The organism is Streptacidiphilus sp. EB129, from assembly GCF_041262645.1.
In the GTDB taxonomy this organism is placed as follows: Bacteria; Actinomycetota; Actinomycetes; order Streptomycetales; family Streptomycetaceae; genus Streptacidiphilus.
This window is the reverse complement of record NZ_JBGCCS010000006.1, coordinates 230,687-288,357: the sequence shown is the minus strand read 5'-3', so window position 1 is coordinate 288,357 and position 57,671 is coordinate 230,687. Positions and strand designations below refer to the sequence as shown.

General features: G+C 71.2%; 39 protein-coding genes (1 of these 39 cut by a window edge). 25 read left to right on the top strand and 14 right to left on the bottom strand.

Annotation, left to right across the window (positions count from 1 at the left end; genetic code table 11):
- Both ABH925_RS10590 and ABH925_RS10585 read left to right on the top strand, forming a co-directional pair.
- Positions 1–16, top strand: the 3' end of a protein-coding gene (locus ABH925_RS10590) for a hypothetical protein (RefSeq protein WP_370147104.1). It extends 698 nt beyond the left edge of the window; 16 of the gene's 714 nt are visible here — the last part of the coding sequence; its start codon lies beyond the left edge, outside the window; its stop codon occupies positions 14–16.
- Between the two features lie 1,566 nt (positions 17–1,582).
- The gene (locus ABH925_RS10585; protein ID WP_370147103.1) at positions 1,583–2,002 is read left to right on the top strand and encodes a CBS domain-containing protein; all 420 of its coding nucleotides are present in this window, start codon (positions 1,583–1,585) and stop codon (positions 2,000–2,002) included.
- Between the two features lie 444 nt (positions 2,003–2,446).
- Here the strand turns inward: ABH925_RS10585 and ABH925_RS10580 are convergent, their stop codons facing one another.
- Entirely contained in the window at positions 2,447–2,599 is a 153-nt protein-coding gene (locus ABH925_RS10580; RefSeq protein WP_370147102.1) for a hypothetical protein, read from the bottom strand.
- Between the two features lie 108 nt (positions 2,600–2,707).
- On the opposite strand from ABH925_RS10580, the gene ABH925_RS10575 reads away from it, so the two are divergent.
- The 3 genes from ABH925_RS10575 to ABH925_RS10565 all read left to right on the top strand — a co-directional run bounded on the left by ABH925_RS10575 (position 2,708) and on the right by ABH925_RS10565 (position 13,120).
- Positions 2,708–3,358: a thiol:disulfide interchange protein DsbA/DsbL gene (locus tag ABH925_RS10575; protein ID WP_370147101.1), complete on the top strand. Its 651-nt coding sequence runs from the start codon at positions 2,708–2,710 to the stop codon at positions 3,356–3,358.
- A gap of 892 nt (positions 3,359–4,250) precedes the next feature.
- Positions 4,251–5,375, top strand: coding sequence for a hypothetical protein (locus ABH925_RS10570; protein WP_370147100.1), 1,125 nt, complete (start codon positions 4,251–4,253; stop codon positions 5,373–5,375).
- A gap of 368 nt (positions 5,376–5,743) precedes the next feature.
- On the top strand, positions 5,744–13,120 hold the full coding sequence (locus ABH925_RS10565) for a LamG-like jellyroll fold domain-containing protein (RefSeq protein ID WP_370147099.1): 7,377 nt from the start codon (positions 5,744–5,746) through the stop codon (positions 13,118–13,120).
- A 331-nt stretch (positions 13,121–13,451) separates the two neighbouring features.
- Here ABH925_RS10565 and ABH925_RS10560 read toward each other — a convergent pair whose 3' ends face one another.
- Genes ABH925_RS10560 through ABH925_RS10545 form a run of 4 tightly spaced genes read right to left on the bottom strand, consistent with a single transcriptional unit; the run spans position 13,452 to position 21,274 of the window.
- Positions 13,452–14,750, bottom strand: a complete 1,299-nt coding sequence (locus tag ABH925_RS10560) for a hypothetical protein (protein WP_370147098.1) — start codon at positions 14,748–14,750, stop codon at positions 13,452–13,454.
- A 10-nt stretch (positions 14,751–14,760) separates the two neighbouring features.
- On the bottom strand, positions 14,761–16,818 hold the full coding sequence (locus ABH925_RS10555) for a TOMM precursor leader peptide-binding protein (RefSeq protein ID WP_370147097.1): 2,058 nt from the start codon (positions 16,816–16,818) through the stop codon (positions 14,761–14,763).
- On the bottom strand, positions 16,815–18,638 hold the full coding sequence (locus ABH925_RS10550) for a hypothetical protein (RefSeq protein ID WP_370147096.1): 1,824 nt from the start codon (positions 18,636–18,638) through the stop codon (positions 16,815–16,817). Before ABH925_RS10550 ends, ABH925_RS10555 begins: the two co-directional genes overlap by 4 nt.
- On the bottom strand, positions 18,635–21,274 hold the full coding sequence (locus ABH925_RS10545) for a lantibiotic dehydratase (protein ID WP_370147095.1): 2,640 nt from the start codon (positions 21,272–21,274) through the stop codon (positions 18,635–18,637). The genes ABH925_RS10550 and ABH925_RS10545 overlap by 4 nt, the downstream gene beginning before the upstream one ends.
- Positions 21,275–21,606: 332 nt before the next feature.
- Between ABH925_RS10545 and ABH925_RS10540 the strand changes: the two genes are divergently transcribed.
- Together ABH925_RS10540 and ABH925_RS10535 are read left to right on the top strand one after the other, a co-directional pair.
- Complete coding sequence (locus tag ABH925_RS10540; RefSeq protein WP_370147093.1) at positions 21,607–21,774, top strand: hypothetical protein; 168 nt, start codon at positions 21,607–21,609, stop codon at positions 21,772–21,774.
- 70 nt (positions 21,775–21,844) lie between these two features.
- Complete coding sequence (locus ABH925_RS10535) at positions 21,845–22,027, top strand: hypothetical protein (protein WP_370147091.1); 183 nt, start codon at positions 21,845–21,847, stop codon at positions 22,025–22,027.
- A gap of 74 nt (positions 22,028–22,101) precedes the next feature.
- Here ABH925_RS10535 and ABH925_RS10530 read toward each other — a convergent pair whose 3' ends face one another.
- Together ABH925_RS10530 and ABH925_RS10525 are read right to left on the bottom strand one after the other, a co-directional pair.
- The gene (locus ABH925_RS10530) at positions 22,102–25,053 is read right to left on the bottom strand and encodes a LuxR C-terminal-related transcriptional regulator (RefSeq protein ID WP_370147089.1); all 2,952 of its coding nucleotides are present in this window, start codon (positions 25,051–25,053) and stop codon (positions 22,102–22,104) included.
- Between the two features lie 59 nt (positions 25,054–25,112).
- Positions 25,113–26,837, bottom strand: coding sequence for a thiopeptide-type bacteriocin biosynthesis protein (locus tag ABH925_RS10525; RefSeq protein ID WP_370147088.1), 1,725 nt, complete (start codon positions 26,835–26,837; stop codon positions 25,113–25,115).
- A gap of 200 nt (positions 26,838–27,037) precedes the next feature.
- On the opposite strand from ABH925_RS10525, the gene ABH925_RS10520 reads away from it, so the two are divergent.
- Positions 27,038–27,895, top strand: coding sequence for a helix-turn-helix domain-containing protein (locus ABH925_RS10520; RefSeq protein WP_370147087.1), 858 nt, complete (start codon positions 27,038–27,040; stop codon positions 27,893–27,895).
- Here ABH925_RS10520 and ABH925_RS10515 read toward each other — a convergent pair.
- The gene (locus ABH925_RS10515) at positions 27,869–29,242 is read right to left on the bottom strand and encodes a M16 family metallopeptidase (RefSeq protein WP_370147085.1); all 1,374 of its coding nucleotides are present in this window, start codon (positions 29,240–29,242) and stop codon (positions 27,869–27,871) included. The two genes, ABH925_RS10520 and ABH925_RS10515, sit on opposite strands and share 27 nt — an antisense overlap.
- Positions 29,239–30,594, bottom strand: a complete 1,356-nt coding sequence (locus ABH925_RS10510; RefSeq protein ID WP_370147084.1) for a M16 family metallopeptidase — start codon at positions 30,592–30,594, stop codon at positions 29,239–29,241. The genes ABH925_RS10515 and ABH925_RS10510 overlap by 4 nt, the downstream gene beginning before the upstream one ends.
- 396 nt (positions 30,595–30,990) lie before the next feature.
- Here ABH925_RS10510 and ABH925_RS10505 point away from each other — a divergent pair, with 396 nt between their 5' ends.
- The 13 genes from ABH925_RS10505 to ABH925_RS10445 all read left to right on the top strand — a co-directional run bounded on the left by ABH925_RS10505 (position 30,991) and on the right by ABH925_RS10445 (position 49,395).
- Entirely contained in the window at positions 30,991–31,179 is a 189-nt protein-coding gene (locus tag ABH925_RS10505; RefSeq protein WP_370147083.1) for a hypothetical protein, read from the top strand.
- Between the two features lie 149 nt (positions 31,180–31,328).
- Entirely contained in the window at positions 31,329–32,414 is a 1,086-nt protein-coding gene (locus ABH925_RS10500; RefSeq protein ID WP_370147082.1) for a hypothetical protein, read from the top strand.
- Positions 32,415–32,463: 49 nt separating this feature from the next.
- Positions 32,464–35,073 (top strand): lantibiotic dehydratase, encoded by a 2,610-nt coding sequence (locus ABH925_RS10495; RefSeq protein ID WP_370147081.1) that lies wholly within the window; start codon positions 32,464–32,466, stop codon positions 35,071–35,073.
- Complete coding sequence (locus ABH925_RS10490) at positions 35,070–36,917, top strand: hypothetical protein (protein ID WP_370147079.1); 1,848 nt, start codon at positions 35,070–35,072, stop codon at positions 36,915–36,917. Before ABH925_RS10495 ends, ABH925_RS10490 begins: the two co-directional genes overlap by 4 nt.
- 131 nt (positions 36,918–37,048) lie before the next feature.
- Complete coding sequence (locus ABH925_RS10485) at positions 37,049–38,977, top strand: TOMM precursor leader peptide-binding protein (RefSeq protein ID WP_370147078.1); 1,929 nt, start codon at positions 37,049–37,051, stop codon at positions 38,975–38,977.
- 64 nt (positions 38,978–39,041) lie between these two features.
- Positions 39,042–40,583 (top strand): hypothetical protein, encoded by a 1,542-nt coding sequence (locus tag ABH925_RS10480; protein ID WP_370147077.1) that lies wholly within the window; start codon positions 39,042–39,044, stop codon positions 40,581–40,583.
- A 73-nt stretch (positions 40,584–40,656) separates the two neighbouring features.
- Positions 40,657–41,619: a thiopeptide-type bacteriocin biosynthesis protein gene (locus ABH925_RS10475; protein WP_370147076.1), complete on the top strand. Its 963-nt coding sequence runs from the start codon at positions 40,657–40,659 to the stop codon at positions 41,617–41,619.
- Between the two features lie 611 nt (positions 41,620–42,230).
- On the top strand, positions 42,231–42,656 hold the full coding sequence (locus ABH925_RS10470) for a hypothetical protein (RefSeq protein ID WP_370147075.1): 426 nt from the start codon (positions 42,231–42,233) through the stop codon (positions 42,654–42,656).
- A gap of 594 nt (positions 42,657–43,250) precedes the next feature.
- Complete coding sequence (locus ABH925_RS10465) at positions 43,251–43,946, top strand: TetR/AcrR family transcriptional regulator (RefSeq protein WP_370147074.1); 696 nt, start codon at positions 43,251–43,253, stop codon at positions 43,944–43,946.
- A 125-nt stretch (positions 43,947–44,071) separates the two neighbouring features.
- The gene (locus tag ABH925_RS10460) at positions 44,072–45,628 is read left to right on the top strand and encodes a flavin monoamine oxidase family protein (protein WP_370147072.1); all 1,557 of its coding nucleotides are present in this window, start codon (positions 44,072–44,074) and stop codon (positions 45,626–45,628) included.
- A 407-nt stretch (positions 45,629–46,035) separates the two neighbouring features.
- Positions 46,036–47,763, top strand: coding sequence for a thiamine pyrophosphate-binding protein (locus ABH925_RS10455; RefSeq protein ID WP_370147070.1), 1,728 nt, complete (start codon positions 46,036–46,038; stop codon positions 47,761–47,763).
- Entirely contained in the window at positions 47,741–48,397 is a 657-nt protein-coding gene (locus ABH925_RS10450; RefSeq protein ID WP_370147068.1) for an SRPBCC family protein, read from the top strand. The genes ABH925_RS10455 and ABH925_RS10450 overlap by 23 nt, the downstream gene beginning before the upstream one ends.
- Complete coding sequence (locus ABH925_RS10445; protein WP_370147067.1) at positions 48,394–49,395, top strand: 3-oxoacyl-ACP synthase III family protein; 1,002 nt, start codon at positions 48,394–48,396, stop codon at positions 49,393–49,395. The genes ABH925_RS10450 and ABH925_RS10445 overlap by 4 nt, the downstream gene beginning before the upstream one ends.
- A 312-nt stretch (positions 49,396–49,707) precedes the next feature.
- On the opposite strand, the gene ABH925_RS10440 is transcribed toward ABH925_RS10445, so the two are convergent.
- The 3 genes from ABH925_RS10440 to ABH925_RS10430 form a co-directional block, all read right to left on the bottom strand.
- The gene (locus ABH925_RS10440; RefSeq protein WP_370147064.1) at positions 49,708–50,190 is read right to left on the bottom strand and encodes a hypothetical protein; all 483 of its coding nucleotides are present in this window, start codon (positions 50,188–50,190) and stop codon (positions 49,708–49,710) included.
- A gap of 691 nt (positions 50,191–50,881) precedes the next feature.
- Positions 50,882–51,847 carry a hypothetical protein gene (locus tag ABH925_RS10435; protein WP_370147063.1) on the bottom strand — a complete coding sequence of 322 codons (966 nt, stop codon included), beginning with the start codon at positions 51,845–51,847 and terminating at the stop codon, positions 50,882–50,884.
- Positions 51,848–52,041: 194 nt separating this feature from the next.
- Positions 52,042–52,938 carry a helix-turn-helix domain-containing protein gene (locus ABH925_RS10430; RefSeq protein ID WP_370147062.1) on the bottom strand — a complete coding sequence of 299 codons (897 nt, stop codon included), beginning with the start codon at positions 52,936–52,938 and terminating at the stop codon, positions 52,042–52,044.
- 10 nt (positions 52,939–52,948) lie between these two features.
- On the opposite strand from ABH925_RS10430, the gene ABH925_RS10425 reads away from it, so the two are divergent.
- Together ABH925_RS10425 and ABH925_RS10420 are read left to right on the top strand one after the other, a co-directional pair.
- Complete coding sequence (locus tag ABH925_RS10425; protein ID WP_370147061.1) at positions 52,949–53,581, top strand: SRPBCC family protein; 633 nt, start codon at positions 52,949–52,951, stop codon at positions 53,579–53,581.
- A 187-nt stretch (positions 53,582–53,768) separates the two neighbouring features.
- Positions 53,769–54,002 carry a hypothetical protein gene (locus ABH925_RS10420; RefSeq protein ID WP_370147059.1) on the top strand — a complete coding sequence of 78 codons (234 nt, stop codon included), beginning with the start codon at positions 53,769–53,771 and terminating at the stop codon, positions 54,000–54,002.
- A 117-nt stretch (positions 54,003–54,119) separates the two neighbouring features.
- Here ABH925_RS10420 and ABH925_RS10415 read toward each other — a convergent pair whose 3' ends face one another.
- Positions 54,120–54,836: a CBS domain-containing protein gene (locus tag ABH925_RS10415; RefSeq protein WP_370147058.1), complete on the bottom strand. Its 717-nt coding sequence runs from the start codon at positions 54,834–54,836 to the stop codon at positions 54,120–54,122.
- A gap of 113 nt (positions 54,837–54,949) precedes the next feature.
- Positions 54,950–55,144, bottom strand: coding sequence for a hypothetical protein (locus ABH925_RS10410; protein ID WP_370147057.1), 195 nt, complete (start codon positions 55,142–55,144; stop codon positions 54,950–54,952).
- 486 nt (positions 55,145–55,630) lie between these two features.
- Between ABH925_RS10410 and ABH925_RS10405 the strand changes: the two genes are divergently transcribed.
- Both ABH925_RS10405 and ABH925_RS10400 read left to right on the top strand, forming a co-directional pair.
- Positions 55,631–56,647, top strand: a complete 1,017-nt coding sequence (locus ABH925_RS10405; RefSeq protein WP_370147055.1) for a nitroreductase family protein — start codon at positions 55,631–55,633, stop codon at positions 56,645–56,647.
- A 99-nt stretch (positions 56,648–56,746) separates the two neighbouring features.
- Positions 56,747–57,631 (top strand): universal stress protein, encoded by an 885-nt coding sequence (locus tag ABH925_RS10400; RefSeq protein ID WP_370147054.1) that lies wholly within the window; start codon positions 56,747–56,749, stop codon positions 57,629–57,631.
- The last annotated feature ends 40 nt before the right edge of the window (positions 57,632–57,671 follow it).

The following is a 57,671-nucleotide window of genomic DNA, read 5'->3' as shown; positions in this document are numbered from 1 at the left end:
CACCCTCAACGCCTGAGCCGTACGGCCGCAGACCAGCACACACCCCTGGCCCGCGGCCGCCCAGGACCGGACTTCAAGCTCCCCAACCCGATGTACTTCCTGCCCTGACCCGGCAGACCCCCCGGCTACCGCGCGGCAGCAGTCTGCCCCGCGGTCGGGTACGCCCGGGCCGCACCGTGCCGCGCCCCTCCCCGGGGCGCGGCACCCGGGACGGCCACCAGACCCCGGCCAGGGCGCCGCGGAGCCCACCGGCGCCTGAGCACAACGGAGCCGACGCATGCTACAAGCGTGGGCGCAACCGGCCGACTCCACGAAGGGCGCGCAGCCCCTCCACACCAGGGCCCTCTCCCGATCCCGGCGCAGTCCCGCGCGGCGACCACGCCCCGGTCCCGGTCGCCGGCCTGCACCTCGACCGCGACAGCAGCCGCATCCTCGGCAACCTTCTGCTCGGATGGCCATGGGTCTTCCAGGACGGTCAACGCGGTGACCCGGAGCACTCGCACTCACGCCTTCGGAGCGGCCCTGCCGTACAAGGCAGCGAGCCACTGGACCCCGTAGTCGAAGGGCACCCATCTGTGCCCAACCACACAGACAACCCCGACGACCGTCGTGCCGGAAAGGACCACATCCGCGCACCCACACGCGTGCCGCCTCCGGCCCAACCATCAGACAGCAGCCACATACAACCCAACACCCATGTCCCACTCCCTGCGACGAACGCCGAACCCTACGCTGCACATGTGGGACATCGAGATACGCCGGTATCACCCCGCCCCCGACCCCGCAGCGGCGACCATGGCATCCCCCCGGATCGCGCCACGATCGCCGCTGCGGGCACCCGCGATCGGCCGCCGCTCGGACCAGGACAACCCTCGCGCTGACATCGACGGCGAAGATCCCTTGCGCCTGAGTGGTGAGAAGGCGTGACCAAGAGCAGTCGGCACGCTGTGGCGCCGAAGCGATGCCGATCGCCCGGGTCGCCTCCGAAGTGGGCTGGAAGTCCGGGGTGCGCGATTCGCCCCCCGGTCCATCTGAGCGAACACCGCGCGGCACGGCTGTTCCACAGGCGACGGGATGGACGATCATCGCCTACCTGACCCGCTATCGGCTCAGCGTCGCCAGGGGTCGAGGTGACGGTGATCGGCGCCAGTTCGGCGGACAGCAGGTCACACAGCGCGACGCCGCCGGCTCGCCCGACGGGCCCGGAGACCACCACAACCTCGGGATCGAGCAGGCAGGTGACGGCCGCGAGCCCGAGCGCGACCTGTGCAGCGAGCTCGTGACGGGACTCGGTCACCGGCGACAGCTCCCCTCGCATCCCGCGCGGCCTGCCCTGTCCGCGAACCGCAGGCCGCCGCACACCTCCAGACTCGCCCTGCGCGCCGACTTCGAGCAACCCGTACCCGGCCCGCGCACGGCTCAGGATGCAGAGGTTCCACGATGGGACAACTCTGGAACCAAGGCGCGTCCACGGAGCCGGCGGACTGCCGGGGCCAGCCCGTAGATCAGCACCGCTCGACGCCAGGCCATGCCAAGCCACACCCCGTAGACCTGGGACCCACACCGATAGGAGGCAGCGGTCATGACCATTGCACGGGACATCATGCACGCCGGAGCGACCTGCGTGCAGGAGAACGAAACGCTGGAAGCGGCCGCGCGGCGGATGCGCGAACTGGATGTCGGAGCCCTGCCGATCTGTGGTGCCGACGACCGGCTCCAAGGGATCATCACCGACCGCGACATCGTGGTGAAGTGCCTCGCCGAAGGCGGGAACCCCACGACCACGACAGCAGGCGAGCTCGCACAGGGCAAGCCGATCACCGTGCACGCCGACGCCGACCAGGCCGAAGTCCTGCAGACCATGGAGGAGCACCGGATCCGACGCCTGCCGGTCATCGAGGCCCACCGACTGGTCGGCATGATCAGCGAGGCCGACATCGCGCGACACCTGAACCAACACGAGCTCGCCGAGTTCGTCGAGGCCATCTGCGCCCCCGCCTGACCATCCGCAGTGAGCGCCGCCAATGGCCTCGCAGAGCATCACCCGGGGCGAGCTGACGCATCTCGGCGTCGAATCCGGCTGGGAGGAACCGGCGGACGCAGCCGATATCCGCGCGGTCGTCGGCACCGGCGCGGAACCCGTCGTCCCCCGCGCCCATCTGATTGGCGGTGAGCCCGCTCCTGGCCGCCTGTACAGGACGAACAAACGGCCAGCGCCACGACGACCAGGGCTGCCAAGAGCAGGACACCCAGCAGAGCCAACGCGTGGCTGCTGCCCCTGCGAGGCTCGGTCTTCATGCCGCCCACCGCCCTTTTCCAGTGTCCATGCACGCCGGACAGACTCGTACCCGACATGGGCCGACCGACCCCGTGGCCTATGACCCCAGGGCAGGCGCAGCTCAGACTGGTGGGAGCGGTGTCACGGTACGCGTGTCCGCTGCGGTGTTCAGGCCATGGCTTCGCGTTCGCCGTCGCCGTCGCCCTCGTCGAGGTGCCGGCGCAGGTCGCCGATGCCCGGTTCGAGTGAGAGCCGGGTGATGAGCCGTTCCAGGGCGTGGGCGGGGTCGCCGAGAAGGCCGCTGACGGTCCTGTGGGACATCCCGTGGTGCGCCGGGCAACGTCATGTCCGACCTCGTACGGGCGAATGCGCCCGCCGCGCCGTCGTGTCAGCGGCACGGCCGGGCCGTCCGTGGTCATCGTTGCCGGTATGACCCCGTTCACGAAGCCACTGGTCCGCGCGATGGCCGCGCTGGCCCTCACCACCACGCTCCTCGGCCTGCAGGCCCCAGCCGGCACCGCGGACGCCCCTCCGATCGCCGGTGTGCAGTACGTCCGGCTCCAGCACCCGGTGCCGGCCTCGCCGCGCGAGGTGACCGAGGTCTTCTGGTACAACTGCTCGCACTCCTACCAGCTCGCGCAGCCGCTGCGCGACTGGGCGGCCCGGCAGAACCCACCGGTGACGATCCGCCACATCCCCGCCGCCTGGCCGGACCAGCCGCAGATGATGGCCTACGCCCGGCTCTACTACACCCTGGACCGGCTGGGACTGTCCGACATCCTGGAACAGTCGGTGTTCCACGCGGTCCGCGACGAGCACTGGGACCTGACCCAGCCCGACACGCTCAGCCAGTGGGCCCAGACGCAGGGAATCGACCCCCAGCTGCTGATGGACGCCTGGAACTCACCCGAGGTACAGCAGGAAGTCCAGGACGCACCAGCCCTGCGGGAACGCTACGAAGTCCACGAGATGCCCAGCGTGATCATCGGCGGCACCTACCGAACCTCACCGTTCCTCGCCCCCGGCGGCGTACCGGGAACCATCCCCGTCGTCGACTACCTGCTGCACCACAGCCACTGACGCGCAGACGACGCCGTCGGCGACGCGTCCAGTGCCACCCGGGAACGCCACCGCCGTCGCGGTCCGTTCCGCCCACGCCGGACTGCGGCGCAGCAGGGCAGTGGCAGAAGCCGTGGCAAGTGCCGTGGCGCGTCCGGCGAGGGCGAGGTGGTCCAGAGCGGCGAGGATCACCGAGGGGTGTCGCTTGCGCGGCATGGGCCTGGTCACCCCACCGCGCACCCCGGGCCGCACGCCGGGCCCTCCGGCTGCACACCGGCGCGGTGCCCGCCGGGCGCTCCCGGCCAGGCCCGCACCCTCCACGGTCGGGCCACTCCAGTCACAGTTGAAACCGCAACCATATGGGGAATCGGGAGCAGCTCCGGCCGTGTCCGCGTGTTCACAGGACGGAACGCCGCCGGACGAGCCGTTCCCGGCACACACACGCTCAAGGCCGGGGACGGCCACCCCATGTTTCCTCGCGCTCCGCAACCACCGGCTCCCCCACGCAGCGGCTTTCCCCGCGCGCCGCAACCAGCCCACGGCGCTGCCGGTGCAGCGAGTCCGGGCAGCGCCGCTGCCACGCGCCCTGGTACCCGGGGCCACGGCGCGAACAGGGAATCGCCAACATCTGTGCCGTGCCAGGTCAGTTGGGGTGTCGCCACACAGTTCAGGGTTCGCGGTGGCGGGTGTTGGCCGCGACTCCCCGCGGTCCCCGATTTTGCCGCTGCCATATGCGGTGACAGGGAACGTGCGCGATGCCAGAGTAGGTCCGTACACGCAACAGTGCGGGACTCCGGCCGGACCCTGCCTCCGTGTCCCGGCGCCCATATCCGCGGCGCCGGACCCCCGAGCACCCTTCGCCTCAGCACACCCCTGCCCGCACCGTGCCGGGCCGGGGCCGGAGAGGAACGACATGGGTTCATGGCAGTGGAACGACCAGCAGAAGCCCTCGGCCACCGTGGGCGTGCGCGCCACCGCGGGGATCATCACCATGAAGGACGACCCGCAGGCCGTCCAGCGCCCGTACGTGTTCGTGCGCGGCTACGACTCGCACCTGCACGTCAACTGGTGGGACGGCAAGGCCTGGCTCTGGAGCGACCAGGGCACACCGGCCGGGCGCACCGTCCTGGAGTCGGTCGGCGCCGTCACCATGCAGGACAACCCGAGCGCGGCGCAGCGCCCGTACGCCTTCGTCATCACCGACGACTCCCGGCTGTGGGTGAACTGGTGGGACGGCAGCCAGTGGAACTGGAGCGACCAGGGCGCGCCCGCCGGGCGTTCGGTGCGTGAGGGCGTGGGGGTCGTCACGATGCAGGACAACGCGAGCGCGGTGCAGCGCCCGTACGTCTTCGTGATCACCGACGACTTCCGGCTGTGGGTGAACTGGTGGGACGGTGCCGCGTGGCACTGGAACGAGCAGGGCACGCCGCCCAGTCGGGCGATCTCCCGTCCGCTGGGCGTCACCACGGTCCGCGACACCCCCGGTGCCGCGACCCGCCCCTACGCCTTCGTCATCACCGCCGACTCCCAGGTCTGGGTCAACTGGTGGGACGGCGGCAAGTGGAACTGGAGCAACCAGGGAGCGCCCTCGGGGCAGCCGGTGAAGAAGGGCGCCGGCATCGTCAACGTCCGTGACAACCCGAACGCGGCGGACCGGCCGTACGTCTTCGTCCAGGGCTTCGACTCGAACCTGTACGTGAACTGGTGGGACGGCAGCCAGTGGAACTGGAGCAGCCAGGGGGCGCCCAGCGGGCGGCTCATCCTCGACTCCGTCGGCGCCGTCACGATGATGGACGACCCCAGCGCCTTCACCCGCCCGTACGCCTTCGTCATCACCGACGACTCCCAGCTGTGGGTCAACTGGTGGGACGGCGGCAAGTGGAACTGGAGCGACCAGGGAGCCCCAGGCGGGCGCATCCTTGAGCGGCCCGGCGAGGTGGTGACCATGCAGGACAACCCGAGCGCGGTCCAGCGCCCGTACGCCTTTGCCATCACCGACGACTCCGACCTGTGGGTCAACTGGTGGTCAGCACCCTGACAACGAACGGCGAGTGGGCCTGCGGGAACGGACTCCGCAGGCCCACCACGCCGACACCCACGGCACGTCCCTGACCAGACGTCACCTGGAACCGGCCGGCGTGCCGATACCGGCAGCCCGCCGGCCGCGCCCCGGACCCGGACGCGGGACCAGACGCAGCAATTGCCTCCACTGGAGCCCTGAGCTCCCACGCCGTGATCGCCTCCCTCTGGTCGTCCAGGCCCGGTAGCCGGCCCGGCTCGCTCCGTCTCCCCTTCCGTTTCACTGCGTCAGTACTCCCGTGGACGCGGCGAAGCGCTTTGCACGCGCGCGTCCAGGTGTGTTCATCGGTCCGCGCGTAGGTGCGGGCATGACTTTTGAGGAGTTCGGTGATCGACAACAAGGGCCTGGTCAAGGTCTACAGCGACACGACGTACGTGTGGACGACCCTGGTGCGCCATGCGGGCACGACGGTGGCGTTCGCGATGGACGACAAGCGGCGGATCTTCTACAGCGTCCTGAACATGGACCTGCAGGACAGCGTGCGCGGGCCGCTGGATGTGGAGTACTGGAACTCCGACCCGGTGCTGTTGCCGTTCCCGGGCGAGATCATCGACTCGGCCGCGGGGGCGGCGCCCTTGGTGGCGGGGCCGGCTGTGCCGGGGGTGGCGGCGATGCCGACGGTCAAGAACGGTGGCACCACCGAGGTGGCGCCGGACCTGCTGATCGTCGAAGACCGTGACCCGTTCCTGTCCTCTACGGCACGGTTGACGGCGCTGGCGCCGGTCCAGGTGGTCTCCGACGGCCGCTACCTGCTGGTGTTCCGCCAGTCGGTCACCGGCAGCGACGCGAACGTGGTGTTCCGGACCACCAGCGGCGGTCTGTCCGGTGACCCAGCGCGCAGCGACTACATGTTGGTGAACGGTGCGAAGGTGCCCGTGGTGGACGCCTCACTGCTGTGCGACCGGTTCGTGCTGGCCGGCTCGGTGCTCAAACCGGTGGTGGAGGTGCGCTACCAGCGCTCGCGCAGCAAGCTCTTCCCCGCTTCCGAGGGCACGGACACGCTGGGGACGCGTGACATGGAGGGCGTGCTGTTCTACGAGCCCACCGTGAAGCTGTCGTTCGTACGGCCGCTGACCCGCGGGGCGTTCAGCGTGCTCTTACTGCCGACCGCGGTGGAGTCCGTCGCACGCTGGCAGATTTTCGCCGCCGACGACGCCACCGGTCGGATCGACAGCTTCAGCTGCGAGCAGAGCGCGGACGGCCTGTTCAACATCGAGGGCACCCAGCTGTGGACCAGCCCCGACGCCAGGTTCCGGCGCTCTGTGCTGGAGCGGGCCCCGGGCATCGATCCGAACACGAACCTGCCGCTGGTGCCGGTGCCGGCCACCAGCGACCGGGCCGGGACCGCACTGCGGTTCGACGCGTCCAAGGGCGGGTTCGTGCAGGTGAGTGACAAGCAGGTCCCGGTGACGGGCAGGTTCACCGTGGAGGCGTGGATCAGGCCGGCCAAGCCCGGCGGGTCGATCCTCGGCAGCTTCGACGAGAACCGCAGGGGCAGCTACAGCCTGAGCCTTGACGGTGACGGCCGCCTGGTGGTCCGGCAGGTCGTGCAGAACCAGCCGGTGTGGACCCTGACCGGCACCACCGTGCTGCCGATGGGCGTGTACTGCCATGTCGCCGCGGTGTTCGACGGGACCTCGGCGACCCTGTACGTCAACGGCGCGGGCGTGGGCACCACGGCGGCGACCCCGGCTCCCAGCCCCTGCGACGGCATCATCGTCGGGGCCCGCAGTTCGGGCGGCACACCGGTGGATCTGTTCACCGGCGATCTCGACGAGGTGCGGATCTGGAGCGTGGCCCGCAGCGACTTCACCGACCGCGGGCGCCGCCTGACGGGGATCGAACCCGGCCTGGTGGCCTATTACCGAATGGACGAGGGCAGCGGGTCCACGATGGGCGACTCGACGCCCAACGCCAACGACGGCCGGTTGACCGGTGGTCCGGTGTGGACGGCCTCGGACGCGCCGATCGGCGACGGCCCGGGGCTGTCACGCGACAGCTTCACCTTCAAGGACCGCAAGGCCGCCGTCGGGATCGCCTCGACGCTGTACTACCAGCAGGAGCCGAGCACCACCGGCTACGGTGTGCAGCCCACCCAGGAGAAGAAGCAGGGCCGGGTGCTGATGGCGACCGCCACCACCGGGCCCGCCCCGGCCGGCGGGTCGGCGGAGCGCGCCTACGTCTCCACGTTGGACTTCGCGGTGACCAAGGACGGGCGCCTGGCGATGGTGCCCGCCCAGATCCCGCTCACCGCGATCGGGCCGGCCGACCCAACGGCCGACCTGGACAAGCTCGGCGCGGCGCAGGGCGCGGTGGCCACCGCCAAGGCGACGCTCAACGCCGACCAGCTGCTGGCCGACAGCTGGGAGCAGACGTTCGCGCGGATCGCCACCGTCGACAAGCAGTTGGCCGACAACAACCCGAACAACTGGAACAACATGTTCCCGGCGTTGCGGCAACCGCAGGTCTCCTTCCAGAACGACCTGCTCCGCATCAGGACCGGTCTGGTGAGCCAGATCCCGCAGATCACGGCCGCCTCGCAGCGCCTCGGCGCGGACCAGGCGGCGCTGACCGCCGCCGAGAACACGCTTGCGGCCCTGTCGGGCCGGATGAAGGGCGGATCGGAGTCGGTGCTGCCGATGCCGCTGGTGGGCGTCGACCGGGCCGGGATGAGCGTGTTCGGCGCGCTGCTGACGTTCGCGTGGACCACCGACGCTCCCGCCCTGCTGGACAGTTCCACCGGCGATGTCGTGCTGTACTTCCGCGGCGGCAGCGGGCAGTTCTTCTCCACGTACTACCCGACCAGCGTCTCGCGGGCCACCAAGTCGATCACGGTCGGCGCGGGCAGTGTGCAGCTGATCGCCCGGGACACCGCCGCGAACCTGGCCGACTTCACCGTCACCATCACCGATGGGGCCACCGGCGACCTGTGCACGGTGACGGTCACCCGCGGCGCGGCCACCGAGACCTTCACCGGCGTGCCCCGTGCCGCCTCCGCGCTGGGCGCCGTCCTCAACGGTGCCCCGAGGCGCGGACCGCTGCTGGGCACCGTGCTGTCCGCCCAGGACACGATCGTCGAACTCGCCGCCCCGCTGACCACCTCGCTGGCCGCCGGTGCGGCGATCTCGGTGGGCGGTAAGGTCCGCACCGTCGCCGACCCGGCTCCGGCCGGCACCACCAAGTTCAACGTCACCCGCGACGGGCTGGCGTCCGCGACCGGCGCGCAGGTGCACACCGTCGTGTACGACTACGCGGGCGCCTCCTGCACCGTTGCGGGGGTGCGGCTGACGGCCGGATCGCAGATCGTCAGCGCGACCACGGTCAACGCCACCGCCGCGGTGCCCAACGGCACGGCCGCGGACCTGACCGGGGCCCTGACCCCGCGCTGGCGCGGCGGCGCCCCCGGACGCGCGCTGTCCTTCGACGGCAAAGCCCAGTACCTGTCCACGCCGCTGGACCCGGCGAAGGTCTATCCGGCCGCCGACCTGACCATCGAGGCGTGGGTCAACCCGACGTTCGTCAATGGCCGCGCGAGGATCGTCCACACCTCCAGCAGCGCCGGAACGAAGGACTACGGGCTCGGCCTGGAGGCCAAAGCGGCCAGCAGCGGCATGCTGTTCTACAAGACCGACTGGGTGGACTGCGGTGACACCCTGGCGCTGGCCGGCACCGACTTCACCATCGAGATGTGGGCACAGCGAGCCAACAACGAGACGGGCACCATCCTGTTCGGCCACGGTGCGCCAACCATGGAGGGGAGCCTGCTCCTGTACTTCGACAACAGCGGCCAGTTCAGCTTCGGACCGTTCGGGCAGGCCCTGATGACCCCGTTGTCCTACCCCGACCTGGAGTGGCACCACTGGGCCGCGACCTACTCGGCCTCGACCCGGCAGCGGACCGTCTACCGCGACGGGGTGCAGGTCGCCCAGGACACCGCGGCCAGCACCTACGCAGGGGTGGGCAAGACCTTGCTCGCCTCCGCGACATTCATGCCCGCGGGCAGCATCGTCTCGCTGGACGAGGTACGCGTATGGAACCGGGTGCGTACCGCGCAGGACATCACCGCGTCCATGAACAAGCAGCTCAGCGGCCAGGAAGCGAACTTGCTGGCCTACTGGAACTTCGCCAACCTGTCGGTGGCGGACCGCTCGGGCAACCGCCACAACGGGCAGATCATCGGCGGCCCCACGCAGGTGGACTCGGGCCTGCGGGGCTACGCACTGATCGGCACGGTCGGGTCGCAGTTCGTCCGCAGCTCCGAGGCCTTCCCGGCTGGGGACTGGGGGCATGTGGCGATGTCGTTCCAGCAGGAATGGGCGATACGGCTGGACGGGTCGGGCTACCTGGACGCCGGCGGCGCCGCAGGGCTCGACCTGGCCGACGACCTGACCATCGAGGCGTTCGTGAAACTCGACACGCTCGGTGTGGTGCAGGGCCTGGTCAGCAAAGGCGCCGTGCTCGCGGGCATCCCCGGCACCGGGGTCCCCTACTCCTTCTACGTCGACCCCGACGGGCAACTGGCCTTCACCTTCGAGGCCGGCGCAGGCGGCGCCGACGCGAGACAGGTCTACCGCTCCGGCCCCGGCAACACCGTCAAAGCGGGGGTGTTCACCAAGGTCGCCGTCACCCGCAAGACCAACGCCGACAAGGACGCCACGGTCGCGATCCGCTTCTACATCGACGGCAAGCCCGTAGGACCCGACCCGTACACCTACACCGGTGCCAAGCCGGTGGGCAACGACGCCAACGTAGAGCTGGGCAGGCACCGGATACGCACCATGCCCTTCGCGCTGAGCGGGGCCCTGTCGGAAGTCCGGATCTGGAACGTCGCCCGCGACAAGGGCCAGATCGGCGCCGGGATCACCGCCAAGGCCCAGGGCCTGACCGCCTGGTGGACCTTCCCCGAGGCCGTCGGCACCACCACAGCGGACGGCTGCGGCTCCTTCCCGGCCACCCTGCGCGGCGTACGCAGGGTGCCCACCGTCGACCCGCTGGGCAACCGTTACACGTTCTACCGCAACGGCACCCCCACCACCGCGGTCCAGGTCACCACCGCCTCCGACCCGCTGCTCACCCAGGGGCGCGGCAGCAGTGCGCTCACCGTAGGGGGGCGCCTGGGCACCGACGGCAAGCTCAGCGACGCGTTCACCGGCGTGCTGGACGAGATCCGGATCTGGCGCACCGCCCGCACCCGCGAGCAGATCCTGGACACCCTGTTCTGCCGGATGCGCGGGGACCGCAAGGACCTCATCGCCTACTACCCCTTCGACGACGCCTCCACCGTGGCCGGCGCAACGGTGACCGACGCGGGTCTGGCAGGTTTGGACCTGGCGCCCTCCAGCCCGGCCCCGGGCATCGCGCTGTCCAGCGCGCCGATCTCGGACGACGCCGCGCAGGTCCGCTCCGCGCTGACCGGCGTCGCCAACTCCTTCAACGCCCTGGTCACCGGGACCCCGGCGGCATCGGAGTACGCCGACGTGCAACTCGACGCCAAGGGCCAGGTCATCGGGGTGATGAAGCGGGCCTACACCTCGCTCCAGGCTGGCTCGTGGGTGCTGACCGGCGGCTTCAAGGTCGGCGACCTGACCACCACCTGGGTCGGGCAGGCCCAGTACGACCCCCAGCTGATCGGCTACCTGGAAGGCGCGCCACCGGTCCCCTCGGAGAACATGATCGCCGGCCTCGGCACCGACGACTGGACCGACAAGTCCTCGGTCAGCTTCGTACAGGCCGACGAAGTCACGAACACCATGTCATCGGACTACAAGACCAGCTTCGACATGACCGCCAAGAGCACCTATGAGCTCAGCGTGACCGGCGAGACCACCATGGTCGTCGCCCCGCTGGGCATCGGCACCGCCAAGCCCATCAAGGTCAAGGGCGGCTACACCGGCACCTCCGAACTGAAGTACTCCAACAGCTGGAGCAACAACACCGAGGTCTCCCAGGGCACCGGCACCACCCGCACCAGCTCGGTCACCCTCACCGGCCGCTGGGAGAGCAACGACCCCGCCAAGCAGGCCAATCCCACCGCCGGCCAGCGCTGGATACCCGCCAACACCGGCTTCGCGGTCGTCCAGTCCGACACCGCCGACATGTACGCGCTCCGGCTGGCCCACTCCGGCGCCCTGGTCGCCTACCGGATGCTGCCCAACCCCGACATCCCCCGTGACTGGAACATCATCGCCTTCCCGATCAACCCCCTCTACACCAAGCAGGGCACCCTGGACGGCCTCATCGGCTACGCCGCCACCGGCCCCAACAACACGCTGGTCGGCTGCCCCGACCCCGCCTACCCCAAGGCCGCCGACACCGGCACGTCCAAGGGCGAATTCAGCTACTACCGCCCCCGCGAGGCGTACGCGATCAAACGCCGTATCCAGCGCGAGGAACAGCAGCTCCAGGGCTTCTACGAGTCGCTCAACACCGACGCCACATCCACGGCCCCCGACCCGGTGGCCGCCGGTGCCACCCGGGTGCTGAACGGCATGATGGGCGGCACCGGCTCCAGCGCAGCCCTGAGCGGAACCGGCGGCAGTGCGGACGCGGCCACGGGGCGCGCGGCCAACAAGGCCGCCTCGCGCCGCAACCTGGCGAACACCTACGTGTGGACCGCAGCCGGCGGCCTGTTCACCGAGGCCACCACCACCACCGACCAGGTCACCCAGGTCACCAGCAGCGACTACACCGTCAGCGGCAGCATCTCCTTCGGCGGCCTGATCGAGGTCGAGGCGGGCGCGATCGGCTTCAAGGCCACGTGCGACGTCGCCCTGGGCGGCGGCCACACAGTGACCCGCAGCAGGAGCAAGGCATCCCAGCGGACGTTCAGCCTGGACGTCGTCGCCGGAGCCGGCCGCAACCTCCAGCAGTACAACGGCACCACGCCTGTCCTCGACGGCGCCGGGCAGCCCGTGCTCGCGCCCGGACGCGTCGACGCCTACCGCTTCATGAGTTTCTACCTCGACAGTTCGGCCGACAACTTCGAGGACTTCTACGGCAAGGTCGTCGACCCCCAGTGGCTGGAGACCGGCTCCGACCCCAACGCCCTCGCCCTGCGCCAGACCCGGCAGAGCCACCGCAAACCCCCCTGCTGGCGAATCCTGCACCGGGTCACCTTCGTCAGCCGCGTCCAGGACACCACCACCGCGGCTCCCTCCCTCGCCAAGGCCATGGGCGCCCTCGGCATCACCAGCGACTACCAGCTCATCAAGAGACTGGAGCCCTACCTGGTCGGCGCCACCACCAATCCCGGCGACCTGACCACCGCAGCCAAAACCGCCATCACCGCCCACTTCCCCGCACTGGCCCCCTACACCGACACCATCACCACCCGCCTGGCCGACTACTACACCCTCACCCCCACCACCCCCGCCCCGACCCCGGTCCCGGCTCCCGCACCCGCTCCAACCAGCACACTGACCGCCGACACCACCACGGTCGCCCGTGGAGGAAGCATCACCTTCCAGTACGCCACCGCACCGGCAACCACCACCCCCAAGAACTGGATCGGCATCTACCCCCCGGGCGTGACACCGCCCGGGGGAGGCGAATCCCTCGCCTTCCTCTACGCCCCCAACGCCAGTGGAAGCCTGACCTTCCCCACCACCGGCCGCATCGCAGCCCCCGGAACCTACGCGGCCTGGTACCTCTACAACGACGTCTACACCCCCCTGGCCGGCCCCCTCCCCTTCACCGTGAACTAACCCACCCCGACCCGGCACCACGCCGCCCGCCCCCGCTCGCGGCATCAGTCCGGCGGCACCGGGCAACCCCACCGGTGCCGCCGTCGGCCCAGACCTCGGCCCGGCCGTCGAAGGGGCCGGCGACAGGGCCGTCGGCGGGTCGGCGGGTCGGCTGGAGTGAGTCATCGAGTTCTCCCGGGGCCGGCGCAGGGTGGTGCCTGCACAAGACGCGGGTCATGCCGCACCCGACAGCCGGGCCCGCCGTAGCACCCCGGCGGGAGATTCTTCGGCCGCCCGTACAGGGAGCAGTGCAGACTGTTCCGTGCCGGGGCCCGGGGCGAGGCGGGGACGGTCACGGCCATGTCGGGTCCTCGGGGTCGGTGAGGTCGTAGCAGAAGTCCAGCGCTCGGGGCCGGCCGATGAGCAGCATGTAGACGGCGTCCTCACCGGCGCCGGCCAGCACTGCGGCCTCGGTTTCGGCTTCGTCGAAGTTGCGTACCGGGCGGCAGAAGAGTCCGGACGCTGCGGCGGCGGAGCACACGTGCTGGGCGGCGGCCCCGGCGGTCAGCAGCAGGTTCGGATATCCGTCCGCGCCCTCCTGCCGGACCGTGGCGTCCACCTCGCCGGTCATCACCCACACCAGGTTCAGCCCGGTGACGTCGACCTCCGCCGGGCCGAAGCCGGAGGCGGACTGGAGCCACTCCGTGGCCGGTCCGCGTTGCAGGAGTACCAACCCGTGTGAATCCGCCGACGCTCCGTCCAGCCTGTGGACTCCGTCGTGGATGCCGGTCACCCCGCGGACGGCGAGTCGGTGCCGCAGCCTGGCCACCCCGGGCCGGTCCGCCGGTGTGCGGGCCAACGAGCCGACAGGGGGGCGGCTGTCGCGGATCAGGCGGTGCAGCAGTTCGGCGGCCAGCGGTCGGGGATCCGCGGACAGGCCGCGGGGACCGAGCGCCCCGCTGCGTACTGGGGCGACCTGGCGCCAGGGCCGGACTGTTGACCCATCTGGACTGGGTCTCAATTCCTGGGTGAACGTCAGCTCGACCATGGCGTCGGATGTACCGCCGGTGCCCCCGACTGAGGTCCGCACGGCCAGCCCGGCAGCGAGGCCCGCCTCGACCAGCGCGGAGCTGAGATGCCCGGCCTCCAGTAGCGTCAGCGCCTCGCGCAGGGTGCCGTATCCCTCGGACAGTCGGCCTGGGTCCACAGTCAGTTCGACGGTGACCGAGGAGACCGCGGAGAGTCTCGGCAGCTGCCCCTCTCCCTCCAGACGGAGTCTCACCGGATCGACGGCCCACCGCTGTCCGGCGATCCGCAAGGCCGTGTCCGCGAGATAGGCGCAGCGTGGGGACGGGTAGGCCCGGTGGTCGTTGTGGGCGTTCCAGGGCTCCCAACGGCGTGGGGCCAGCGCAGCGGTCAACGCCCGCACCAGGGCCGGGCCGAACGACGGGATGTCGGCGAGGGCGCTCAGGGCCACGGTGTGCGCTGCTCGGTTCCGGACCGGGTGCACTGCACGGGCCGGTGCCCGGACCGACTTGCCGGGTCCATGCGCGTAGGCCGCAGCCAGCGCGGTTCGCTCACGGTCGAGGCGCGGGACATGGGTGCCGCGAAGGTCGGCGGGCACGACGTCTGGGCGCGGAGGGTCGGTCATACCTGCCCGTTCAGGGAAAGGGGTGAGGGTCGAGGGCCAGTTCCCGGTATGCGGGGCGGGCCGACAGCCGGCCCAGCCGCCAGGGCACGTCCAGCAGTCGTGGGATGCCTCGGGTGCGGCGGTAGACATGGCCGAAGGTCATCGGCAGCGCGCCGGGCACCAGCACCTTGGCCGCGTGGAGTCCGAGGGTGTCGCGGACGACCGGGTCGGTCTGGTCGACGACGATGACGTCCATCCCGGCACCCACGACGCGCTCGGCCAGCTCCGTCAGCAAGACCCCGAGGTCCGCGACGGGCTCCGGCGAGCCGGCCCAGATCTCACCCCAGGGCTGTGGCAGCGCGTCGTCCGCGAGCAGGAACTCGTAGCGGGCGCGGGCCTCGGCGAGCGTGTAGAGGTCGGTGTGGTCCTGCAGTGAGGTGATCCGCTGCGGCTCGTTGAGCATCCGTCGCAGCCTGTCCTGCTCCCGTTCCCGCTGGTACGCGCCGGGCCCGATGGACCCGCCGGATGACGTGCGCGCCCGCTCGGCGGTGGTCTGGACGTTGACGAACGCCTCCACCACGGCGGAGCGGATGGCCTGCCGAGGGTCCGGATGCGCGCCCGCCGCGAAGAATGCGTGGGGCGCGGAGGACTTGGCGTCGCGGCAGAGCACGAGCGAGGCCACGGCGGGGACGCCGAAGTCATTGCTGCTGTCGAAGAGCAGCAGGTCGTAGCCGCGGGCGTCGAGTTCATCGACCACATGGCCCACCAGGGGGTCCTCGTGCGGCGGGGCGACCGGGGTCAGCGGGGTCCGCGCATACCAGGCCATCAGGAATGCATCCCGCTCGGCGACTTCGAGCAGGGCGTAGAGGACCGCCTCCTCCAGGCTGTTGCCGAGGCCGCAGCCGTTGGAGGTCTCCAGGATGAACGGCGTCTCGCCACCGGAGCGTGGCGAGTGCGGGAGGCCCCAGTAGGCCACCTGCTCGGGTACCGCCAGCGCCCGGTCGCGGCCCATCGACCAGCCGTACACCCAGTCCGTGGTCAGGTCAGGCGTGTAGTGGGCGAGCCGGAACTGCGGCAGTTCCTCCAGGTGCGGCTCGTACAGCCCGAGCAGGGCCGGATCGAGGGCGCGCTCCTGTCCGAGCTCGGCGAAGCTGCTGCGCACCACGGTCCGCTTTCCGCGGGGGTCCATCCCGGTCATTCGCTCGACGGCCTCGAACAGCGCGATCCGCTCGGCGTCAGCGAAGGTGAGCGCGCGACCGTAGCCGCCGTCGCGTTGCTCCCGGTCACCGACCACGGTGGCCTGGGCGAGGGCCAGCGGATCGGTCCCGCGGCGCGACAAGCTCGCCACCGGGCCCAGCCGCTCGTCGACCAGTGCGGTGCGCAGCCCCGCACCGGTCGTGGCCGGATTGTCCTGCCGTAGCTGGTAGGGGTCGGCCAGGGGGCGTGGAGCAGGAGCGAACCGGGCGCCTTCGGCCGTGTCCTCGGGCAGTGGCCCACAGACCGGGCAGCCACCGCGGCGGGGCCTGGCCCGGTGGGTGGAGCAGGAGCCGTCGTCGGTGCGCACCGCCCACACCGTGCCCGGCCGGTGGGCGCCCGCGGCGAGGGCGTCCGCGGCGAGGGCGGCGAGCAGAGGCAGCATGGTCGGCGCGGGAACGCCGCCGAGGCGCAGATCGCCCTGGCGCCGCGGCGTGCGGCCACCGATGGTCGCCAGTCGCTCCACTTCGGCGCAGCCCAGGCAGGCCGGGGCGTCGCGGTGCAGCAGAGGCCCGATCAACGCGGTGGTGCCGTCGACCCGGACAGGCAGCAGCGTCGCTCCGGTCTTCCAGGCGTGGGCGGACAGGGCCGCGGCCTGCTCGGGGGTCCATTCGTCCAGCGCCACCACGGCGACGCGGGTGGAGACGGAGACGGGGACCGAGTCGGTGCCGGGTCGAGAGTCAGCGCCGGGGTGCGGTGCCGGGGCAACCGGATCCGTCGGCAGGGCAAGAGCGGTCTGAAGGTCCAGGACCGGCCACGCAGCCGGACCGGAGTCGGCCATGGCGGCGGCGAGCAGGTCGCTGAGGCGGTGCGCGTCCGGTGGGGCTCCGGTCACGGCGCGACTCCCACGGAGACCAGTCCGGCCGCTGCCAGGGCCCGGGTCAGCCGGCTGTTCGGCTCCAGCGGCACGGTGGGCGGCGCATCGATGCCGAGCAGAATCCGCATTCTCTGTTGCAGCCCGTCCTCGCGTTGGTACGTGGCGGCGAGCCAGGTCCGTCCATCGGAGGTCGTGGAAGGGTCCGGCTCCTCCGAAGCAGGCAGCGGGAAGGCACCGCAGAGCGCGTGGGCGATGGCCGTCGGGTCACCGCCGGCGGCCCGCCACTGGAGCACTCCCGCTGCGGTCAGCGCGCAGAACGCCGCCGCATCCGCCGCAGTGCTCTCCACCGCCCAACCCAACTGCTCGGCACCAGTGCTCATTTCGGCGTGGTAGAGGCCCGTGGCCAGCCGCCGTAGCCGCAGGTCCGCCTGGACGCCGAAGCGCAGGGTGACCGCCTTGAACCAGCGCCGGGCCTCCGGGGACCGCGCCCACTCCGCTTCGTCCAGCTCCGTGGCTGCGAGGTGCGGACAGCGCAGGCGAACCAGGCGGCGCAGAAGAACCCCCTCGGCGTGCCTGGTGTCGGCGCCCACGACAGCACCGGCTTCGCCGTTCAGCCCGAGCAGGCGTTCGACTGCGCCCAGTGCGGCAGCCAGTCGAGCCCTGCGGCTGTCGGTGCCGATACCGTAGAGAACCACGTCGCCGACGGCGTACTGGGCGAGTCCGGTCGGCAACTGGGGCAGATCGTCGAGATCCACCGGGGGCAGCACCCCGGTCTCGGGGTCGCCCAGCATCTCCACGCGGGTCAGCGCGGTGTCCAGGTCGGCCGGTTCGCCGCCCGGTGGAAGAACGGTCCCGGCCGATGCCGGCCACGGATGGTAGGCGGCGCGCAGCGGGTCGAGGCGGGCGATGAGGGCTGTCGGGTGGCCGGGCGGCGTCGATGCCCCGGCTGCGGCGGCAGCCGGGGTGACGGTCGCCGCGGAGGCGGTGGCGGCGGATGCGGTGGGCGCCGATCGCCTGGCGGCCGGGGCGAAGATGTCCGCGCCGGGGTCGGGCAGTCCGGCGATCGCACACACCAGACGGTGTGCCGCGGCGCCGCCGACCAGCGCCGCGAGGACCGCCGGTGCGGGCGGCCCGGCCGGTAGCCCGATCCGCTCGGCGAGTGCCTCCGCGTCGCGCCGTGCCGACTCGGTGGTTCCGGTCGGGGTCACCAGGCCGACGTCACCGACCGCGGCCACCGCCACCGCTACTTCGTTGGCACTGAGCACGACCGGCACGTTCATCGGATGCGCAGTCAGCCCGCCCATGCCCGATCCGGCCTCGGCCGGCGCGCCGAGGAGCTCTCGCGGGCGGAGCACCCGCACTCCGGCCCCGGTCAGGGCACGGGCAGCGGCAGCGGCGACCGGACCGTCCTCGCCTACGACGACCGCCGCGCACCGCAGCCGTTCCCACGCGTCGAGGGGATCCGGTGCCACCGCCGCCAGCCAGCCGGCGATCCGCGCGGGGGGATCATCGGGGCCGAGCGATTCGCCCCAGCCCGGCGGTATCTCGACCAGCATGTCGTGGTCGTGCAACTGCTGCGCCAGCGTCTCGATCGCGGCCCGGACGGTCGGATTGGGGGCCAGCTCCAGCAAGCCCTGGTGCGAACGGCCGTCAGCCAGGGCCAGCGAGATCAGCTGCCACAGCCGCCACAGGCCGGAGGATCCATTCATGGTGAAACTGGAGCGCGCGCCGCGCACATGGATTCCGTCGCGGATCGGGCAGGCGTGCACAATCGGGCGCAGCCGCAGTGTCAGGGCGGGGCGGGTCACGTCGACCGTCGAGGGAAATGCTCTGGTCACGGCTGGCTCCGGTAGGTCTCGGCGACGATCTCGACGGCACGCTGTCCAGCGGTGGGCTCCGGTAGCGCCTCTTCCAGGATCAGGGTCCCGGGGTAGCGCGCGAGGGTGCGGGACAGGCAGCGCACATGCAGGGCGCTGCCCAGGTCCAGGTACTGGGACTTCGGCGTGCTGAGGTAGGCCGGGATCGCGCGCGGCCCGGCGCCGTTCCCGGAGGCGCCACCGGACGCCTCCGCCGGGGCCGGTGCACGGACGGCGGCGGAGAGGAAGACCCGCTCGGGAATGCCCAGCGCCGCCCGCCAGCGGGCCACCACCTGCGCGGCCGGTCGCCGGTCCAGCTCAGCGCGCCAGGCTCGTGCCATCTCCGCGGGCAGCCGCCACTGGGCGCGGGTGAGGATCACGTCACGGTAGCGCAAGCGGGGCCGGTACCGGACACGCCCCAGGACGGTGTCGAGGTCCCGGCCCGGCACCAGCTCGCTCCCCAGGTTCACCACGTCCCCGCCCAGGTCGTTCGCCAGCGGACGCCAGTGCGCGGGCAGCGCGATCGGCATGAGAAATCCCAGGTAGAGAACGTTGATCAGTTCGCCCGTGGCGGCGACCCGAAGGCGCAGCTGATCACCGACGGTGTCGTGGACCAGCTGGAGCTGCTCCGGCCGAAGCGTGGACCACTCACCGCTGTCGGACACCTCGTCAGCGACGATCCTGGGATGGAGGTTGGCGTTGAATCCACCCACCGGGCGGATCTGCGCGACCCGCTCCGCGGCTCCGAGCGTCGCCGCGAGTTGCGCGGCCACCTGCTCCCTCGCCCGCGGCTCCAGCTGGTCGAGGAATCGGCTGGTGAAGCGGCCCCAGCCGCCGTACACATGGTTGACCAACAGGCGGGTTACGCCGCCGACCGGAACCGGCTGCATAAACACTCCGTAGGACACCGGACGTTGCCGGAGCCAGGTTGGGCTTCGCCGTGCCGCATCGTCGACCACCGGGTCCGGCAGGACCACTTCACCGACCGCCCCTGCGGCGGGGACGGTCGTGCGGACCCTGGCGGCCAACTCCGCGCGCAGGCGCAGCAGATCACGCACTTCACTGCTCAGCCCGGCGTCGACGCCGGGGTCGCCGGGGGCGTCCCGTTCAAGCAGCGAATCGCAGCTCCCGCCGACGCCGAACCGTGCGACGAACCGGTCCCGGGCCACTCGGCGGGCCATCAGGTGTTCGTCGAACAGCTCGAACAGCGGAGCCAGCCGGGCCAGGTCCGGCAGGGCGCCGACACCGTGAGCGGGGCCGAGGTTCAGCACCCAGCGGGTGGTGACGTCCTCAGTCAGTGGCGTGCGGCGACCTCCCGGAGCGGCTCCCGCCAGGGCGAAGGCCCGCGACCAGTGGGACCGGATCCGGGCCAGGCGTTCGGGCCGGGCCGTCGCCGGCAGGGAGGCATAGCTCTCGGTGTCCGCCTCGATGTCGGCGAGGACCACCGCCAGATCAGAGAGGCCGATGTCGACCAACCAGTCGGTCGCCTGGCGGACCATGTCCGCGGCCTGCGGATCGAACGGGCACTCAGGCCGGAGCAGACCCTGACCGATGAGCCCGTCGACATACGCCGCCGCGGCGAGCCGCGCCTGGTCCGGAGCTCCGGGCAGCCGGGCAGCGATGCCGGCGGCGAGATCGTGCGGCCGCGCCGGGCCACCGTCCGCGATGTGGGCCAGCACCTGGCGCAGCGGTGCCGTCAGTGGCAGCGCGACCTGCTCCTCGACGACCATGTCGTGCGGAGAGGCCGCGTCCGCCTCCGGACGCCGGGAGTAGCACACCTGGGCCCCCTCGCAGCGCAGCCCCGTCGCCAGGCGGTGGCCGAGGAATGCGCGCAACTCCACTCGTCGGAGCACTCCTTGGAGGAGTGTGTCCAGCGCCAGCCGCTCCACCCGGGCGACGGCGGTCACAGCGGTGCGCCCGGCTCGGCCCGCTTCCCGCCCCGCGGCGTCCTGGTGCCCCTCACGCCATTCGCCCCAGCCGACCTGCGTGAACCAGGACAGCGGGACTGTCCTGGTGACAGCGCGCATGGCGTACCGCAGTACCGTGGGTTCGGACTTGCGGCCCTGCCGGTCCGGGGCGGCCCCCTGGACGGCCGCCCGCTGCACGGCGCGCAGCAGGTCCTCGCTGGTTCCTGCCACGGCCCGCTGCAGTTCCTCGCTGCGGCAGAGCGCCGCCTGCGCGGTGCGATCGGCCGCCAGCGCCGGGGCGGTGAGAGCGACTATCGCCTGGTCGATCCGATCCATCTCGTCGCGTGCCGACAGCCATTGGTCCAGCAAGGGCAGTTGCTGAGCCAGATCCGCGACTGCCGCCCGCAGCAACGGTCGTGGCGACCGGCCGTTGTGCACATCGCGGCGCAGTGGCACCAGCACCCGCGCACGGACGTCCGCTTCCGCGGTCCCGACCAAGTCATACAGGGCGGCACAGAGTTGGGTGCTGGAGTGTTCGCACCAGCGCGTCAGCTCGACCAGGCGTCCGACGCGTTCGCGGTACTCGGTGCTGACCGGCGCGGGCTCGGGGGCGGCGAGCGCGACCATGCGGACCAGTCCGTACGGTGCCACGGTCACCTCACCCGGGCGGACGCAGGACGCCTCGGCGCTGCGTACTGTCGTGTCGGTCATCCGCTCCCCGTCTCCTCGGCCCGCAGCACCGCCGGTCCGCGCGCCCTGGCCACAGGCATCTCCACGCGCCATGGTCGACGTTCGCAGCCACGTGTTTCGGTGGCATCGGTAGAAGTGCCTAATCGCGTACGTAGGTCTTCGGCAAAGGGGCTTCGGCATCTGATTGCGGTACGGCGGATAGGTACTTCTACCGATGCGGGGTCCCGGCGTACGCCGGACAGTAGCCGTGAAGCCGACTGTGACATCGCGGTCGGTGCCGCCGGTCGGCGCAGGTGAGCCTGGCCGGTCGGAGCAGGACCCTGGCGTCTCCGCCCGAACAGGAAGGACCTTCCATGCCGCAGATCCTCGAAGTCATCGACGCGAAGCACGAGTTCAGCCTCAGCGACCTCGACCTCAGCTCGCTGACCGTGGTCAGCATGCTGCACCACACGGCCACGCCGGACGAGGCCACCATGGGTGCCTCCAGCTGCTGCTCGTGCGTCTGGACCGACCCGCACTGACATATGTCCGGTAGTGGGCAACCGTGCCTGCTCCCGCCTTACGAATCACCGTTGCCTTGATCGGAGAGACATGCCCCAGCTCATCGACCGCCTTGAAACCGAGTCCGCGGGGGACGAGTTCGACCTCGACTCCCTCGACCTGAGTGCACTGACCGTGGTCAGCATGGTGCACGGCACGCCCGCAGCGGACGGAGCAACAGTCGACTACGCCCCCTCGTGCTGCTGCAACAGCTGCATCCACCCCGACTACTGAGGTGACGCGGTCGGGCAGGCGCCTGCCCGACCCACCTCGCCTCACAGTCACCAGTGAAGTAGGCCGCGAAGGGATCATTCGGAGCCGATACCGTCGCCTCCGAGCAGCAGACGGGTAAGAGCTGTGCGAGAGGAGACGTCGAGTTTTCGGTAGATCCGCGCGAGATGGGCGTCCACGGTGCGTTTGCTGAGGAACAGTTGTTCCGCGACATCGCGGCTGCGCTTGCCGGCGGTGACCAGTGCCGCGATCTGGCGCTCCCGTTCGGTGAGCATGGCCATGAGGCCGGGCCCTGGCGATGCCGGGGTCGTGCTGCGAGAGGTCGCACCCGATGTCAGCATGCCTTGCACGGTGACGGCTTCCTCATGGACCCGAACGGCGCCGTGCAGGTCGGCGAGGTTCACCGCCGAGGCCAGCCAGTGCGCGGCGGTCGCCGATCCGTACGCGTGCTCGGCCGCCTGCGCGCCCACCACCAGCGTCCAGGCATGGTGGATCGGCCTCCCGCCCCGCCGGAACCCGTGCGCGGCCTGCTCGAACAGCCGGGCGGCCAGGTCATGTTCACCCCCGGCCAGGTGCACGATGGCCTGAGCCCGGTCGGCATGCGCTCGTTGGACGGCAAGCCCGAGCCGCCCGGCAGCCGAGTCGGCGGTGCGAGCCCAGCGCCGGGCCGCGCCGGAATCGCCGATGAACAGCGCGGCCGTGGACAGCATCGCCAGCAGCATCGGGTGGTAGTTGGGCTGGAACAGGTGCAGGTCCTCGCCGCCGCCTCCCTCCAACAGGGCCTCGGTGCATCCGGGGGCATCCGCGTTGATCAGCCGGACCATGGCCAGTTGCATGGCCGCGGAACCCGCCCACCAGCCGGGCTGGGCGGTGCGTGCGCTCTCCTCGGCGAGTGCGACGACCTCGGCACCCTCGCTCCGGCTCCGCCCCCAGATCATCGCACCGACCCGCATCGCCTTGCTCATGCTGATCGCGTCGTCCGCGCCGGTGGCCCGGGCGACGCGTTCGGCCTCCAGCGCCCATTGCTCGGCCTGCCTCAGCCTGCCCGCCTCCTGATCGATGTAGGACAGGCCCAGCAGACAGTGCGGCACCATCTGCTGCGGTCCCCCGGCCTGAGCGAGAGCCAGACCGCGGCGGAAATGCCGCTCCGCGGCGGGGTACTCCTCGGTGAACAGCTCGGTGCAGCCGAGCATGGCGAGGAGCTCGGGGGTCCGGGCGGCCGCGGAGTCCGGCAGCCCGTCGACACGTCGGGCGTTGTCGCGGAGCGCGGGTGTCGCGGCGGCCGTGTCGCCGAGGTAGCTGTCACCGAACATGGACAGGACGCGCACCGATGCGACGGACGTGGAATCGGCCCCCGTGTCAGGGTCGCCCTCGCGGCCGGTCGCGGTCCCTCTCGCGGCTTCGCGCACCAGGGTGCGCGCTTGCCGGTAGGTACCCCGGAACAGGTGCAGCATCCCGTACTCGAAGGCGAGTTCGGCGGCTGCGGCGGACAGCGGTCGCGGCAACGCGTCCAGGGCAGTGAGTACGGACGCTTCGGCCTCAGCGAATCGGCCGAGCTGGCGTTCTGCGGCCGCGCGGACGGCGTATGCCTTCAGCTGGAGGTCCTCGGTCAGACCGGTGCGATCGCGCAGGACTTCGTGGGCGATGCTCCGGGCGGCTTCGAGCCTCCCGGCAGCGCTCAGGGCGCTCGAGCACTCCAGCATCAGGGCGGCCCGCTGCGCCGTTGGGCGGTCACCACTCGGCAGGGTCTCCAGGGCAAGACGAAGCCAGCGGACCGCCGTCTCCGGAGCATCCGGGAGAACTTCTGTGGCGCCCCGGGTCAGCAGGCTGACAGCAGTCGGTGCGTCCGTGCCGACGAGGTGCTCGGCATGCCGTGCCTGCTGCACGGCCGAGGCCCCCCGGTCCGCGAGCAGCCGCAGCGCCCGCTGATGGGCGGCCAGGCGGACGGATATCGGGGCACGTTCGTGCGCGACGTGGCGCAGCAGCGGGTGCCGGAAGGCGAATCGCCCGTTCGAGGTGATGGGGCGTACCACGTCGGCCCGCACGAGGTCGCTCAGGGCGTTGAGGGTCTGACCGAGGTCGTGCCCGGAGAGCTCCGCGACGTCCTCCGGTCGGAACGGGTCGCCGAGTACGGCGGCCGTGTGCGCTGCCGTGGCCGCGTCCGGCGTCAGCGCGTCCAGTTCCGCCGTCAGCGCCACGGCCTCTCGGAGCAGTCCGTCGGTGTCGGATCCGGGGCGGTACGGCCAGTGCTCGTGCTCCCAGCCCCCGGCCACGAGCACCCGCAGGTGGCGCGGGTTCCCTCCGGACGCCACGCGCAACTGCTCCGCGAGCACGGGAGAGTCAAGAGGATCGCGGAGGGTGCGACCGCCGGCGGGCGTCCCCGCTCGCAGCGTCGGGCCGGGGTAGGCGACCGCGCCGCTCTCCTCGGGTACACGCCAGTGGCGGAGCAGCGCGGCTACCGCCACGGTGTCCAGCGGTCGCGGGTCGATGCGGACCACGGTGTCGGTCCGCGCGCCGTGGTCCAGCGCCTCAAGCAGCACAGCGCTGGTCCTGCGGGGCTGGTGGGCGAGAGCGAGGACCAGGGGCCCGGGCACGGGGGTTCGGATCAGGCGGGCGGCCAGCCTTGCGGAGGCGGGGTCGCACAGGTGGACGTCGTCCAACAGCAGCATGCCCCCTCCTGCTTCGGCGGCCCAGTCCGCCAGCCGGGTCCGAATCGTGCGCAGGAGCGTCTCGTCGTCGGCCGCCGGCAGGCCGAGCGGGAGGCGGTCCGGCCAGGCCTCGCGGAACACCTGGTACGCGGTGCTGTTCCCGCGCACGGCATGCGCTCGGGCCACCCGGACCCCGCGCCGGCCGGCCAGCTCCGCGAGGACGCTGAGCAGGCGAGTCTTGCCGATCCCCGGATCCCCGGCGATCTCCAGCACAGCCCCCTGCCCGGAGCCCATCGCCTCCACCACCCCAGCGATCCGCGCGGTCTCGGCCTCCCGACCGACCAACCGGTCATGGTTCCCCGGCGAAACTGGAACGAACATGCGTACCTCTCCTGAGGGCAGAGCGGCACCCGTGCTTCCGCCGGGAGCACGGGATGGACTCACCGTGGGACCGAACCATCCTGACGGCCGACCGGCAACACGTAGGCGAGCACGTCGTCGATGCCGTCCAGCGCGAACAGCTCGTGCGCCACGTCATCGTAGAACCCGCCCACCACACCCAGGGACAGTCCGGTGGCCGCTGCCGTGAGCGCCAGATTCTGAGCGAGGTGTCCCGCCTCCAGGAAGGCGAACCGCAGCGCGCGCAGTCCGTAGCGCGCTCGTAGCGCGCCGAGTTCGACGTAGAGGCCGGCAAGCGCGGGAAGCGCCGAGATGTCGACATACGGTTCGGAGGTGTTCCCGCGCCTGAACCACATGGACGCGGCGGCGACCTCATCGGTCGTCGGGGCCGTCCCGATCAGCAGCAGGGTCCTGGTCTCCGGTTCCAGTTCGTACAGGCCCGGGCTCAGACCGGCGACCTCGCGGACGATCAGCCGCAGCCGGGCGACGTACTTCGCGCCGGCGCTCGGGTACGGGCGGGACACGTGGCCACGGGAGTCGGGGGACGCGTGTCCGGCGTGGGCCGACCACAGCAGAGTCCCAAGCTCCTCCGCGCTGGTGGGCGCACCGAGGTCCCCGCGCGCGCACACCCTGCGGTTCATGGCCTCGCCCAGTGGCATGCCCGGCGGCTCCGCGCCGGTCAGGGCCACCCTTGAGCCGGCGGCAGGCCTTCGCCGCGACCGCTGCGCGACCCGCGGGACGTCTCTGGGCCGCTGCCACTCCAGGCGACCGGGCGCGAAGTTGCTGGCGTCGAGGTAGCGGCGGTCCACGGCACCGGGGTGGTCGGCGAAGAAGTCGGTGGTCCCGTCGGGGGCGAGGAGGGACGAGGCGATGAACCAGCAGAGTGAGCGTTCCTCGACGGGCAGTACGCCCATCCGGTTGAGCAGCATGTGCAGTTGCGAGGCCCACACCTGAAGCCAGCGTTCCCGGCCGACCGCCTCCCCCGCATCGCACGCCTCCAGCTGCGATCGTGCCGCGGTGATGCAGGCGGTCCACTGGTCGCGCAGACGTGTCCCGGAGACCCGCGATGCCCCGATGTCGTGCCAGCGGCGGACGATGGCCGCGGACTGGGCCGCCGCCGCGTCGAGTGCCGGGCCCTGGACCGTCATCGGGGCCGGCGTGGTGGTGCCGGAGTGTCCGCGCCAGGAGATCACGCCCCGACGCAGCCACCGGGCCGTGTCGAGGGCGTCGAGGTCGAGGGCGACCGCGGTGGCGAGAATGAAGTCCGTTGCGGCGGACAGTCGTTGGGCCGGCTCCGGCGTGCGCTGGACCGCGGCAGCCGCGATCCTGCTGGACTGGCAGAACACGTCTTCGGCGATGGGCATCGCCGCCGGGCCGCCGTAGCGCTCGGTCTCCGGTTCATAGGCGGCCCCGCATACCTCGCCATGGATGCGCAGTGCCCTGGGGTCATCCGCTGTCCGCCGGTGTGCCTGCTCGATCCGGTCATCGACCGGGTACGGCGCGGAACGCACGGCCTCGGCCAACTGCTCGTGCAGGTCCCGTGTGGTCGCCAGGTCGGCTCCCCGGGCCCTGATCCGCAGGTGGGGGCCGTTCTCGACGTAGCGGATGAAGAACCACTCCTCGATCCGGCCGGTCGCGTGCAGAGCATCCATCAGCGGCGTCAGTGTCGCGGTGACAAAGGCATCAGTGTCCTGGGGCCGCCAGTAGAGAAAGCAGTGCATGCTGCTCCACGTCCTGGCGCGGGACGAAGCGGGGGTCACGGCCATCTCGGCTCCTCCATGAGAGCGATACTCGCAGCCGACCGGATCTGCGTCTTCGGTAGAATTGCGTAGACGCCTACCTACATCTCCAACTGCCCGTCACCTGCGGCACATTGCATACACCGATTAGGTACTAATACCCATGCGGGCGGATCGGTCGGCTGCGAACATCGCCTTTCACCACCGCACCCGCAGATCGGGCAGACATGACCCTGATGTTCGACCCCTTCGAGACCAGCGTCACCGAGGCCGCGGGTCACCTTGCGGAGGTCACCGGCCTGCTGACGGAACTGTCCGAGCAGGCAGAGCGGTGGCAGGCCGACCTGACACGGGCACAGTCCCGGATGAAGTCCCTGGAGCTGCGCAACCCCGATGTATTGACCATCGGTCAGACTGCCTCGTTCATCGCCGATCTGCTGGCCCGAGGTGCTGAGCGGATCTCGTACGTCCGTCCCACCGACGCCTTGCTGCTGGATTCTCCCGAATCGCGGGAAGCGGTCTGGGCCGGCTCCGGGGTATCCGCACAGGAGCTGGTCAGCCGCCCCACCATGGCGCCTCGCATGGCTCCGGAGCAGAGCCGCATCCACCTGAGAGTCACCTGGACCGAGTTGCAGGAAATCGCGATCATCGATGACGCCGTGGCCCTCATCCCCTCCCAGGGAGCAGATCATTCCGTTGAGATTGCCGTGGTTCAGCAGCCGCTGGTGGTACGGCAGTTGGCACAGTTCTTCGATGCCGCCTGGATGCAGGCGACGAGCTGGCAGGACCAGGTTCCGCTCCGCGGCGGGGCGGAGGCGGAGCTCAGGCACCGGATCATCGGGCTGCTCGCCGAAGGAGCCAAGGACGAGACCGTGGCCCGCCGCCTCGGCATCTCGCTGCGTACCTGCCGACGCCATGTGGCGGAGATCCTGTCCCAGCTGGGATCAACGAGTCGGTTCCAGGCCGGGGTCAGGGCCGCACTGCTGGGCACGGTACCGGCCCAGCCGACCGTGAATCCGGGCCGTCCGTCGGGCGACTCGGCGGACAACGCCCGGTCGCTACCGCGCCCGGGCCGGAACGGCTGAGCGGAATCCGGCCGCTTCAACCTCCTGAACGGCCTGGCCGACGCCGGCCGGTCCGGTCAGCACCACTCCGCCGAAGCACGCCGAGGCCATGCCCTGGGCTGCTGAACGGACTTCGCTGTCACTGGTCTGCCTGATCAGCTCCGGCTGGGCGGCCAGCCAGTCCGCGTGTCGGGTGGCCGGAGGCAGCCGGTGCAGCACATCGGCCGTCCCGCTCTGGGACGCGAGCGTGATCGCCATCCAGCCGGTCCGGTAGTTCCGGGTGGCGGCGATCTCGTCGTCGTCGGGCGGGGCGTCGGTGGCGAACCGGTCCAGTTCCTCCCGGATCGCGGCCAGCGCGGCAGCGAGGTGCGCCGGGCTGGTGTCGAAGTCGAGGGCCAGCAGGCCTCCCCCCGGCCAATCCGTGATCGAGGCGCGCACCACGTAGGTCAGGCCGTCCCGTTCCCGCAGACGGGCAAGGAGACGGGATCCCATGGACCCGCTCAGAATCAGGCTCGCCAGGCGCGCGGCGGGGTGGCGCGGGTCGTGTGCTCCCGGCGCCGGGGCGAGCAGCTGGACTTGGGACTGCCGGCCGCCCCGGCGGCCTTTCACCGCCAGGCCGGGGGCGGGGGCGGGCATGTCCCGCATGGGGACCGCCGCACGCACAGCCGACCAGCCGTCCAGCGCGTGCTCGGCAGCGACGACCGAAGCGGCCGGATCGAGGTCGCCGACCATGACGAGCCGGGAGCCCGTCGGCACCAGGGCGTTCGCATGCAGTGCGGCCACCTGCGCGCTGTCGACCGTGGCGACCGCCTCGGGCAGGGGCACCTCACGAGTCAGCGGATGGCCGGGGAAGCACTGCTCCAGCAGAGCCTCGCGGGCTGCGGTCCTCGGTTGCGCACGATACATCCTCAGGCGGTGGGTCAGCCGGGTCCTTTGGGACAGCACCTCGTCCTCGGGGCGCCGCGAGTCGTCCAGCACGTCGCCGAGCACTCGCAGCGCCTGCCCGAGCCCGTCGGCGGCGACCGCGCCCCGCACCGTGAGGCGATCCGGGGTGACGGTTGCCCGCAGGGAACCACCGGCCAGCCCGAGCTCGGCCTCGCAACTCGCGCGGTCGCGCCGGTCCGTGCTGCCGATCAGCACCGCTGCCAGCAGATCGGCGGTGGCGGCGTGAGCGCTTCCGTCACCGCCGAAGGGTACGGCCAGCCTGAGTTCCACCACCGGTACCGAGGGCCGGCGCAGGGCGACGATGCGCAGCCCGCTGCTTGTCGTGTGCTCGACGATCGAGCCCGGGGCGGGGACGTATGCGGCGGGCATGGTCGTGGGCAGGGGAGGCAGGACGCGTCCGCCGGCCGTACTGGGGCTGTTCATCCGCTCAGGTCTCCTCTCGTGGTTCCGGTGGCTCGCATCGCCGTCTCCAACCGGACGGTGACCCAGCGCTGTGGTTGGGCGGCCACTGCGGCGGCCGCCTCGGCGATCTGCGACGGGGTGATGCGCCGAACCCGTGCGGGCAGTTCCCATGCCAGTTCGGCTCTTCCGTGCAGCAGCTCGAACGCGCCGAGTCGCGGTGCGCGCGCCCTCAGCGGATCGAGTGCCCGGGCCCAGGCGGTGGCCCACTTCGCGGCGTGCCGCGCCAGCGCTTCGGGGGCCGGGCCGTTGGCCGCGAGCCGCTCGAGCTCCTCGTACACCGCGCCCAGGACGGCTCGCGGATCGGCGTCGGCCTGCAGGATCGCCGTGAGAGCCAGCACGTCCGGGTCCCGGCTCGCCAGTGGTGCGCCACCCAGGCCCGTCGTCATGGCCAGTTGCGAGACCGAACCGTCGCGCCGGAGCAGCCGCCGCTGCAGGATCGAGTCCGGTCCGTCCGCCAGGACTTCGGACAGCAGCAGGGCCGCCGGGTACGCGTCGTCCTGCCCCGGGCGAGCGGGCAGCCTCCAGCCGGCCGCGAGCGCCGGCAGCACGGCACCGGGGTGGTGGTGTTCGCGGTGTCGTGGGGTGGTGGGCCACAGCTCGTCGACTCCTGCTCCAGGCCGGTGCGGGGGCGCGGTACCACCGGGGATCGCGCCGAAGTGACGCTCGGCAAGCTCCGCCACCAGGTCGGGACCCGCATCGCCGCACACCACCAGCAGCGCGTTGGCCGGGGCGTAGAACTCCTCGAAGAACCGCCGGCACTCCGCCACCGTGACCGCTTTCAGCTGCTCGACGCTGCCCATGCCGTCGTGGGCGTTGGCGAAGTCCTCGAACATCACCGCCGGAAGGCAGGGGCTGGGCAGCCCGCCGTAGGGGTTGTCGAGAATCTTCCGGTTGATCTCCTGCTCGATCACGGCCACCTGATTGGCCAGACCCGCCTCGGCGAACCGGGGCGCGCGCATCCGATCCGCCTCCAGGAACAGCGCCATCTCCAGCGCCCCCGAAGGGAGTACCTCAAAGTAGCCGGTGTGGTCCGGGTGGGTGGTGGCGTTGAAGGTGCCGCCGCAGGCGTGCAGGTAGCGGGCGTGTTCGAGCTTCTCCAGGTTCTCGCTGCCCTGGAACATCAGGTGCTCGAAGAGGTGCGCGAAACCCTCGCGACCCTCGGGCTCGGAGCGGTGGCCGACGTCGTACAGGACCGCGACGGACACCACCGGGGCGCTGTGGTCCGGTGCCACCAGCACCCGCAGACCGTTGCCCAGCCGGATCCGGTGGTATCCGCCGGTCAGCACACCGTCGTGGGACTGCTTCTGACGCATGGCGCGGTGACTCATCGGGGTGCCTCTCAACCTTCGGCCCGCAGGGCACGGAGTCCGAACACGGCCCACCCCGCACGGGGCCGGCCCGAGGCCACCTTGATCGACCCCGGTGGTCGCCGTCCACCCCGCCGGCCCGCCCGGCCCCGCCGCTGCAGCAAGTTGCCAACTGCCGAGTCCCACCTACTGGTTGGCCCGCTCACCAGTGCAGTTTGCTGCCGCCAGGACCCCCTTGCGGCGGCCCGGGTCCCGGCCACAGGATGACGATCACTCCAGGGAACGGGCCTTCGACCGGCTCGCCGTACGCCGCGGAGTGCGCCGCCGGTCGGTCCCTGGAGCCGCCCGGCCCGGAACATCCCGTATTTCTCCGAGTGACACCCTAGAAAGGACTGGTGTGCCATGAGCGTGGACTTCGCCGTGTTCGACCTGACCGAGCTGGCCGTACTGGACGCCAACGACGCGGTGGCCCTGCCCGCGATGGGCGCCTCCATCGCGCCGGACTACGTCGAGGACATGGACGAGCTCATCGGCGACGGAGCCGACATCGCCGCGGGCTGCTCTTCCTCCACCTGCTCGTCCTGCTGCTGACCAGGCGGACCGGCCAGTAACTGCCGGTCCCCGACGCCCTCGGCCCTGAGGCCGGGGTCGCCTATTCGTCCGGCAGCGCCGGATCGGCCTCAGCGTGGCCCCGCCCCAGCTCACCGGCAGCGGCGTCCCGCGTCACACCTGGAGTCACCATGAATCGACTTGGACTGGGTCAGGCTGCTCATGTGTACGACTACTCGGCCGATCCCCGGCTCCTGCTGGGGAAACTCGCGGACCCGATCCGCGAACTGAGGACGGAGGGGACGCCCCTCGTCCATGTACGACGCGGGTGGCTGCACGGGACGCATCTTGTCGTCTCCGTGCGGCCACTCGTCCAAGTACCGGTGAGCCTGGCCACCTTCGCAGCCACAGCCGGGCACACCGCCTCGCAGCTGGCCGCCGAGCCGCCGAGCGAGCAGGACTATCTCGCCCGCGCCGGGCAGCTGGCCCGTTGGGAGGGCATATCCGAGCCGCTCCTGCCCCTGCGCCCACAGGGCTTCACCGCGGTCGGCACCGCGGAGGCCCCCGACCAGTGGAGTGACGAACTGCTCGACGCCCGTGACCAGCTGGCCGGGCGACTGCTGGAGCCGCTGCTCGGCAGCGCAGGGCTCCCGTCCCCAGTCCTGCTGCCGCACGCCGCCCGTATCCTGGCGCTCTGCGCACTCGCGCACCCCTTCGGAATCGGCATCGGAACGCTCCCGCTGCGCTCGCACACCGAGGGCATCTGGTCCGCCACCGGCGGAACGACCGACCTGCGTACCGCGTTCTCGGAGCGGTTCGACCAGGACCGTGCCGTCTTCCTCGCAGCACTCTCCGGCTTGGCCGCGGCCGATACCGCCGACGGCGAAGCCGCCCTGCTGCACTCCTGGAACGACGCGCTGCACGCGGGCTGGGGTACGGCGACTGCCCTGGCTGCGTCCGGCAGCGTGGACGAGGGTCGGCTGGCGGTGGCCGCGCTACGGAAGGCACCGCTGGAGAACGGTATACCGAGCCCGTTCCACCGCGCCGCCCGGCTGGCCGGGCTCAACGAGCACGAGCCGCCGTACTGGCACATTGCCCACCGCCTGCTCCTCAACGTGCTCTACAGCGCCCTCAGCTGCCTCGGCATCACCCCGGTCCAGCGGTACTACCTCTGCTTCGGTGTCAGCAGCGCCGCTGACCTGATCCTCGGTGAGGACTGGTCACAGCGGCTGGAGCGGATCAGCAGGCTGCGAGGCACCCCCGCCACGTCCGCGTAACGCGTGACACAGCACCGCCACCGACCTCCGCCTGTCACCGTGCGCCTCTGTGAGGGAACCCGTGCACTTCGTCCCACCCGACCCGAACCCGAACCAGGCCCCAGCCGGCCTCGCCGACACTGTCATGCTGCGGATCAACCCACTCCCCGGACACCGCCTCGGCTCCCGGGAACTGACTGCCGCGGTGCGCGTCCTGCTCGAGGCCGAGCAGCTCTGCGCCTCGCTCGGCGACGCCGCCTGCGCCGAGCTGTTCGAGCTCGCAGGGGGCACCACCGGCCGGGACCGCCAGCGGATCCTGGAGCTGAAACGAGCGGTCTACAATCGCCGGGCCCCCGGCCCGGCGGCGGACGGGCACCCCTGGCCAGCTGTGACGAGCGCCTGGCTGGCGGCCCGGCAACGCGGTGACCTCGCTCGCAGCGTGCTGACCACGGGCTACGAGACCTGTCTGGCCCAGGAGCGTGCCGCCCTGGCCGAGGCCGTGGGTGCCGAGTCCTTTCAACTGTCCCTGGCGCTCACGTCGCCTCGGGTCCTTGAGGCGGTGCGCCACTATGCCCGCTCCGCCGGCACTCTCTCCAAGCGCGACCGGAAGTCCGAGCGGGGCATCCTGCAGCATCTGGCCCGCGCCCTGGTCCGCACCTCACCGCTCACGCGGTTCACTGCGGTCGGCTTCGCCTCCTGGTCCGACCAGGGGGTGCCGCTCGACCGGGTCGCCTTTCAACGCCGCCGAACGCACTCGCTGCCGTCGATGGACCGGGCGCTGATCTCCACCTTGGTCGGAGGCCTGCTGCCGCAAAGCCCCATCCCGGCCGAGAACGCCGACAACGGGCCGGAGGCGGGGGAAGCGGTGAAGCAGAATCCCTCGCTTCGCGTGATGCAGGGTGCCGTGCGCTTCCACCACCGCGAGGGCGCACAGATCCGAGTGCTCTCCGCCCCGCTCACCGCTCAGCTGAGCATGCTGCTCGGGCTCACCGCGCTGGGGGCGGTCGAGACCGGGAGGCTGAGCCTCGCGCTGGCAGATCGTCTCGGGGTCTCCGTGCCGGAGGCCGACCGGATCATCCGCGCCGCGCGCGACGCCCAGATCCTGCTCCCCGGACCGGTCCTGGACGAACAGGCCGAGGATCCGCTGCCCGCCGCCCGGAATCTGCTGCACGACCACGCTCCGGTCGCGGCAGCCGAGCTGGCGCAGGTATCCGCCGAACTGGGACGGATCCCCACGGCCACCGTGCCGGAGCGGGTCGCCCTGCTGCACCGGCTGGAATCCACACAACAGAGACTCAACACGCTCAGCTCCCACCCGGTTCGGCTGCACGTCAACGAGGACTACGTGGTCGAACCCTTCGAGGTGTCGGCTTCAGGCTACGAGCCGGCCCTCGAAGACCTGGCCGAGGTAGTCGAGTTCGGCTCGCTCTTCGACTGCAATCACGAGCTGCGAGCCCTGTTGTGCACCCTGTTCGTCGACCGCTTCGGGTCGGGGGCATCGATCCCGCTGGTCGATCACGCCGGCGACCTAGTGACCGGGGTCCTGAACCGCGAAGCCCAGCTCACCCACGGCACGCCCGCGGAATTCGGCCCGCCCGACGGTTCGCTGACCCAACTGCTGAAACTGCGCGAAACCGCCGTACGTACCGTCTCCGAGCGGATCGCCCGTCACACCTCCGAGCAGCCGGACGCCGAGGAACTGGTCCTGGAGCCCGGCCTGCTGGCCGAGTTGACGGCCACGCTGCCCGAGCGGTTCCGGCGGCCGGCTGCCTCGTACGGGTTGCTGGTGCAGCCGGTAGGCGGCCGCCTGGTACTCAACGGCTGCTACCCCGGCCACGGCCTGCTCGGCGCGCGCTTCCTCGGCGCGGACCGGGATCTGGGCGGCGGGGCCGCCAGGTCGGCCGCCCGGCGCACCGCTGGTCTCTTCTCAGCCGACGGGGCCGAGCCATGTGAGGACCGCGGACTGCACGGAGTCAACATCAACCACCGGATCCCGCTCCTGGACCGGACGATCACCCCTGAGGAGTGGCTCGGAATCCGGCTGGCGCACGACGCCGCCCGGGACGAACTGATCCTCCTGGACGCGGACGGCGCCCAGGTGCGCCCGGTGTCGCTCGGGATGCGCTGGCTGGAACTGCTCCCGGCCCCGCTGCGCCTGGCCATGTGGCTGGCCGAATCCAGCCGGGTGATGGTCGAGTCCTTCGGCTGGGAGCATGCCCCGGCAACGGACGCACCCGTACCGGACCGCACCACGGCCACACCCCGGCTCATGGCAGGCCAGGTGGTGCTACAGCGCCGCCGCTGGTATCCGGGAACCGACTTCCCGTCCGCTCCCGCGCCCGACGAACCGGCCCGCCACCTCGTCGATCTCACGGCCTGGCGGGCCGTGCACGGGGTCCCGGAGGAGGTAGTGATCAAGAGTGATCTCGGCCACGGTGCCGACTCCCGCCTGGGGTGGACCCGCAACTACCTGGTGACCCGGCGGCGGGAGAAGCCGCAGTACGTCGACCTGGCCAGCGCGCTGGCGGTCCGCGTCCTGCCCCGGCTCCTGGACCGCCGCGCCCGCAGCGGCTACCTGGAGGAGGCTCTGCCGGGCGTCCGCCAGGGACGGCATGCCTTCGAGTGGGTCATCGAACTCGACCGCCCCGCAGGGGCCCGATTCCAGCTGAGGACATCATGAGAGTCAAACTCCGCCCGGACGCGCACTGCGCGCCGATATCGCAAGGGGTCTACTGGTCCCGGGGGAACCGCTCGTTCATCATGTCCGGGCCGCCTGCCCTGTACAGCCTCGTCGACGATCAACTGGACGCCCTGCTCAACGGCACAAGTGTGGACGAGATGGTGGCCGCGGCCGGGGACGAGGCCGCCCGGCCGGTGGTCGAGCACGTGGTGCGGGCACTGGTCGCCCAGGATGTGCTCATCGACCTGGACGCGGTGGCCGGACCGTTGCCGGACGCGGAGACCGCACGCGGTCATGTCGAACTGCTGGCCTATCTGGAGACACACTGCGCCGAGCCGTACCAGGCCTTCGCCGCGGTGCGCAGCGCCCGGGTGGTGGTCGCCGGCGGAGGTCCGGCGGCCGACGCGGTAAGGCGGGGGCTGGCCGCGAACGGCACAGGAGAGGTGACGGACCTTCCGCTCCCCTGCCCGGCGCACGGTATCGCCCGGCCGGCGGTGGCGGTACTGATCGACGACTGCGACGACCCGCTGGACCTGCTCGCCGTCGCGGCTTCCCTCCCGCCGGGCACACCTGTGCTGCCGGTAGCCACTGAGGCGGCCGTCGCCCTGGTCGGGCCGGTCTGCGCGAGCCCGCAGGAGCTCCGGTCCTTCCAGGCCGTCCGTGCCCGGGCCGCCGACTGGCAGCGGAACTCGGCCGAGGCCGCCGCACCACGCCCGATCAGCGCGGTACTGGCAGGATCTCTCGCAGCCCAGGCCGTTCTGGCCCGGCTGGCCGGAACCGAGAGCGGTCGGCGTACCGCGATGCTGGTGCACGGCCATGCGGTGCAGACCAGGGCCATCCCGGTACCCGAGGCCGGCACCGGACCGGCCTGGCGGCAGGCAGACATCGCTCAGGTCCTGGCCGTGCCCGCGGCCTCCGCGGCCGACGTCGCCGAAACCGCGCCCGTACCTGGCACCGGCGCCGACGGCACCGACTCCGTCGGTGAGCCGGTCGACCCGCAGCAGGTCCACCGCCTCACCATCGGACTCACCGCTCGATGGACCGGTCTCGCCCGCTGGGGCCGCGACCTGGACCTGCCGCAACTGCCGGTCAGCCTGGTCACCGCCGAGATGGTGGCCGGCTCCGGCCCGTCGGCCGGACGCGCGGACGACCGGGCAGTCAGCACGTTCTCCGAGGCCCCGGGCCCTTCCTTCCTGGGATGGGGCAGCAACCGGGCCGCCGCCTGTCTGACGGCGGCACTCGCGGCGCTGCGCCACCGCGCCGCCCAGGAACGGACCGGAGCGAACGACGACGGCTTCCCTGCCGCCGGGCTCACCCAGACCCACTGGCTGGCGGACGGCTTGCTCAGGCAGGCCGGAGCAGACGCACTCGCGCAGCCGGTGGGCATCCCGCTGACCTGGGACCAGCTCGAAAACGCCTCGGTCCGCTCGCTGTGGAGCCTGCTGAGGGACTTCCTCGACGTCCCTGCGGAGCTGCGCCTGAGCACGGTGCCCGGGCTGGACTGGCGACTGGCCAGCGCGGTCCACGAGGCCACCGGCGAGGTACTGGCCACCCAGTGGGGACCGAGTCCGCTCTCCGCCGCGTACGCGGCACTGTTCAGCGCCACCGGCCGGGTCCAGTTCGGCGCAGCTGAGAAGACCGCGCCGCAGGCACCCGTGGCGCGCCCGGATCCGGTCGGTACCTGGTCACTGGAGATCGCCCCGGAGCACCAGGTCCACGACTGCCTGCGTCAACTCCTCGGACGTGCCCAGAGCATGGGATTGCGCCCGCACGGTCAGCTGCTGGCCCGCGATGAGGCCATCGGCGAGCTGCCGCTGTCCTGTGGTTGGGTGAGGCTCGGATGAGCGGCCAAGGCGACCGGGCCGCGACGGCAGCTCACCCGGCGGCCCCACCAGGCCGGACGCAGCCACCGGTCACGCACGTCGGCGGCGGCTCCCATGCGTCTCCACAGTCGCGGACGCGTGCCGGGGACCGGGTGCTGGAGGGCCCCAACGCTCCGGCGGACCTTCTGGACCTGTTCCGGCGGGAGCAACAGGACGGATCCCTGGTCGCGATCTCGGGAGGCTATGACAGCCGCTGGGAGACGTACGCGCTGATGATCGCTCGAGAGCGGGGCACGGCCCTGCTCTCGGTTCGCGCCACCTCCCCGGAGATCCTGATCGGGCCGCTGTGGTCTCCTGACGGCGACTCGGGATGCGCCGGCTGCGCGCAGATCCGGGACACCGACCGCAGGTCGACGAACCACACCCATGCCCGGCCCCGTCCGGCCGTTACGCCTGCGGAGGGCCTTCCCGCACTCCCACCGCACACCTCGGGACCCGCACCCGCGATCCTTCCGCCGGCTCTCAGCCAGCTCCTCGCCGAGCTGCTGGACCGGGCCCGGCTCCAGCTCGCTCCCGGCGAGTTGCTCTCGCTCGCGCCGGACGGCACCCTTCGCCGACACCGGGTACCGCGCAGCTTCCGTTGCGCCGTGTGCGGAGGCGGTCCCGATCTGCGGGCCGGCCGACCCGCCGAACCGCCCCGCCCCCGGGTCCTCGCCTCGCGTCCGACCACCGCCGCGATACCCGTTCGGGGTGAGCCACCCTTCGGGCTGGACCCGGACCGGATGCGCGGGGCGCTCGCCGACCCCCGGTTCGGACCCGTGATCCGCATGCAGCGGCACGGGCTCGCCGGGATGGCGATGGCCGAGACCAGCCTGCTCGGCGCCCGGTTCGCGGGCCACGGCCGCGGAATGACGTTCCGCCACGCTGAGGCCGTGGGCTGCCTGGAGGCCTTTGAACGGAGCGGAGGCTACCCGCACGTGGCACCGGTGGTCTTCAACACCACCGCGCGCCGACTGGGTGACCGGGCGCTGGACCTGCCCGGGCTCGGACACTGCACCGCCCAACAGATGGCCTCCCCGCTGAGCCGCCTGATGCCGTTCGACGACGACACCCCGATGGACTGGGTCTGGGGCCACCAGCTCGGCAGCGGCCAACCACTGCTTGTCCCCGCCGAGCTGGGCTTCTACCAGTACGGCTACTCCGCCCCCTCGGAGGCCCCCGAGGACGCCCGGAGGACGCACTTCTTCAACGAGTCCTCCAGCGGGAGCGCGCTCGGTGGCAGCTACGAGGAGGCCACGCTGCACTCCCTGTTCGAACTGGCAGAGCGGGACGCCTTTCTGCTCTCCTGGCACCGCGGCAGGCCGCTGCCGCGGATCGCCCCCACCGAGATCAGCGACCGGGAGTGCCTTCTGCTGATCCGGCAGATCGAGCACCTCGGATATGACGTCCACCTACTGGCCGCCACAGTGGATCTCGCGGTACCGGTGGTCTGGGTTCTGGCGATGCGCCGGGACGGCCGGATGCCGGCCAGCTTCAACTCCGCCGGTTCCGGCGCCGATCCGGTACAAGCCGCCAAGTCCGCTCTGTGGGAGGTGTCCCAGCAGGTCACCTTCGGATTGAACTGGGACGTCGAGGCATTGCGCCCGGCGGTGTCCGATCCCTGGCTTGTCGACGAACTGCTGGACCACCAGCGGCGGTACGCCTACCCGGAGCTGCTTCCCCGGATCGAGGCCATGCTGGGCGGCCCGCCGGTGGGCCTGGCAGAGGCGTTCCCCGGCTGGCCCGGGGATTTCACCAGCGCAGCTCAGGGGGACGTCACCGAAGCACTCCGTCTCGTGGCAGAACTCTTCCGGGAAGCAGGTCTTGACCGGATCGTGGTGGTGGACCAGTCCACCCCCGAGCACACCGCCGCCGGGCTGTCTTCGGTCAAGGCCGTGGTCCCGGGCATCGTTCCGATGTGTTTCGGGCAGGCGAACCAGCGGCTGGCCGGTCTTCCCCGGCTGGTCCACACCCTCGCCGACGCGCACGGCACACCGCCACGGGACGAGGACTTCCCCTTCGACCCCCACCCCTTCCCATGACAGCCCGTCGGACCACCACCCGGACCCCCTCGCGGACCGGGGCAAGGAAGGAACAGCAGCGCCGATGACGACGACCGATGTCCGACTGTTCGCCTACCGGCAGGGCCCTTGGCGAGCAGTGCTCAACGAGCAGCCCCATGTCGACGACACCGTCCCCACCACGGCCACCCTGCCGCCGGCCACGGCCCGCGGCACCAGCGGGCGGCCGCTGCCGTCCGGTACACACATGCTGCTGTCCGGGGCCCGCTACCCGCAGACCCCGGCCCTCCCGGCCACCGCGGCCGTACCGGACGGGGACCGGCTGGGACACCTGCTCGTCGCCGCCCTTGGACTGCAGCGGCGGGAACCGTCCAATCGCTTCAACGACCACCGTGCCGTCCCCTCGGTGCGCAGCAAGTTCCCCGTGCACGCCTTCGTGCTGGCTCCCGACGGATCGTCCGCCTATCTGGACCTCTACCGGCATGCGCTTGTCGATCTTCCCGGCAGGGTTGCCGCCGGCGGCGATCCCGGAAGGCTGCTGCCTCCCCCCGGCGACGTCACCGTACTCCTGGCCGCCCGCTACGCCGACCTGCCCACACCGTACGGTCGGCTGCGCTGCGCCCTGGGCCTGCTGGAACTGGGCATCAACCTGCGTGGCCTGCACATCGCCGCCGACCTCCTGGGGGTCCGGGTCCGGCTGCGACCGGACGGCGCGGACATCTCTGCCGGCGGTCGCCTGGTGGCCGCCGGCGGCCCGGGGGCCTGGTCGCCGCCCCTGGTCATGACGCTCGAGGGTGTCGGTCCACTGCACGCGAGCGGCCCACTGCCCGGCGCGGCCGGGTCCGGCCCGCCCCGGTACGCCGTGGAGGACGCGCGGCTGCTCCAGGAGTCCGGTCATCCGAGCATCCTGGAGGCCATCGGGATCACGGCACCGCTGACCGGCCTGACCTGCTCCGCAGCCGAACCGATACCCGGCATCCCTGACCTGCCGCCCCGCGATACGGGTACGGCGCGGCACCGTTGGGACGAAGTGCTGTGGAATCGTTCCGCAGGACGGGTCCCCGCGACGCTCTCGGGCTTCTCCGCCAGGCCCACCGTGCTCGGCGAGGACTGTCTGACAGACATGCTGGCCTGGGGCGGCCTGCCCGCGCCGGGGCCGCTGCTCGCCGAAGTCGGACGCAGGATGCGAACCAGTGTCGCGCTTCAGCGCACGGCCGGACTGCCCACCGGCCAGTACACCGCGGTGGAGGGGCGGTTGGCGCTCGACCGGGCCGACGCCGGGTTGCTGCGGGAACTCCAGGACGGCTTCGGCTACCCGCTGACACCCAGCGTGGACTGCGGGCTGCGCCACGCGAACGCGATGTGGGTCCTCTCCGCCGATCTGGACGGCATACTGGACGACTTCGGTCCGGCGGGATGGTCGCTGCTTCAAATGTGGTGCGGCTGGACCGCGCAGGGACTGGTCACCGCCGCTGCCGCGCACGGCTTGTTCGCCCGCCCCGCCCGCTCCTTCGAGGAGTTCCGCATGCAGCGCGTTCTGAACCTGCCCCGAAACCTGCTACCCGTGTTCACCGTTACCTGCGGTCGCTCCCGATTCGCCGAACCGATGCTGGACCTGAGGACATGACAGCCGAGGATGTGACAGAACTCCACGCAACCCAGCATGCCGATTGTCCGTTCAGATCAAGGAGAGCCACGGCGTGAGCACCACCTGGCGGAGCTGGCACCTGCACATTGCCACGCTCGCCCCGGCAGCGCTCGACAGTGTCGTCACCGAGGCTGTCGGCCCGGTGGCCGACCAGCTCGGGCTGCTGGAGCCCGACGGTCCCCTGTGGTTCTTCATCCGCTACTGGCAGGGCGGCCCGCATGTGCGCTTACGTATCGCCGGGCTGACGGAGGCCGAGGCGGGCCGGGCCGAAGCTGATCTGGCTGACCGGTTGCTGGCGCTCGACGCCGCCGTTCCGCAGACACAACGGCTCGATCAGGACGCCTATGTCCGTGCGGTGTCGCCTCTCGCAGCCGCAGGCGAACGAGGGATGCCGCTGGCGGCCGGGGAGTTGGTGGCACCGGGCATACGGCGGGTGGCTTACGAACCGGAGCACGAACGCTACGGCGGCCGCCATCTCATCGCGCAGTCCGAGCGACTGTTCCACAGCTCCAGCCGCGTGGCCCTGCGTGTCTGCCTGTCCAGAGCCGGTACCAGGCACGGACTCGCCTCATGCCTGGAGGCGACGGCCGCAGCCTGCTCGGTGCTGGGCGGAAGCTCCCCGTCGGCAAGCCGGACGCGCTTTCTGACGGCGCAACGGGACATGTGGCTTGACTGGGCGCAGCCCAGAGACGCCCCGGTCGACAAAGCCGAGGAGATCCGCCATCAACTGACTGAGAGAGCAGGGGAACAAATCACCGCTCTCGGCACGCTCGGCCGCTGGTTGCGCGAGACCATGCACACGGGCGACCCGCGCTGGGCCGAATGGACGGACCCCCTGGGGGCGGCGCTACGCCTGTGGAATGCGGAGCTCGGTTCGGCACGTGCCACCAGGATCTTCGGGTCGCACGTCCATATGACGGCCAATCGGCTGGGAGCCGGCGCCGGGCGCGAGGCGCAGACAGCCGCGTTGCTGCTGGCCGCGCTTGAGTCCACCACGCTCACGGAACCTGCCTGAACCGGATGTTCGGTGACTGTTCATCTGCTCCCCGCAACAGATGCCGGGAAGGAAATCCCGGAAGATCCCAGCGGATTCCCCACGGACAGCCAACCGCCGTCCTCTGAGAACGGGTTGGCCGATTTCAGAGAGCGCCAACAGCCCACTCTGTGCCGCTCATCCGGCCGAGACGCCACTGTTCAACACAGCCGCCGGCGCTTGGGCGGCGTTGGTCCGCACCGTGCCGGGCCGTCCAGATCCGGAGCGGGCCCGCGTCGTCGGCAGCACCTCTTGCCGCCACGTCCGGAAGGGGCCAGGCATCCCAGTTACGACAGTCGGACGCTCCTGCAGCCTCATACCCACCCGCACGAGTGAAGCTCGGCGCGGGGCGGATCGCCCGGGGAGGCGGGTCGGGTGTCCGTGCGTAACGTGGTTCCGCGACTCGCCGTCGGCGGGCCGGCGCCACCGCTTCCCCCAGGGCCAAGAGGTCTGTCATGAACCGTGTCATCACCGTAGCTATTGGTATGGCCGCCGTTGCGGCCTGTGCCACCGGATGCAGCAGTTCCGGCACCACGGCTTCCTCGACCCCACCCGCCAGCACCAGCGCACCTACGACCGCCGCCGGCTCTGCCATGCCCAGCAGCAGCGCCGCCACGGTGAAGACGGCGAGTTCGCCGCTCGGTCAGATCCTGGTCGACGGCTCCGGCAGGACGCTGTATCTGTTCAAGGCCGATACCGGGACGACCTCGAACTGCAACGGCTCCTGTACGCAGGCCTGGCCGCCGCAGACCACGACCGGGCAACCCAGCAGCAGCGGGGTGACCGCGTCCCTGGTCGGGACGACCACCCGATCAGACCACTCGACCCAGGTGACCTACCACGGCCACCCGCTGTACTACTTCGCCGAGGACACCAAGCCCGGAGACACCCACGGTCAGGGCATCAACGCCTTCGGTGCTTCGTGGTACGCGGTCAGTCCCAGCGGTGACCCGGTCACCAGCGCAGCCTCTGCGTCCGCCTCGGCATCGGCCAGCACCAAGAGCGGCGGCGGATACTGAAGACCGCGACCAGAATGCATCGGGACTTCGAGCAGCGTCGCTGTCCGCACGTGACCGCCATCCGCCGCCACCAGGCGTTGGTCACCTGCGCGTTCTCGTTCTGCTGGGACACCTGGTTCGCTTGACCTCCGGGCCGGGAGCCCGCCGCTGCCCCCGCGGTCCCACCGACAGCCACGCCGATGGAACCGACTGACAGGGGCCTGAGCAGACCCCACCAGCCCCGGCCGTCCAGCTGGCCCACGGCGATCCGCGCCGTCCGGGCCTGGCTCGACCCCTGGACCAGCCTCCAACGCTGCTGGCGAGCATGGAACGAGGCACCCCCGCCACCCGACCTCCAAGCCCTGATCGATGCAGTTGGCGCAGGCCACGCGCTTGACCTCCACTCACCGGACTGACAGCCACCGATAGCTGATCGCCCGCCACCCCGCACCTGCTTGGATCCCTCGCTGAAACACGGCATGGCGGCCGGGGTCGCCCAGACGGGCGCCGACGGAGCCAGGGCCGCGTGGTGGCACCATGGAGTGAAGCCCGTCACATCACTGTTGTCAACACTGTTGCGCCACGTCGTGCCCGCATCGATACACTGGCCGCACCATGTCGAATCCACCTGCCACACCCACCCGAAGCAAACGCGTGGGGGCCCAGCTGACGCCCGACGCGATCATTGAGGCGAGCCTGCGCATCGCGGCGCGCGGCAGCGCGGACGCCTTCACCGTCCGCCGTATCGGCGAGGAACTGGGCGCCGACCCGACCGCGATCTACCGCCACTTCCGCGACAAGGACGAGTTACTGCTGTCCGTCGCCGACCGGACCCTCGGGGAGGTACTCGAGAGCATCCCGGACGGCCTGGACTGGAAAGGGCGACTGCGGGCACTCGCCGACGGTTCGCTGACCGTAGCACTGAAGTACCCGGTGGTCGCCTCCACCATGGCGAGCCGCACCACCCGACGACCCAACGAGTTCCGCGTGGTCGAGCTGATCCTCGGTGCGGTCATCGAGGCCGGACTCGACGGCGCCGACGCGGCGGTCCACTACCGGATGGTCGGCGACTCGCTGCTGGCCTATGTCGGACAGCGGGCCGCGTACCTGCTGTTCGACCCGGACGTGCGTGCCGGGGACGAATCCTCCTGGAGCCGCGAGTACCAGCGGGTGGACACCGCCGGCTTCCCGCACATCACCCGGATGCGCACGCGGCTCGCCGAGGTGACGCATGATCAGATCTTCCATGCCCGGGTCGAGGCGCTGATCACCGCGATCGAGCGCCGGGCCGAGGCGGTGCGCGGCGGCTGACATCCCTGGGCGGGGATCCATTCTGGCGCATCACTGTTGACAACAGTGATGCGCCAGCGCTTCACTCCCTTCCAACTCGGCATCGCGAGGGAACCAGCCGCCACAATCCCGAGAAGAGGGATTACATGCACCAGGAACCCGCATCCCCGTCCAGCACGTCCAATCCATCCGGTCCGCTCCCCGCCGCCGGCGGCCTGAGTCGTCGTCAGGTCATCGGCGCCGCCGCTGCCTTCGCCGCCGCAATCCCCGGCGGGCTCCTGGCCCCCACCCGCGCCGCGGCCGCGACCGGTCCGACCGCACCGCGCATCGTGATCGTCGGCGCGGGCCTGGCCGGCCTCCGCTGCGCGCACCAGCTGTGGAACCAGGCGAAGCCGGTGGCCGCCACCGTCTACGAGGCCGACACCACCCACATCGGCGGCCGATGCTGGTCGCTGCGTGGGTTCTTCAGCAACGGCCAGGTCAGCGAGCACGGCGGGGCGTTCATCAGCTCGACCGACAGCGCGATCCTCCGGCTGGCGAGCAGCCTGGGCCTGAAGCGCGAGTTCGCCAACGGCGGCGCGCTCACCACCGGCGACTACGCGGCCCTGGTCAACGGCGGCCTGTACACCGGGACCCAGCAGCAGAGCGACTGGGTCGCCGAGGCGTACCCCGCCTTCAGCGCCTCGTATGCGGCGATGGGCACACCCCGATACAACAGCTACACCGCGGAAGCGCACCGCCTCGACCAGATGTCCTGCCTGGACTACCTGGCCGAGATCGGTCTCACCTCAGACTCCCGTCTCGGCCAGGTGATCCAGTCCCTCCAACTACAGTCGGGCGGTGAGCCCGCCGAGTCGTCCGCGCTGAGTATGATCGGCTTCCTCGGCGCGTCCTCAACCTTCGACAACGGGCCCGGCTTCGACGAGAAGTACCACCTCGTGGGCGGCAACGACCAGCTCGTCAGCGGTATGGTCGGGCAGCTCCCGGCCGGGACGGTCCAGCAGGGCTACGAGCTGATCGCGCTGGCCCAGAACGGGGACGGCAGTTACACCTGCACCTTCGAGCACGGCGGCACCACGGTCTGCGTGCCGGCCGACCATGTGGTGCTCGCGCTCCCGTTCAGCACGCTCCGCGCAGTGGACCTCTCCGGCGCGCGCCTGACCGCGTTGAAGACGACAGCGATCCAGCAGCAGGGAATGGGGCAGAACGCGAAGCTCGTCACCGAGCTCTCCGGGAAGACCTGGCCTGCCCTGGGCTACAACGGCGTCACCAACACCGGTCCGCTCGGCTACCAGACGGCATGGGACGGTTCGGTCAGCCTCGGTGCCAACGGCTCGCCGTCCCTGCTCGTCAACTTCCCCGGCGGCAACGCCGCGCGCACCAACCTGACCGGTGCGGCCCACGGGGTGGCGCCGGAGGCGGACGTGAACGGGTTCCTCGGCCAGATCGAGCAGCTCCTCCCCGGCACCACCGCCGCCTACACCGGCAGGGCCTATGAGGACCACTGGTCGCTCGACCCCTGGCACCTCGGCGCCTACCACTACTACAAGATCGGCCAGTACACCTCCTTCGCGGGCTACGAAGGCGTCCAGGAGGGCCGGATCCACTTCGCCGGCGAGCACACCGACGTCGACAACTCCACCCTCAACGCCGCCGTGGCCTCGGGCGAGCGCGTCGCCGCCGAGATCTCCGCCCAGATCTGACCCGCGGGGACCCGGGGCCGCCCGCCCAGTGCCGCAGTCCGGGTCCATCGCAGGAGACGGTCATAGCTCCCGTCAAGACGCGAGCCGAGCAGGGAGTCTCCAATCGCCGGATATCTGTGACAGATCGTCACCCGTTCACGAAAGTCCTGCGGCGTCCGCCTCCGCATCTCTGACGCTCCCGGGGGCACGTGAAGCCCGGCCCGATGACCCCGGTCCCGAACCATGACCGGGCGTGGCAGCGTCACCCGGCTCACCGCCACCCCTCGGCCGCATCGCGGGCCCCTCGCAATCGCCTCACAACCGCCGTGATCACCGTCACGTCCCGGATCCTTGAATGTCTCGATAAGCTTCATGAGCATGACACTCTGGAGCAGCCGCTCCGAGCGACGGGCTGACGTGGGAGCTACGTGGCCGGCCAGCGAAATGTGCGTGTCGCGGACTACCTGATCCAATCCCTGGGCGAACTGGGCACCCGCCACCTCTTCGGCGTGGGCGGAGCCAACATCGAGGACCTGTATGACGCAACGGCGCATTCGCTCGGCGCGGTCACTGGGATCCTCGCCAAGCACGAGTTCGGCGCAAGCAGCATGGCCGACGGCTACAGCCGCAGCTCCAACCGGCTCGGGCTGGTCGTCGCGACCTCCGGCGGAGGCGCGATGAACCTGGTGCCCGGGCTGGCGGAGGCGCACGCCTCACGAGTACCCCTGCTCGCGCTGGTGGGCGAGCCGCCCACCGCACTGCACGGCCGCGGTGCATTCCAGGACACCAGCGGACTCGGCGGCTCCTTCGACGCACAGATACTGTTCGCCACGGTCTCGCGCTTATGCGCCCGCGTCAGCGAACCGGCAGCGGTGCCCGAACTTCTGGCGCGGGCGGTCGACGCAGCACGCACACCGATACCCGGCCCGGCCGTGCTCCTGCTACCCAAGGACATCCAGCAGGCGACCATCGCTGATCCGCCGCCCCTGCGAGAACTCCTCTCGGCTTCGAGAGACCACGCCGAGGACGCGGGGCGTGCGCGGGAGCGCGAACGTGTGTCGGGCAGGCTGGCGGCCGTACGGCGCAGCGGTGGCCAGGTGCTGATCATCGCCGGTGACGGCGTCGCACGTGCCGACTGCCGTACCGAACTCGCCTCACTCGCTTCGGTACTGGGAGCCCGTGTGGCCGTGGCACCCGACGCCCGGGACGTGTTCGACAACGCCGATCCGCACTTCGCCGGGGTCGCCGGAGTGATGGGCCACCCGGGTGTGCGGGACTGCGCGCAGCACGCAGGAACCTGGGTGCTGGTCGGTACGCGGCTGCCGCATCTGGTGCGCGCCGGGCTGGAGGAGGCTCAGGAGGCGACCACAGTCATCAGCCTGGACGAACAACGGCCGTTCATCCAGGACACGTTGAGCCTCTGCGGCGACCTGCGAGGGGAGCTCCGCCACCTGCTGCGCGCCCTGGGGCCGAAGAAGGGCGCGGAGCAGGTGGCCTGCGGTCCGCACCACGACGCCCATCACAGCCAGCAGCCGCCTGACACGGCGGGCAGCAGCATGCGAGAGGCGGTGGAGGCCGTCGCCACCGCGCTGCCCGCCGCGGCAGACGTGTTCATCGACGCGGGGAACACGGGGGCCAGCGCCGTGCACCATCTGCCGGCGCCGCGCACAGGCAGATGCGTGGTCGCCCTCGGCATGGGCGGCATGGGGTACTCCTTCGGGGCTGCGATCGGAGCCGCCCTGGCCACAGGACGGCGCGCCTTCGCCATCGCCGGCGACGGTGCCTTCCTGATGCACGGTCTGGAGGTGCACACCGCCGTCCAGTACGGCGTGCCGGTGAGCTTCGTGGTACTCAACAACGATGCGCACGGCATGTGCGTCACCCGGGAGAAGGTGTTCTACGGCGGTCGGTACTCCTACAACCGCTTCACCCCCGCCGACCCGGCCGCCGGCCTCGCGGCGCTGCTTCCCGGACTCGACTCCCGCACCGCCCGCGATCCCGCCCATCTTCGCCGGATCCTGGCCGACACCGCAGCCGGTGCTGGACCGGTATTCGCCTGTCTCGACGTGGACGTTGACGAATACCCCCCCTTCGCCCCGCTCCTCACCTCACTGACACCGAAGGACACGAGCAATGAACCCGTCCCCGTTGGCTGACATCCACGGCGTCACCCGGATCGAGACCACGCCCCGCGACAACGCGCTGGCACGACTCGCCGACCGGACCCACGCCGTCTACCCCCATGACGAGGTGTACGGCCAGTTCTGCACCGTGCAGGACTACATCGACTGCCCGCCCCAGGACGTCTACCGCTACCTCAGCGACACCCGCAGCCTGCAGGAGTGGACCTACAGCCTGCGCGACCTGCGCGAGACCGGGCGGCCGGGGCTGTATCTCGCCCAGGACCGCATCGGCGAGGACACTGACATCTACATCCGCACGGTGGCGAACCCCGAGGCGATGACGGTGGACTACCACTGCGCGTGGGACCAGGGCGAGGAGCTCTGGATGATCTACCTGATGCGGGTGGTGCCGGCCATGCAGGTCCTGGGACGCCCCGGTTCGGTGGTGCTGTGGACCAACTGCCGCCACCCCTACTACGACAGCAATCCCCATCCCGAACTGGCCCCCGCCCAGCGCCCAGTGTGGGTGGGCGACGTCTGGCACCTGTTCTTCGCCGGGCACCGGCTCGAACTGGACAACCTCAAGGCCATCCTGGAACACCGGCACGCCAACCACGAGCCCATCGCCGCTTTCGAGCCGCTCGTGGCTGTCGAGGCGGAGGCATGACCGGCGTCAGCCTGCTGGACGTGGCCGGCTACCTTCCGCCCAACCAGGTTCCGCTCGGATACTTCGCAGGCGGCGACGACACCCTGCGGGACAGCCTGATGTTCCGCGCGCCCCGGTTCCGGCGGCACGTCGCGCCGGACGAGAGCGCCGTAGACATGATCGAGCGCGCCGTCCAGCCGCTGATCGACCGTCACGGGCCGGCCGCCATCCGCGATGTGGACATCGTCATCACCCATGTGCAACTCCCCGACCAGCCGTTCAGCGGATGCGGGACCGAGGTGCTGCGCCGCCTGGGCTGCCGGCCCAAGTATGTCCTGGACCTCCACAATGGCGGCTGCGCCGCGATGCTGCACGCCGTCAAGCTGGCCGCGGATCTGATGCGCGCCGGCAGCGCCCGCAGCGCCCTGGTGTGCATCGCGCAGAACTCCGCCGGTCAGCTCTTCACCCAGTCCCAGGTCCGGGGCCTGCCGCAGGCACCCATCCCGGGCGACGGATGCGGCGTGGCCTACCTGGTCGCCTCCGGCGAGTCGCCGGTCCTCGACGTCGAGTGCCGACACTACGGCGAGGCCGGTGGGGACATGGTGATCGAGGCCGAGGGCCGCAAGTACTGGGAGGCGGGCGAAGGCCAACTGCGTGTGGGCTTCACCGAAGCCAAGATCGCCAAGGTGCTGGAGCGCGGGAACCGCATCGTCCCCGAGGTCGCCCAGGAGGTCTGCCGCCGGATCGAGGTGGCCTCCACCGAGCTCGACACGCTGATCACCAACCAGCCCAACCGCACCTTCCTGCGCAACTGGCGCGAGGCCCTGCAGCTTGCACCCGAGCGGCACCTGGACACCTTCGACCAGTACGGCAACCTGTTCGCCGCAGCCATGCCGATCACCTTGGACGAGGCGATCAGCGACGGTCGGGTCAAGCCGGGCTCGTTGGTCATGCTCGCCGGGTTCGCCCACGCCGGCGACTTCGCCGCTGCCGCAGCGGTCCGCTGGCAGGGCCGCTGAACCGCGCGGCGGACACCCGATGCGGCCGCGAGGGCCGCCCCTGGCACAAGGACCCGAGAGTCAGCGGGCCCGGTCGGCGGTGCGGCGGCGGACCAGGACCGCCACGCCCGCCACCGCCGCGCCGATCGCGGTAGCCCCACCGCGCGAGCCTTGGCCGCACGCCGGACCCCGCTCCCTTGCAGTCTCGGCAGGTGCGCTGCAGCTCTCAGGCCAGGGAACCCGGCGAAGCCGGTGAGGTGGAGCAGGCCGACGCCCTGCAGCGCGTCTGCCGTCAGCGGCGCATCGCGATCAGCGGGGCGTGAACGCGAGTTGTCAACGCTCGTCACTCCTGGCCATCTGCGGACGGCTCCCGGGCGCCTGGAGGTTGGTGTCGCTCCACTTCCTTGCTGTGCTTTCGCGCCGTTCGCGGAGTAGCGACAGGGCGATGCAGAGGAGGAGTACCTCGACGCCGATGCTCACCATGCCGAGCGGTTCACTCCAGTTTCCCCTGTCATCGGTGTAGCCGGGCAGGCCGGGTCCGCGGGAGAGGATGTATCCCAGCAGGGGACCGAGGGCGACGCCTGCGGCTGTCAGCCACACGATCGGATGTGTGCTGAACCTGCCCCGGGCGGTGATGATCAGTGAGCATACGATGCCCGTGAACTCGAGTGCGTAGTAGCCCATGCCGACGTAGCCCGGGGTTTTGTTTCCGGGGAACCCGCCTTGATCCTGGACGTGAATCCAGGCGACGGCCAGGCACAGGATGGCCACCAGTGCTTGCCGCCGCTGGGAAGCCGAATACCTTTGTTCCGCCATTGGTACACCTCCGTGATCGCCGCAGAGGGACGAGGGGTGGCTTGACCTCACGCGGCGCTATGCCTCCGACCGTCTTGGATCGATCGCCGAAAGCCCGATTCAGAAGTTCGGTTCCTGGGTCTGGCGTTCCGCAGGGACCACAGCGGTCCTCGCTGCCATCCCGTCTGCCGTCATCCCACAGACGTCAGTGGAGCGGGCTTGCCCCCTGCTGTCCAGGTGGAGCGCCCAACTGGACGAACGACCTCAACACCAGGGGGTAGGCCCTCCGGCTCCGCCTGGAACAACGGCAGGCGGGGTGGCCACTCCGCCTCCGCCACGACCAACCGGCGCCCGTCGGCTGGACCGTGGGCATCCCGAAGCCGAAGCGCCCCCGCCGGAGCCATGGGGAAGCCTGGTGCCCCGGAGCCCGGAGTTGGCTCTCGCGGGAGGCGCTGAGAATCCCCCGGATCGGTGACGGCCGCTCGTGCTCGCCGTTCTGTTCCTCCTCCGCTCGGCCGCGAGGCGTTCGGCCTCGGCCGGTGCGGTCCACCGTGGTGCTGGCCGTCGGCGCCGTTGCCTGCGGTCGGCGTTCAGGCGACGCGGAGGTGCTGGACGTGGCCGACGCCGAGTCCTCGCGGTGTCGGGTTCTGGAAGGACCCGGGGGCGTGACCGGCCGGCATGGGCCCCATGGGCCGGGCTTGTGCCCGCGGTGCTAGTCGTCCAGGTGGGCGAGGATCAGGTTGGGGTCCTTGGCCGTGAACCAGGCGGCGCTCATCACGTAGACGGTGTCGCCGCGCAGGGCGATGGATGTGGGGTTCTGCAGGCCGTCAGCTGCGGTCAGCACGATGGAGTGGCTGCCGTCCGGCTGGACGAGCGCGACCTCACTCGGGCCGTCGAGGGCCGCCAGCAGCTGGTCGCCGCGACCGGTGAAGGCGAAGTCGTCGATCCCCGCCAGACCGGTGGCCTCGGTCCGGGCCGAACCAGCGCGCCCGTCTCGCAGGATCGGGATGCGCACGACGGTGCCCTTGTCCGTGTTGGTGGCCCAGACCGCCCCGTTGTGGATCTTCAGGCCGTTGGCGCCGAGAAAGCCGTGCGGGCCCAGTTCGGGTGCGGTGGACCAAGCGGTGGGGGTGCCGCCGGCGGTGGGCACGCTCCACACCGTGCCCAGCACGGAGTCGACGACGTAGAGCGTGCGGGTGCCCGGGTCCAGCGCCAGACCGTTGGGCAGGCCGCCCGCGGGCAGCGCGGCGATGCGCTGCGGTTCGCCGCCGGGGCGCAGGCGCCACACGCCGGTCAGGTCGGCGGTGCCGGTGGCGTACAGGAAGTACAGGGCGCCGTCGTGGGCGCGGACGATGCCGACGGTCAGCGGGAAGCCCAGGACCGGGGTGTGGACACCGCCGTCGGCGGGCAGGGGCAGGGTGGCCAGGATCCGGGTGGTTCCGTCGGGGGAGACCTCGGCGACCTGGCGGCCCTTGGCGAAGGTGACGTACGCGGCGCCGCCCGGTGCCAGGGCGACGTTCTCCGGCGTCTGGCCCTTGGCCAGGTCGAAGTGCACGGCGATCCGCGCACTGCTGATCGGGGCGGAGACGGCCGATGCCGGAGCCGGGCTGAGCGCTGCGGCAGCGGCCGCGACAAGGACGGCCGCTGATACGGAGGACGTGGAGAGCTTCTTGACCATGGTTCCTTCACTGGTTTTCGGGCATGCGACAGCGACACGCCGATGCATGGGTCGGGTTGGGCAGGTGGAATCCGCTCAGGACCATCCGGCCCCGAGCGTGCACCCGGCCGCGGCCGTCGACGGCCGTACCGGGGCGGGACGGGTGCTCGCAGATGCCGGCCGAGCGCCCGGTAACGTTGGGTGAGGTCAGCAGGTCAGCCAGTGCCGGCCCGTGGGGCCGTCCGCGCCGGGTCGGCCGCGTTGGTGTCCTGCGTGATGGCCTGGGCGAGCAGGGCCAGCGCGGCCCGGGAGGGCGAGCCCGCCTCCGTGGTGGCGACCACGACGTGGCCCGGCCCGTGACTCAGGGCCTGCTGAATGACCGTCAGCTCGCCGACCAGCGGGTGCCGCATCCCGTAGGCGGCGACGCTGCACGCCCTGACCCGGTGGTCGGCCCACATCGAGGCGAACTCGGGGCTCTTGGCGCTCAGTTCACCCAGCAGCGCGTGCAACGCCGTGTCCTGCGGGTGCTGGGCCGCCACCAGGCGCAGGTTCCCCACCACCGCCCTGGCCTTGCTCGGCCAGTCCGCGTACAGCTCGCGGGTATGACAGTCGAGGAACACCAGTTGGGCCATGTTGGGACGCCGCGCCGACAGGTCCGGGGCGCCGGGCTCCAGGTGCCCGGCGAAGAGCGTGTGGCCCAGGCGGTTCCACGCCAGCACGTCGCCGCGCCGGCCGAGCACGATCGCGGGAACGTCCGCCAGCACGTCCAGCAACTGACGCGTCGCCTCCGTCACACGCTCCGGCGCCGGCCGCCGACCCCGGGGGCGCGGCTTGTCCGCCCGGGCCAGGTCGTGCAGGTACTGCCGCTCGGACTCGTCCAGCCGCAGCGCCCCGGCGATCGCGTCCAGCACGTCAGGCGACGCGCTCAGCGACTGCCCCTGCTCCAGCCGGGTGTAGTAGGAGGCGCTCACACCCGCCAGCAGCGCCAACTCCTCGCGCCGGAGACCCGGCACACGCCGACGCTCCCCGTAGGTGGGCACTCCGACATCCTCAGGACGCAGTTGGGAGCGCCGCGCCTGCAGGAAGTCCCCGAGCTGCGATTTTCCGGTCATGGATCCGAGTATGGGCCGACTCGAAACGCACAGCCTGCCCCAGCTGTGGATAGGCACCACCGGGTCTGGCTCCTCGACCGAACCGGTGATGACGTGGGCGTCGCCGACCCGGCACCACCCCGCACACACCCAGGAGAACGCCTTGAGCGCCGCCACCAGCGAACACAACCCCTTCGAGGCTCTGGACCCCGCAGCCTTCGCCTTCACCCGACGCGCGTGGGTCGATGCCACACCCGCCCGGGTCTACGACCTGGTCAGTGACGTGTCCGCGATCGGCCGCTGGAGCCCCAACGCGACCGACGTCACGTTCGACCAGGGCGCCGGGCCTCGGGTCGGCGCCTGGTTCAGCGGCCGCAATCAGAAGGACGGCAGGCAATGGACCACCCGCTCCCAGGTCGTACGCGCCGACCCCGGCGACTCCTTCGCCTTCGTGGTCGGCGGCGCCGAAGACGGCATCGTGCAGTGGAACTGGACCTTCCGCCCGCAGGGGCGCGGAACCGTCGTCGAGCAGTCCTGGCAACTCCTGCGCCTCGACCCGGTGCTCGGCACCACCCGCGGCGACCTCGACACGCTCCGCGCCTACATGACGAACAGCGTCGAAGCCACGCTGATCTCCCTCGCCCGGTGGATCGCCGAACAGTGAGTTCCTGTCACCCGCCCGCCGGATTTCCGCATTGCGGCGGCTGCGCTCACGAACCCTTCAGGAACCTCAAGCGGGAGGGGAGCCGGAGCGCCCCAATCTCCGAACACAGCGGGGCAATGCACGGGCGGGGACCTGCGCGGGCCTCGATCCAGGTGCGCCGGCCGCGAACCCGGTGGAAGCTGGAGGCATGACCCATGAAGCCCTGGACCGCGCTCATCCGGTCGAGATCGCCGCGCTGACTCCACACGAACACGGCCGTCAGGTCCGCATCGAGCGCCCCGGCACCACCCCGGTCGTGGTCACCTGCTCCGGCCAGGAGCACTTTGAGGAGGTCCTGCACCGGGAGCGGCCCGACATCGACCCCGGCGACGACCAGCAGGTCCACTGGGCCGACCATCCCGGCGAGTGGCCGCCTGGCTGAACGGCTGGCGCGTCCACGCACGGCGGTCCGTCTGCGACTCGCGACGGCGCTCAGGCACAGCGGGAGGCTGCACCGATGAACACCGTGCCTTCGACTCAGGTCCTGGTCGGACACGAGTCAGAGGGTGCGCAGCCACTCCTGGGTCTCCTGGGAGAGGCGCGGAAGTTCGTCGTCGAGGGTGTGGTCGAGCCGGTTGACGACCCGGACGACGCCGTCGACCTGCTGGGTCATGCGGACGGCGTCGGCGACCTGGCTGTTCCGCTCCAGGCGTCCGGTGAGGGTGACGACGCCGTCGGCCACGTCGATCATGATGCTCTTCGGAGCCAGCCACAGGGTGCGGACCACGACCTCCTCCACGATGTCGGAACGGATCTCCGCGTCCGTGCGCAGAAACACGGAGAGCAGGTCACGCCGGGTGACGATGCCGACAAGCCGGTGCTCGTCGTCGATCACGGGCAGCCGCTCGACATGGTGGCGGGCCATGGTCCGGGCCGCCTCGACCACGCCGGCCCCGGAGTGCACCGTCACCGGCGGAGCGGACATCAGCTCGCGCGCCGTCTGCGCCTGCGCCTTGGCGGACTCCGTGCGGGCGGCGCGGGTCAGCGGCCGACCGTGGCCGCGTGAGGGGTTCAGCCACTGCTCCTCCGCCAGGACCTGGCGGGCCATCAGGTCGGTCTCGGAGATCACGCCCAGGACCGCCCCGTCCGCGTCCACGACGGGCAACCCGCTGATCCGGTGTGCGGCGAGGAGCTCGGCGACCGCCTTGTACGGCGTGTCAGGCCTGACGGTCACGACCGGTGCGGTCATCACCCTCTCGATCCGGCGGTGCAGCATGTCCGTTCCTCCTTCTGTGTACCGGTCCCGGTGAACGACGGGCTGCGTGTCCGGCGCCCGACCACCACTGTTGCCTCGTCAGCCGCGCGCGGCGATGGGCCGTACGGGCCGGGTCACGGGCCGACGGGCCCCTGTGCACCGCGCCGCGTGCAGGAGGGCGCCGTGCCCTGGCCAGAGACCAGGTCCGCCACCTGGGCCAGGGTCATGTCCCGGTCGGGCAGAACAACTTCGGAGGGGGCGAGGGTACTGTCCGCGAGCATGACGCCGAAGCGGTGGAACAGTCCCGCGATGCGGCGCATGAGGCTCATCGTGATACCCGTCCTTCCTTGGTGCGCGGGACCGGGTGAGCCCTGGCTCGGTCGGATTGCCACGCTTGCTCGACCCCTGTCGCGGCCACAGGGGCCGCGCGGCCCCGTCTGGGGGGACAAGCGGCCCATACCGGGTAGGGGTGGGCCAACCGGAGAGTGGGACGAACAGTCCCGGACGGGAGGATTTTCGTCCCGGACCCGGCGCTGCTGCGCCCCGGGGCGCATCGACCGCAAACTCGTCCCGCTGCCCACGCCGGTGGTCCCGGTCGGACCGGAACCACAACCGGCCGTCGGCTCTCCTGCAGGAGGGCCGACCGGCGCCGGAAAAGGGGCTGAAGGCCCCACGCCGGAGAGCGCCCGGCGAGGCAGAGTGGTGGCACGGACGTCATCAACCGTGCGGCGTGGATCCGTGGACCCAGGACCACGCGGCGGTCGACGCCGCATCGCCCGCAACCGAGACATCCGGGGGGCGAAGGAGTGATCGTCATGGCCGAGCCGGCCCTGAGCCCTGAGGAACTGCGCACACTGGCCACCGCCGGGGGCGCGGCACCGTCGCTGCACAACAGCCAGCCGTGGCGCTTCTGCCCGAAACCGGACGGGAGCGGGATCCTGGTCTACTGCGAGCCGAAGCGCGCCGTACCGCTCACCGACCCGTTCGGCAGGGCGCTGCACGTCTCGGTGGGCGCGGCCGTGTTCAACCTGCGGGTCGCGGCCCATCATCTCGGCCGGTTCCCAGCGGCACGGCTCGTACCGAACCGGGACGAGCCGCGGCTGCTCGCCGAGATCGACCTGACCGCGGCTTCCGGCACACCCGCCCCGTTCGGTCACGACCTTTTCCCGGCGATCGCCGCGCGGCACTCGTGCCGCCAGCCGTTCACCAACCGCGACGTCCCGGAGACCGACCTCGGCGAACTCATCGCCGCTGCCCGCGAAGAGGGCGCGCTGCTGACCGCTCTGGAGGAGGCCGGGGTGCGCCGTGTCCTCGCGGTCACGGCCGAGGCTGAGAGCCGGACCCACGCCGATCTGGCCCGCGAGGCCGAGACCCGGCACTGGCTGCGCCTGGAGGAGCCCGCCACCGACGGCATCCCGGAAGCCGCCATGGGCCCGCAGGACCATGACGCCCGGGTGCCCATGCGCAGCTTCCACGCTTCCGCACCAGCCGTCCCTGCCCTGGCGACCCAGCGTTTCGAGGCACTTCCGCAGGTGTGCACGGTCAGCACCGACGGGGACCTGCCGGTGGACTGGCTGCGCGCCGGTCAGGCGCTGGAGCGCGTGTGGCTGCTGGCCACCGTCCAGGGCCTTCGCCTTTCCGTCCTGCACCAGGCCGTGGAGTGGCCGGACACCCGCTGGCGGCTGCGCGACCCCGACGGGCCGCTCGGACACGTCCAGATGCTGTTGCGGCTCGGGTTCGGACCGCCGGGACCGGCCACCCCGCGCCGGCCAGTGCAGGACGTCCTGGATCTGAGGGGATACCCGGGAGCTGGCGCACAGCGGGCTTCCTGACGGGAGCGCCGGGGCCGAGCGGCCCTATCTGCCCGCCGCCTGTCGGGTTGATGCTGGGATGGCGACAGAGTGTCGCCGGACCTCTGGAGGGAACGTCACATGAACACCACTCCGAGCAGTAGGCCTGTCGTCGTGGGAGTGTCCCGCTCCGAGTCCGCCCGCGCCGCCCTGCTCTGGGCCGCCGACGAGGCCGCCTGGCGTGGCCTGCCGCTCCATCTCGTACACACCCAGGAGTGGCCGCTCGGCACCTCGTCGCAGGCCGAACCCGGCCATCCGGCCCACCTGTGGTCGGCGCGCTTCCGGACGACCGGCGAGCGGCTGCTCGACGAAGCCAGGGTGCGGACTGTGGAGCGGCACCCGGGCCTGTCGGTCACCACACAGCTAGCCGAGGGGCGGGCCGTCCAGGTACTGCACGGGACCGCCGAGCATGCGTCCCACCTGGTCCTCGGGGCCCGTCGGCTGACCGAGGGCGACCTCCTGTTCGGAGGAGGCGGAAAGGGCGTGTCCCTGCTCGGCCACGTTCCCTGCCCGCTGCACCTGGTGCCGCAGGTGCGCGAGGGTCACCGTGGCGACGGACCGGTGGTCGTGGGCGTCGACGGGTCTGCCGCCTCGGAGCGCGCTGTCGAGCTGGCGTTCGATGAAGCCGCTCAGGGCGAGGTGGGACTGCTCGCGGTGGAGGTCCGCCGTCCGCGCGAGGCGGAACTGCCCGACTTCCTGGGGGATGCGCACCGCGACGTGTCCGAGGCCCTCGCGGGCTGGGCGGAGAAGTACCCGGACACGGAGGTGAACTGGGAGGTCCTGACCGGCCACCCGGCGCTGATGCTCGCCACCGCCTCCCGCCACGCGCGCTGCCTGGTGGTCGGAGCCCGGGGGACGGGCGGCTTCCGCGGCATGATGCTCGGCTCGACCAGCCGCGGGCTCGTGCACCGCGCACACTGCCCACTGCTGGTCGCCCCGTCGGCGGCGCCACCTTCCGCCCGGTAGCGGGGGCGGAAGGACCGGCGGGCCCTGCGCGGTGGAACGG

Excerpts from the sequence above, each read along its gene's own strand:
- ABH925_RS10585 (WP_370147103.1), top strand. The coding sequence starts at position 1,583 with ATGACCATTGCACGGGACATCATGCACGCCGGAGCGACCTGCGTGCAG.
- ABH925_RS10580 (WP_370147102.1), bottom strand. The coding sequence starts at position 2,599 with ATGTCCCACAGGACCGTCAGCGGCCTTCTCGGCGACCCCGCCCACGCC.
- ABH925_RS10575 (WP_370147101.1), top strand. The coding sequence starts at position 2,708 with ATGACCCCGTTCACGAAGCCACTGGTCCGCGCGATGGCCGCGCTGGCC.
- ABH925_RS10570 (WP_370147100.1), top strand. The coding sequence starts at position 4,251 with ATGGGTTCATGGCAGTGGAACGACCAGCAGAAGCCCTCGGCCACCGTG.
- ABH925_RS10560 (WP_370147098.1), bottom strand. The coding sequence starts at position 14,750 with ATGACCGACCCTCCGCGCCCAGACGTCGTGCCCGCCGACCTTCGCGGC.
- ABH925_RS10545 (WP_370147095.1), bottom strand. The coding sequence starts at position 21,274 with ATGACCGACACGACAGTACGCAGCGCCGAGGCGTCCTGCGTCCGCCCG.
- ABH925_RS10540 (WP_370147093.1), top strand. The coding sequence starts at position 21,607 with ATGCCGCAGATCCTCGAAGTCATCGACGCGAAGCACGAGTTCAGCCTC.
- ABH925_RS10535 (WP_370147091.1), top strand. The coding sequence starts at position 21,845 with ATGCCCCAGCTCATCGACCGCCTTGAAACCGAGTCCGCGGGGGACGAG.
- ABH925_RS10530 (WP_370147089.1), bottom strand. The coding sequence starts at position 25,053 with ATGTTCGTTCCAGTTTCGCCGGGGAACCATGACCGGTTGGTCGGTCGG.
- ABH925_RS10525 (WP_370147088.1), bottom strand. The coding sequence starts at position 26,837 with ATGGCCGTGACCCCCGCTTCGTCCCGCGCCAGGACGTGGAGCAGCATG.
- ABH925_RS10520 (WP_370147087.1), top strand. The coding sequence starts at position 27,038 with ATGACCCTGATGTTCGACCCCTTCGAGACCAGCGTCACCGAGGCCGCG.
- ABH925_RS10515 (WP_370147085.1), bottom strand. The coding sequence starts at position 29,242 with ATGAACAGCCCCAGTACGGCCGGCGGACGCGTCCTGCCTCCCCTGCCC.
- ABH925_RS10510 (WP_370147084.1), bottom strand. The coding sequence starts at position 30,594 with ATGCGTCAGAAGCAGTCCCACGACGGTGTGCTGACCGGCGGATACCAC.
- ABH925_RS10505 (WP_370147083.1), top strand. The coding sequence starts at position 30,991 with ATGAGCGTGGACTTCGCCGTGTTCGACCTGACCGAGCTGGCCGTACTG.
- ABH925_RS10500 (WP_370147082.1), top strand. The coding sequence starts at position 31,329 with ATGAATCGACTTGGACTGGGTCAGGCTGCTCATGTGTACGACTACTCG.
- ABH925_RS10490 (WP_370147079.1), top strand. The coding sequence starts at position 35,070 with ATGAGAGTCAAACTCCGCCCGGACGCGCACTGCGCGCCGATATCGCAA.
- ABH925_RS10480 (WP_370147077.1), top strand. The coding sequence starts at position 39,042 with ATGACGACGACCGATGTCCGACTGTTCGCCTACCGGCAGGGCCCTTGG.
- ABH925_RS10470 (WP_370147075.1), top strand. The coding sequence starts at position 42,231 with ATGCCCAGCAGCAGCGCCGCCACGGTGAAGACGGCGAGTTCGCCGCTC.
- ABH925_RS10465 (WP_370147074.1), top strand. The coding sequence starts at position 43,251 with ATGTCGAATCCACCTGCCACACCCACCCGAAGCAAACGCGTGGGGGCC.
- ABH925_RS10460 (WP_370147072.1), top strand. The coding sequence starts at position 44,072 with ATGCACCAGGAACCCGCATCCCCGTCCAGCACGTCCAATCCATCCGGT.
- ABH925_RS10450 (WP_370147068.1), top strand. The coding sequence starts at position 47,741 with ATGAACCCGTCCCCGTTGGCTGACATCCACGGCGTCACCCGGATCGAG.
- ABH925_RS10445 (WP_370147067.1), top strand. The coding sequence starts at position 48,394 with ATGACCGGCGTCAGCCTGCTGGACGTGGCCGGCTACCTTCCGCCCAAC.
- ABH925_RS10440 (WP_370147064.1), bottom strand. The coding sequence starts at position 50,190 with ATGGCGGAACAAAGGTATTCGGCTTCCCAGCGGCGGCAAGCACTGGTG.
- ABH925_RS10435 (WP_370147063.1), bottom strand. The coding sequence starts at position 51,847 with ATGGTCAAGAAGCTCTCCACGTCCTCCGTATCAGCGGCCGTCCTTGTC.
- ABH925_RS10430 (WP_370147062.1), bottom strand. The coding sequence starts at position 52,938 with ATGACCGGAAAATCGCAGCTCGGGGACTTCCTGCAGGCGCGGCGCTCC.
- ABH925_RS10425 (WP_370147061.1), top strand. The coding sequence starts at position 52,949 with ATGGGCCGACTCGAAACGCACAGCCTGCCCCAGCTGTGGATAGGCACC.
- ABH925_RS10420 (WP_370147059.1), top strand. The coding sequence starts at position 53,769 with ATGACCCATGAAGCCCTGGACCGCGCTCATCCGGTCGAGATCGCCGCG.
- ABH925_RS10415 (WP_370147058.1), bottom strand. The coding sequence starts at position 54,836 with ATGCTGCACCGCCGGATCGAGAGGGTGATGACCGCACCGGTCGTGACC.
- ABH925_RS10410 (WP_370147057.1), bottom strand. The coding sequence starts at position 55,144 with ATGAGCCTCATGCGCCGCATCGCGGGACTGTTCCACCGCTTCGGCGTC.
- ABH925_RS10405 (WP_370147055.1), top strand. The coding sequence starts at position 55,631 with ATGGCCGAGCCGGCCCTGAGCCCTGAGGAACTGCGCACACTGGCCACC.
- ABH925_RS10400 (WP_370147054.1), top strand. The coding sequence starts at position 56,747 with ATGAACACCACTCCGAGCAGTAGGCCTGTCGTCGTGGGAGTGTCCCGC.